52 protein-coding genes and 1 pseudogene are annotated in these 56,926 nt (G+C 63.0%); 32 read left to right on the forward strand and 21 right to left on the reverse strand.

Going from position 1 to position 56,926, the window contains the following annotated elements:
- Positions 1-878: alpha/beta fold hydrolase (locus tag VBE63_RS07025; protein WP_323682297.1), on the reverse strand; the 878-nt coding region annotated here is incomplete at its 3' end.
- A 347-nt stretch (positions 879-1,225) separates the two neighbouring features.
- Between VBE63_RS07025 and VBE63_RS07030 the strand changes: the two genes are divergently transcribed.
- Complete coding sequence (locus tag VBE63_RS07030; RefSeq protein WP_323682298.1) at positions 1,226-2,206, forward strand: alpha/beta hydrolase; 981 nt, start codon at positions 1,226-1,228, stop codon at positions 2,204-2,206.
- 5 nt (positions 2,207-2,211) lie between these two features.
- The gene (locus tag VBE63_RS07035) at positions 2,212-2,829 is read left to right on the forward strand and encodes a hypothetical protein (protein ID WP_323682299.1); all 618 of its coding nucleotides are present in this window, start codon (positions 2,212-2,214) and stop codon (positions 2,827-2,829) included.
- Between the two features lie 82 nt (positions 2,830-2,911).
- Here the strand turns inward: VBE63_RS07035 and VBE63_RS07040 are convergent, their stop codons facing one another.
- From VBE63_RS07040 to VBE63_RS07055, 4 genes are all read right to left on the reverse strand, one after another.
- On the reverse strand, positions 2,912-4,294 hold the full coding sequence (locus tag VBE63_RS07040) for a hypothetical protein (protein WP_323682300.1): 1,383 nt from the start codon (positions 4,292-4,294) through the stop codon (positions 2,912-2,914).
- Positions 4,295-4,794: 500 nt separating this feature from the next.
- The gene (locus tag VBE63_RS07045; protein ID WP_323682301.1) at positions 4,795-7,017 is read right to left on the reverse strand and encodes a cation:dicarboxylate symporter family transporter; all 2,223 of its coding nucleotides are present in this window, start codon (positions 7,015-7,017) and stop codon (positions 4,795-4,797) included.
- 86 nt (positions 7,018-7,103) lie between these two features.
- The gene (locus VBE63_RS07050; RefSeq protein WP_323682302.1) at positions 7,104-8,381 is read right to left on the reverse strand and encodes a sodium:proton antiporter; all 1,278 of its coding nucleotides are present in this window, start codon (positions 8,379-8,381) and stop codon (positions 7,104-7,106) included.
- 108 nt (positions 8,382-8,489) lie between these two features.
- The gene (locus tag VBE63_RS07055) at positions 8,490-11,576 is read right to left on the reverse strand and encodes an ATP-binding protein (RefSeq protein WP_323682303.1); all 3,087 of its coding nucleotides are present in this window, start codon (positions 11,574-11,576) and stop codon (positions 8,490-8,492) included.
- Positions 11,577-11,896: 320 nt separating this feature from the next.
- On the opposite strand from VBE63_RS07055, the gene VBE63_RS07060 reads away from it, so the two are divergent.
- The gene (locus VBE63_RS07060; RefSeq protein ID WP_323682304.1) at positions 11,897-12,130 is read left to right on the forward strand and encodes a type II toxin-antitoxin system HicA family toxin; all 234 of its coding nucleotides are present in this window, start codon (positions 11,897-11,899) and stop codon (positions 12,128-12,130) included.
- A 22-nt stretch (positions 12,131-12,152) separates the two neighbouring features.
- Entirely contained in the window at positions 12,153-12,497 is a 345-nt protein-coding gene (locus tag VBE63_RS07065) for a type II toxin-antitoxin system HicB family antitoxin (RefSeq protein ID WP_323682305.1), read from the forward strand.
- A gap of 89 nt (positions 12,498-12,586) precedes the next feature.
- Here the strand turns inward: VBE63_RS07065 and VBE63_RS07070 are convergent, their stop codons facing one another.
- The 14 genes from VBE63_RS07070 to VBE63_RS07135 all read right to left on the reverse strand — a co-directional run bounded on the left by VBE63_RS07070 (position 12,587) and on the right by VBE63_RS07135 (position 22,986).
- Positions 12,587-13,534, reverse strand: a complete 948-nt coding sequence (locus tag VBE63_RS07070) for a YihY/virulence factor BrkB family protein (protein ID WP_323682306.1) — start codon at positions 13,532-13,534, stop codon at positions 12,587-12,589.
- A gap of 21 nt (positions 13,535-13,555) precedes the next feature.
- The gene (locus tag VBE63_RS07075; protein WP_323682307.1) at positions 13,556-13,828 is read right to left on the reverse strand and encodes a type II toxin-antitoxin system RelE/ParE family toxin; all 273 of its coding nucleotides are present in this window, start codon (positions 13,826-13,828) and stop codon (positions 13,556-13,558) included.
- Positions 13,825-14,037 (reverse strand): TA system antitoxin ParD family protein, encoded by a 213-nt coding sequence (locus VBE63_RS07080; protein WP_323682308.1) that lies wholly within the window; start codon positions 14,035-14,037, stop codon positions 13,825-13,827. Before VBE63_RS07080 ends, VBE63_RS07075 begins: the two co-directional genes overlap by 4 nt.
- Positions 14,038-14,130: 93 nt before the next feature.
- Complete coding sequence (locus tag VBE63_RS07085; RefSeq protein WP_323682309.1) at positions 14,131-15,057, reverse strand: cation diffusion facilitator family transporter; 927 nt, start codon at positions 15,055-15,057, stop codon at positions 14,131-14,133.
- A gap of 52 nt (positions 15,058-15,109) precedes the next feature.
- The gene (locus VBE63_RS07090; protein ID WP_323682310.1) at positions 15,110-15,511 is read right to left on the reverse strand and encodes a HEPN domain-containing protein; all 402 of its coding nucleotides are present in this window, start codon (positions 15,509-15,511) and stop codon (positions 15,110-15,112) included.
- The gene (locus VBE63_RS07095; RefSeq protein ID WP_323682311.1) at positions 15,495-15,818 is read right to left on the reverse strand and encodes a nucleotidyltransferase domain-containing protein; all 324 of its coding nucleotides are present in this window, start codon (positions 15,816-15,818) and stop codon (positions 15,495-15,497) included. Before VBE63_RS07095 ends, VBE63_RS07090 begins: the two co-directional genes overlap by 17 nt.
- A gap of 226 nt (positions 15,819-16,044) precedes the next feature.
- Complete coding sequence (locus tag VBE63_RS07100) at positions 16,045-17,058, reverse strand: urea transporter (protein ID WP_323682312.1); 1,014 nt, start codon at positions 17,056-17,058, stop codon at positions 16,045-16,047.
- Positions 17,059-17,235: 177 nt separating this feature from the next.
- Complete coding sequence (locus VBE63_RS07105; protein ID WP_323682313.1) at positions 17,236-18,228, reverse strand: urease accessory protein UreD; 993 nt, start codon at positions 18,226-18,228, stop codon at positions 17,236-17,238.
- Positions 18,228-18,872 carry an urease accessory protein UreG gene (ureG, locus tag VBE63_RS07110; RefSeq protein ID WP_323682314.1) on the reverse strand — a complete coding sequence of 215 codons (645 nt, stop codon included), beginning with the start codon at positions 18,870-18,872 and terminating at the stop codon, positions 18,228-18,230. The genes VBE63_RS07105 and ureG overlap by 1 nt, the downstream gene beginning before the upstream one ends.
- A 72-nt stretch (positions 18,873-18,944) precedes the next feature.
- Positions 18,945-19,634, reverse strand: coding sequence for an urease accessory protein UreF (locus tag VBE63_RS07115; RefSeq protein ID WP_323682315.1), 690 nt, complete (start codon positions 19,632-19,634; stop codon positions 18,945-18,947).
- Positions 19,635-19,657: 23 nt separating this feature from the next.
- Positions 19,658-20,341 (reverse strand): hypothetical protein, encoded by a 684-nt coding sequence (locus VBE63_RS07120; RefSeq protein WP_323682316.1) that lies wholly within the window; start codon positions 20,339-20,341, stop codon positions 19,658-19,660.
- 71 nt (positions 20,342-20,412) lie between these two features.
- The gene (locus VBE63_RS07125; protein WP_323682317.1) at positions 20,413-22,134 is read right to left on the reverse strand and encodes an urease subunit alpha; all 1,722 of its coding nucleotides are present in this window, start codon (positions 22,132-22,134) and stop codon (positions 20,413-20,415) included.
- Positions 22,135-22,196: 62 nt separating this feature from the next.
- Positions 22,197-22,607 (reverse strand): urease subunit beta, encoded by a 411-nt coding sequence (locus tag VBE63_RS07130; protein ID WP_416274514.1) that lies wholly within the window; start codon positions 22,605-22,607, stop codon positions 22,197-22,199.
- A gap of 76 nt (positions 22,608-22,683) precedes the next feature.
- A complete protein-coding gene (locus VBE63_RS07135) occupies positions 22,684-22,986 on the reverse strand; it encodes an urease subunit gamma (RefSeq protein WP_323682319.1) in 303 nt (100 codons plus the stop codon).
- Positions 22,987-23,522: 536 nt separating this feature from the next.
- Between VBE63_RS07135 and VBE63_RS07140 the strand changes: the two genes are divergently transcribed.
- The 13 genes and pseudogenes from VBE63_RS07140 to VBE63_RS07200 all read left to right on the forward strand — a co-directional run bounded on the left by VBE63_RS07140 (position 23,523) and on the right by VBE63_RS07200 (position 38,874).
- Positions 23,523-25,607, forward strand: a complete 2,085-nt coding sequence (locus tag VBE63_RS07140) for a DUF1576 domain-containing protein (RefSeq protein ID WP_323682320.1) — start codon at positions 23,523-23,525, stop codon at positions 25,605-25,607.
- Positions 25,604-25,906 (forward strand): monovalent cation/H+ antiporter complex subunit F, encoded by a 303-nt coding sequence (locus VBE63_RS07145; RefSeq protein WP_323682321.1) that lies wholly within the window; start codon positions 25,604-25,606, stop codon positions 25,904-25,906. Before VBE63_RS07140 ends, VBE63_RS07145 begins: the two co-directional genes overlap by 4 nt.
- A pseudogene (locus VBE63_RS07150) lies at positions 25,903-26,163 on the forward strand (cation:proton antiporter); the annotation flags it as partial. The gene VBE63_RS07145 and the pseudogene VBE63_RS07150, both read left to right, overlap by 4 nt.
- 179 nt (positions 26,164-26,342) lie before the next feature.
- A complete protein-coding gene (locus VBE63_RS07155) occupies positions 26,343-27,299 on the forward strand; it encodes a hydrogenase subunit MbhD domain-containing protein (protein ID WP_323682322.1) in 957 nt (318 codons plus the stop codon).
- Positions 27,296-27,787: an NADH-quinone oxidoreductase subunit K gene (locus tag VBE63_RS07160; RefSeq protein WP_323682323.1), complete on the forward strand. Its 492-nt coding sequence runs from the start codon at positions 27,296-27,298 to the stop codon at positions 27,785-27,787. Before VBE63_RS07155 ends, VBE63_RS07160 begins: the two co-directional genes overlap by 4 nt.
- Complete coding sequence (locus tag VBE63_RS07165; protein WP_323682324.1) at positions 27,784-29,544, forward strand: complex I subunit 5 family protein; 1,761 nt, start codon at positions 27,784-27,786, stop codon at positions 29,542-29,544. Before VBE63_RS07160 ends, VBE63_RS07165 begins: the two co-directional genes overlap by 4 nt.
- Positions 29,541-31,400, forward strand: a complete 1,860-nt coding sequence (locus tag VBE63_RS07170; protein WP_323682325.1) for a complex I subunit 5 family protein — start codon at positions 29,541-29,543, stop codon at positions 31,398-31,400. Before VBE63_RS07165 ends, VBE63_RS07170 begins: the two co-directional genes overlap by 4 nt.
- A gap of 250 nt (positions 31,401-31,650) precedes the next feature.
- Positions 31,651-32,769: an efflux RND transporter periplasmic adaptor subunit gene (locus tag VBE63_RS07175; protein WP_323682326.1), complete on the forward strand. Its 1,119-nt coding sequence runs from the start codon at positions 31,651-31,653 to the stop codon at positions 32,767-32,769.
- A 6-nt stretch (positions 32,770-32,775) separates the two neighbouring features.
- Entirely contained in the window at positions 32,776-35,976 is a 3,201-nt protein-coding gene (locus tag VBE63_RS07180; protein ID WP_323682327.1) for a multidrug efflux RND transporter permease subunit, read from the forward strand.
- Between the two features lie 216 nt (positions 35,977-36,192).
- Positions 36,193-36,795 (forward strand): DUF3611 family protein, encoded by a 603-nt coding sequence (locus tag VBE63_RS07185; protein WP_323682328.1) that lies wholly within the window; start codon positions 36,193-36,195, stop codon positions 36,793-36,795.
- A gap of 12 nt (positions 36,796-36,807) precedes the next feature.
- A complete protein-coding gene (locus tag VBE63_RS07190; RefSeq protein ID WP_323682329.1) occupies positions 36,808-37,950 on the forward strand; it encodes an esterase/lipase family protein in 1,143 nt (380 codons plus the stop codon).
- Between the two features lie 241 nt (positions 37,951-38,191).
- Complete coding sequence (locus tag VBE63_RS07195) at positions 38,192-38,485, forward strand: type II toxin-antitoxin system prevent-host-death family antitoxin (RefSeq protein ID WP_323682330.1); 294 nt, start codon at positions 38,192-38,194, stop codon at positions 38,483-38,485.
- Positions 38,482-38,874 (forward strand): type II toxin-antitoxin system VapC family toxin, encoded by a 393-nt coding sequence (locus tag VBE63_RS07200; protein WP_323682331.1) that lies wholly within the window; start codon positions 38,482-38,484, stop codon positions 38,872-38,874. The genes VBE63_RS07195 and VBE63_RS07200 overlap by 4 nt, the downstream gene beginning before the upstream one ends.
- Positions 38,875-39,319: 445 nt before the next feature.
- On the opposite strand, the gene VBE63_RS07205 is transcribed toward VBE63_RS07200, so the two are convergent.
- A complete protein-coding gene (locus VBE63_RS07205; protein WP_323682332.1) occupies positions 39,320-40,375 on the reverse strand; it encodes a DUF481 domain-containing protein in 1,056 nt (351 codons plus the stop codon).
- 539 nt (positions 40,376-40,914) lie between these two features.
- Here VBE63_RS07205 and VBE63_RS07210 point away from each other — a divergent pair.
- The 15 genes from VBE63_RS07210 to VBE63_RS07280 all read left to right on the forward strand — a co-directional run bounded on the left by VBE63_RS07210 (position 40,915) and on the right by VBE63_RS07280 (position 56,381).
- Positions 40,915-41,256 carry a hypothetical protein gene (locus tag VBE63_RS07210; RefSeq protein WP_323682333.1) on the forward strand — a complete coding sequence of 114 codons (342 nt, stop codon included), beginning with the start codon at positions 40,915-40,917 and terminating at the stop codon, positions 41,254-41,256.
- 156 nt (positions 41,257-41,412) lie between these two features.
- A complete protein-coding gene (locus VBE63_RS07215; RefSeq protein WP_323682334.1) occupies positions 41,413-44,418 on the forward strand; it encodes a mechanosensitive ion channel domain-containing protein in 3,006 nt (1,001 codons plus the stop codon).
- 262 nt (positions 44,419-44,680) lie between these two features.
- Complete coding sequence (locus VBE63_RS07220; protein WP_323682335.1) at positions 44,681-45,205, forward strand: ferritin family protein; 525 nt, start codon at positions 44,681-44,683, stop codon at positions 45,203-45,205.
- Between the two features lie 372 nt (positions 45,206-45,577).
- Positions 45,578-46,096, forward strand: coding sequence for a Na+/H+ antiporter subunit E (locus tag VBE63_RS07225; protein ID WP_323682336.1), 519 nt, complete (start codon positions 45,578-45,580; stop codon positions 46,094-46,096).
- Positions 46,089-46,349, forward strand: coding sequence for a monovalent cation/H+ antiporter complex subunit F (locus VBE63_RS07230; protein WP_323682337.1), 261 nt, complete (start codon positions 46,089-46,091; stop codon positions 46,347-46,349). The genes VBE63_RS07225 and VBE63_RS07230 overlap by 8 nt, the downstream gene beginning before the upstream one ends.
- Complete coding sequence (gene mnhG, locus VBE63_RS07235) at positions 46,349-46,687, forward strand: monovalent cation/H(+) antiporter subunit G (RefSeq protein WP_323682338.1); 339 nt, start codon at positions 46,349-46,351, stop codon at positions 46,685-46,687. Before VBE63_RS07230 ends, mnhG begins: the two co-directional genes overlap by 1 nt.
- Positions 46,684-46,938 (forward strand): hydrogenase subunit MbhD domain-containing protein, encoded by a 255-nt coding sequence (locus tag VBE63_RS07240; protein ID WP_323682339.1) that lies wholly within the window; start codon positions 46,684-46,686, stop codon positions 46,936-46,938. Before mnhG ends, VBE63_RS07240 begins: the two co-directional genes overlap by 4 nt.
- Positions 46,931-47,632 (forward strand): hydrogen gas-evolving membrane-bound hydrogenase subunit E, encoded by a 702-nt coding sequence (gene mbhE / locus VBE63_RS07245; protein ID WP_323682340.1) that lies wholly within the window; start codon positions 46,931-46,933, stop codon positions 47,630-47,632. Before VBE63_RS07240 ends, mbhE begins: the two co-directional genes overlap by 8 nt.
- Entirely contained in the window at positions 47,632-47,988 is a 357-nt protein-coding gene (locus tag VBE63_RS07250; RefSeq protein ID WP_323682341.1) for a sodium:proton antiporter, read from the forward strand. Before mbhE ends, VBE63_RS07250 begins: the two co-directional genes overlap by 1 nt.
- On the forward strand, positions 47,982-51,107 hold the full coding sequence (locus tag VBE63_RS07255; protein ID WP_323682342.1) for a proton-conducting transporter membrane subunit: 3,126 nt from the start codon (positions 47,982-47,984) through the stop codon (positions 51,105-51,107). Before VBE63_RS07250 ends, VBE63_RS07255 begins: the two co-directional genes overlap by 7 nt.
- A 2-nt stretch (positions 51,108-51,109) precedes the next feature.
- Positions 51,110-52,015, forward strand: coding sequence for a complex I subunit 1 family protein (locus VBE63_RS07260; RefSeq protein WP_323682343.1), 906 nt, complete (start codon positions 51,110-51,112; stop codon positions 52,013-52,015).
- Positions 52,016-52,019: 4 nt separating this feature from the next.
- Complete coding sequence (nuoB, locus tag VBE63_RS07265; RefSeq protein WP_323682344.1) at positions 52,020-52,688, forward strand: NADH-quinone oxidoreductase subunit NuoB; 669 nt, start codon at positions 52,020-52,022, stop codon at positions 52,686-52,688.
- Positions 52,689-52,701: 13 nt separating this feature from the next.
- The gene (locus VBE63_RS07270) at positions 52,702-53,232 is read left to right on the forward strand and encodes an NADH-quinone oxidoreductase subunit C (RefSeq protein ID WP_323682345.1); all 531 of its coding nucleotides are present in this window, start codon (positions 52,702-52,704) and stop codon (positions 53,230-53,232) included.
- A 1-nt stretch (position 53,233) separates the two neighbouring features.
- Complete coding sequence (locus VBE63_RS07275) at positions 53,234-54,409, forward strand: NADH-quinone oxidoreductase subunit D (protein ID WP_323682346.1); 1,176 nt, start codon at positions 53,234-53,236, stop codon at positions 54,407-54,409.
- Between the two features lie 163 nt (positions 54,410-54,572).
- Positions 54,573-56,381 carry an FAD-dependent oxidoreductase gene (locus VBE63_RS07280; RefSeq protein WP_323682347.1) on the forward strand — a complete coding sequence of 603 codons (1,809 nt, stop codon included), beginning with the start codon at positions 54,573-54,575 and terminating at the stop codon, positions 56,379-56,381.
- A gap of 90 nt (positions 56,382-56,471) precedes the next feature.
- Here VBE63_RS07280 and VBE63_RS07285 read toward each other — a convergent pair whose 3' ends face one another.
- Positions 56,472-56,873 carry a hypothetical protein gene (locus VBE63_RS07285; protein ID WP_323682349.1) on the reverse strand — a complete coding sequence of 134 codons (402 nt, stop codon included), beginning with the start codon at positions 56,871-56,873 and terminating at the stop codon, positions 56,472-56,474.
- Between the last annotated feature and the right edge of the window lie 53 nt (positions 56,874-56,926).

The raw sequence follows: 56,926 nt of genomic DNA on the forward strand, positions 1-56,926 counted from the left end.
TGGAAGGTCCAGGCCGCGACCGCGCCGCCCTCGCCATCGGTGGCCGAGGCGCCGCCGATCGGCATGATGGCCTGAACGAAGTCCGGGTACATCAGGCCCCAGTAGTAGGCCTGGGTGCCGCCCATCGAGACCCCCGTGGCCAGCACCACCTGGCCGACGCCGAGGTGATCGCGCAGCAGCCGGTAGTTCAGATGCACCATGTCGTCGTAGCTGTACAGCGGGAACCGCCGGCCAAGCCCATCGGAGGGCTTGGAGGCACCCCAGAGGCCCAGCGCGTCGACGAAGATCACATAGAAGCGATCGGTGTCGAACAGCAGCCCAGGGCCGACCAAGGCACCGCCGGAGAAGGCATTGCCTGCGCCGCCTGCGGACCAGTTCGAGTACATCGAGGTCGCGTCGCCGGAGAAGAAGCTGTTGATGACGATGGCGTTGATGATCTCGCCCTCGGCATTGCGCTCAGGCGTGCCGACGGCGATATAGGCGGTGCGCGCCGGTGCGGCACCGAGCGACTCGAGTGTGGTGCCGCCGCTGCCGCCGTCCGCCCAGACCTCGGGGTTGCTGAGGTCGTAGTGGCCGCCGATGCGGAAGTTCGGCACCTCATAGGTCTGCTTCAGCGCATCGAGATCCGCCACGGCGGAGCGCTCGGTGATGGCTGTAGGAGCCACGCTAGCAGGAGCCGCAGCAGCAGGAGCCTCGGCAGCAGAAGGAGCCACGGCAGCAGGACTTGAGGGCTCGGCATGGGCCGTGCCCACCGCCTGTGGGGCGAGGCTCAGCAGCAGACTCAACGCGAGCCCTAGGGCGAACGCCGAAAGGGCCGTCGGAACGCCCGACGAGCGTGCATTCCAGGATTGACGGTAAGACCGCCGGTGGGGATTCATTGTTATACGCTCCTTATGTCTGGTCATGTCTGGGGTGGGTGAAAAGGGCAAGGCGATCTCGATGCCGATTGCGCGATCGGCTGAATGCTCGGCTGACTGATCGGTGGACTGATCAGCAGCGCAATGACAGGTGCTCGATGGCGCGATCGGCTGTACGCTCGGTGGCCAGATCGGTTGCACGATTGTTTGCGCGATCGGTTGTGCGATCGGTTGCGCGAGTGTTTGCCCGATAGGGGCAGTGCGCTCAGTGTGGCTTCGGATCGGCACAGTGCGGCCGGGTAGAATTCCAGGCATGCCAACCCACCCCGCGAGCCCCGATGCCGCAGCTTCAGCACGGACATCATCGATTGCACTACGAACTTGTTGGCGATCGCGCTGATCCAGTGATCGTCTTTCTGAATGGGCTCACCCAAAACGCCGGCCTGTGGCAGGCCTATGCGGACTACTTCGTGCCGCGCGGCTATCGGGTCTTGGCCTACGACATGCTGGGCCAAGGCCGCTCGTCGAAGCCGATCATCGACATCGCGCTGCACAGTCATGCCGAGGTGCTCGATGGGCTGCTCGCGGCGCTGGCGATCGAGCGCGTGCATCTCGCGGCGATCTCCTTTGGTGGCATCGTTGCGCTCGATTTCGCGATCCGCTACGGCCACCGCTTGCAGAGTTTGACGGTGATGAGCACCTTCGCCGAGCTGACCCCGCAGCTGGAGCAGCTGGGCGCCGTGATGCTGCAAGGCCTGGCCGAGGTCGGCATGCCCTACCTGCAGCAGCTGCTCTACCCGATGAACATGAGTTCGGATTGGCTGCGCGCGCATCGCGAGCGCATCCCGGCCATGATGCGGGCTGGCTATATCGGCAATGATGCCTATGCCATGCAGAATCTGATGGAATCCTTCGTCGTCTTCGAGCCATTGACGCCGATGCTGTCGAGCATTCAGGCGCCGACTCTGATCATCAATGGCGAATTTGATTTCTTCACCCCGCGGGAATGTCATGACCTGATTCGGCGGCAGATTCGCAATTCGCGTCTGCTCATCATTCAGCGTGCCTATCACGCCTTTACCTTGGAGAAGCCAGCGGTAACCATGCGGCAATTGGAAGTCTTTCTCGAACAGGTCGCCGATGGCGGCTGGCGCGGCGATCAGAGCGTCTGGGTGGCGTCGGAGCATCCAGATGCTGATGCCAGCCAGCAATGGCTGCCTTGCGTCGGCGATTGGATGCGCGCCGTTCAATTCAGAGACCTTGATGCGAAGGACGGTGACAGTGATGCAGAGGCGGCAGTTATAGCAGGCAATGCAGATCCAGCAAGCAAAGCCGGCGTACAGGGGTAAATGCGATGATTGATTCAACAGGGTACGATCAGGCACGCGATTACATTGCGACAGAGGGCTTCACCGCTGAGCTGCAGACGAAGATCGCCTTCTTTATCAATGCGGTCAAGACGGGCAATGTGGCTTATCATTCCTGGGTTCAGTGGCTGGTCGGTTTGAATGTGGCTCAGCAGCAGGCGCTATCGCAATATTCCCGTGAGCTTGAGGCGATCTCATTGCTGGTGCGAACGGCGCGCTGGTCGAGTGATCCAATGCTCTTCATGCGTGGTCAGCAGATCGTCGCTCCGCTGGCATCGGCCTGGAGCCAGATCCTGTTCGCGCCTTTCGGCCCGATGCTGAATCAGGATGCCGCCTATCGTGGAATGGCCCTGGGTCATGCGCAATTGGCACGTGTCCGTTTGGCGCCGATCATTCCCGACTCGGCCGATGCGCTCGACCCGTTCGTGGTCGTGCTGCGGCGCGTCGAGCAGGAGAACGCACGCATGCTCCAATTACAGATTCGGATGTTGAAGCACATGAATCAGGAATTCCCAGTGGCGTCGCGAGAGACCGAGGTTGAGGGTTATCAGCGGCTGGTTGATGAGGTCTTTGGTGCGTTCCTGTCATGGATGACTGAGCGCTGAGTACAGCGATCTTCCAAGCATTCGCTGAGCTGAATTGCGTCAGTTCCGGCCAATTCTTGACCATTCGGCAATGTCAATGCGCTCAAAAGAACGGGATGTTCAGCTGGATGTCGAAGCGGATGTCCTCGATCATCGCATTCACTGACTGGAGCGACTGCGTCGACGCCACCCACTGATCACCACTCTGCCAGACCCGTGCATAGCGAGCGCGGGCGCGGAGATTCTTAAAAGGGCCGTCCTGCGGAAAGATGTAGATCAGATCGCCCGCGGCTTCGTTCCAATCCGCGAGTGGGAGATTTGGGTTGCCGTCGACATTGCGATCACTGCGCTCGCCGTAGGTGACATCGAGCGAGAGATCCTTGAGTCCCCAATGGCTGAAATCGATGACGGTGCCGAGAATCCAAGTGTGCTCGCCAGCAGCGGAATTCTCACCGATGCGCTGCACCAGATAGGACGGACCGATCGAGTAGGGCGAGCGGATCTGGGCGCGATCGCTGGCGATGCCGGCCATGCCATAGGGAATCCACCAGGGAAACGGACGTCCTTCGAGATAGAGACCGCCGTAGTTGGTGCTGAAACTGTCGCCAGGCTGGCCATTGACACCGGCGACCAGGCTGTCGCCATTCGACTCCTGATACATCCATTGCGCACCAACGCGAAAGTATCGGCTGTCATCAAAACGGACGACATGGTCGACATCGAGGTAGCCCATGTTGAGCAGGTTGTCGACCAGATGATACGAGGCCGAGACCATGGTATTCGGCTGCGGTTTCCAGTTGATCTGGAAGTAGCTCATGCCATCGCTATCGCCCTGCTTGGCGCTATCAGGCCAGACGGCCAGCTGATAAACACCTTGATAGAGATTGCGGAACTCGATGTCATTGACCTGCTTCATGTCGGTCACATAGCCGGCGTAATAGCGTAGCCTGTCATCGAAGAATCGGCCCGTGAGGGTGATCGCCTCGTAGGTGATCGGATGCATACCGCGGATATCCCGACGGCCGATCATACTTTGGTCGAGCTTATTGAAGAAGCGGTAGACACCATCCATGAACCATTGATTGCTGATCGATTGGCGCCCGACCATCAAGACATGTTCCTGACGCTCGTCCTCATAGCTCAGCTTGGCGTAGGCCTCAGCGATGACGCTATAGCCGTCCTGGTTCGGATCACGCAGGATGAAGTTGTAAGGATGATCCTCGGGCGCATCCAGTGGCACGGTGAAATAGTAGGAACCGCCAAATGAGAGTAGATTGGCAAATTTGCCGGTCGTGCCATAGAGCCAGCCACCGGTACCAACGCCACGTTGATTGAATTCCGGTAAGGCAGGGGCATCGCCATGGGTCGAGCGCTTAAAAGAGGCAGTGCGGAAGAAGTAGCCGAGTGAGGCATCGTCCCAGAACGGCCGATCAGCGGGCGTCAATGGCTCAGCGAGCGCCAGCTCTTCTGACGTTAGTGCTTCCACGGCAAAAGCGTCTTCGGCAACGGCGCTAGATGGCCAAGATGCGGATGCAATCGCAACTGTACTGATGAAGGCTGTAACAGAATGTGGGGTCCGAGCGAAGGATTTACAGTTGCGTGCCATCAATCGGCCTCATCGCGGTAGCGGTTTTTCATTCGGTGCGATGGGTTTACTTCGGACGCGTGTTCAGCGATTGCCAACGCCCGATCGACAGTACCCTGAGCGGCCGATGATCCTGGTTTGAGGTGGCATCTTGCTATTCGGGTTTTGGCCCTCCTCATTCTGAGGCTAGTGTAGCGAATGGTGCTCAGCAGACTATGCTGATTAGTGATCAAACTATGCCGAGCACGAAAAGCGGCTTGTTCAGCAACAACTGTGGCTGCAACGGCGATGGCCGCTTGCAGCCACAGCTGCTCGAAGATTTTGCAGGGTGGATTGGGCAGCGACTGGGGATCGCCGACGAGTCTCGAAGGCCAGGATTGCCGAGCTGTCCGACCGGCTGGCTAATCCATCCAGCCGAGCAGATCGCGCGCGATCGACCAGCGCGGTGGACGCACGCTGCCGATCTCACCGAGCATCCAATAGCCGTAGAGCTGATCGATCAAGCCGCTACCGCGCGCATTGATCAACCAGGCATCGAGGAAGTCGAGCAACTCGGTCTTGCCGCGGGCGACGGCGTAGCCGAAGGGCACCAGCAGCACCGGCTCGGGGGTGACCAGATTGAAACGCGGATAACGGATGGTCCAGGCGGCGGCCTCTTCGGCCGGCATCAGCAAGGCATCGACGCTCAGTGGCTGCTCGGTGAGCAGGGCATCGAAGGCGGCGTTGTCGTCGACTAGCTGCGGCACCGCATTAGGTAGGCGCTGCTGCAGGAAGCGTACCGAGGCGCGGTTGTCGGTCCCCGCGATGCGCAGGTTGTCGATCTCGGCGATGGCGGCCCAGCGCTGGAACTCGCGTCGACGGTGATCCTCGACCACCAGCGCGAGGGCGCTGTCGAGCACCGGGGTGGTCATCGCGAAACGCAGCGTCAGCTCCGGCGAGATCGGCAGCAGCGACATGAAGAGATCGCAGGCACCGCGATTGAGGCGCTCCTCGGCGCCAGCAATCGATCCCACGGGGACGAATTCGATCGCGACCTCGAGGCGCTCGGCGAAGTGGTGCGCGACATCGATGTCGAAGCCGACCAGATTCCCAGCGCTGTTGACAAAAGCAGACGGGTAATCGCTGAGCTGATGGCAGACGCGCAGCACGTTGGCCTGATGCACCCGCTCGAACGCGCTGAGGTCGGGGTCGCTGGCTGCCGCAGTCGTGTCCGCACCGGGCTCCAGCGTCCAGTGCGGGCGCGGCGTGCCGAACAGGGGCAAGCCGGTCAACAGATCACCCTTGGTGAAGGGCGCGACGAAGACATAGGTATAGAAGGCACGCACGCCGATCAGGATGGCCGCCAGCAGCCCCAGTGAGACGATGGCGAAGCGCAGCAGCGGCCGCAGCCGAAAGCGGATCTGGCCCTTGAGGCCATAGGCGCCGATGAGGGCGATGGCGATCACGTGCATGCCGGCCAGCAGGGTGCCGAAGCGGCTGGCGATGACATCGACCACCAGGAAGGTCTGGAACAGATCGGCCGGCAGCCGCAGCAGATCGAACAGGAAGGGCAGGGCCAGGATGGTGCCGCCAAAGAGGCTCGCCAGGCCGGCGATGGCGAGCGAGGGATAGTCGCTCACCGGCACCGACTGCCCGACCAGCCAACCGCCGAAGAGCACGAACATCAGGGCCATCAGCAGGCCCAGGTTCGGGAACGGAAAGGCGGCCGGGATCAAAATGTCGATGGCCGAGGCCTCTTGCTCGGTGGGCTCCTCGCCGCGCTCCTCGTCGGTCTCCGCCATCAAGCGTTTGCCGTCGGCGGCCAGTACTGGCAGCACGATCAGCAGATTGGCGGTGGCGAAGGCGGTCAGCAGCGGGCCGCGGAAGACGCGGAGCACGCTTATGTAGCGCAAGGGCGTCAGTGCCGCGATCAGCGCTGGGATCACCCAGAGGCTCAACAACAGCGTGAGCAGGATGTACAGGACAATATAGACCTGCAGCCGGGCGAGCTCGGAGAGGTCGATGGTGCCAGCGGCATTGGCGGTGATGGCGAACACGCCATAAGGCGCGAGCCGGCCGATGAAGCCGGTGATCTGCATCAGGGTGGCGCCGATGGTATCGAAGACCTCGAGCAGCTGCGCCTTGCCCTCAACCTGAATCAGTGCCACGCCGAACAGGATGCTGAACACCACGATGGCAGGCACGACCGCGTTCGAGAGTGAATAGAAGATGTTGGCGGGCACATACAGACGCAGGAAGTCGACCGGCTCACTGGTGGCGATCTGGCTGGCGCTGAAGAACGAGGCCGAGGGCCAGTCTGGAAAGGCCAGCGGGCTGGTCAGGACCACCAAGAGTCCGATCGCCCAGAGTGCGAGCAAGACGGCGCCAGCCTTGAGGCTCAGCGCCTTGGCCTCAGCCAGCGTCAGGCGCCCGAGCGAGGTGATCAGCGCGACGATCACATAGGGGATGACGGTGATCTGCAGCGCGGCGATGAAGAGGTCCCCGCCGATGCTGAGCACCGCCGCCTCCTCGCCGAAGAACAGGCCGACCAAGAGGCCAAGACCAAGGCCGATGAAGACTTGGGTGGCGACGCTGAGGCGGCGGCGTTTGCGCGTCTCGGCGGGTTTGCTGGTCCTGGGCTTCATCCGATCTTCTGCTCCCGCAAGCGTTCACTGATGAGGGCGGATTCACTCGGGGTCATCGTGATCCTCAAAGAAGACCAGTTTGGTCGTCAGGTTGAGGTCTCAGCGCCAGCCCTAGCGGACGCGCGTTTGCCGCGAGCGGCCACGGCCCGCACCAGCGGCCCAATGCTGAGCCCCTGTACCAGCACCGAGAAGACGACGACGAAGTAGGTGATCGTCAGCAGGATGTCGCCGATCTCGCCCTCGGGTAGCGACAGGACCAGGGCCACCGAGATGCCGCCGCGGAGGCCACCCCAGGTCAGGATCGGGACGACACCCGGCTCGAAGGTGCGCGAGCGACGCATCAGGCGAATCGGTAAGGCGATGCTGATCCAGCGGGCGGCGAGCGTCAGTGGGATCGCGATCAGGCCGGCCAGGATCAAGTCCCCGCTGACCTGAATCACCAAGACCTCCAGACCGATCAGCACGAACAGCACGGCGTTCAGTACCTCATCCACCAGTTCCCAGAAGTCGTCCAGTCGGTGCAGGGTGGCCTCGTTCACGGCGGAGGTGCGGCCATAGCTGCCGATCAGCAGGCCGGCGATGACGATGGCGATGGGGGCGGAGACATGCGCGTGGGCGGCGATCGCATAGCCGCTCATCGCTAACGCCAGGGTCACCATGATCTCGACCTGATAACTCTCGGTACGGCGGATCATCTGCAGCGCGATCCAACCCATCACCAACCCAAACAGCACGCCGCCGACGATCTCCTGAAGTAATAGGATCAGTGTGTCCAGGATACTTGGACTGGTCTCGCCGACGGCGAGTGTGAGCAGCGCCATGAACAACACCACGGCGACGCCGTCATTGAATAGCGACTCGCCGGTGATCTTCATCTCCAACGCCTTCGGGGCCTTCGCGCGCTTGAGAATGCCGAGTACGGCGACCGGGTCGGTGGGCGAGATCAGGGCACCGAAGAGCAGGCAGTAGATGAACGGAACCGGTAATCCGATCGCCTGGAACAGCAGATAGCTACCGCCGCTGATCAGCAAGGCAGCCCCGACGGTGCCCGCCGTGGCGAGCGTGGCGATGACCCATTTCTGCCGGGCGAGTTCCTTCAGGTCGACATGCAGAGCGCCGGCGAACAGGAGGAAGCCGAGCATGCCATGCAGGAATGCCTCGGTCAGATCGATGCTGTCGAGCATGCGTGCGACCTGCTCCTGCAGGTCGGGCAAAAAGGGCAGCGGCAACTGCAGGGCCAGGGAAAACAGCATCGCGAACAGCATCAGGCCGATGGCGCTCGGCAATTTCAAGTAGCGATCGTTTAACCAACTAAAGACGGCCGAGAAGCCGATTAGCAGTGCGAGAATGTCGAACAGGCGCATCGTCGGGGACCTCTTAGTTGGCAATACGGTATCACCCTAGCTTCGGCTCCCAGGCTCCTTACAGCCTTTTGTCTCGATCAGCGCAGTTTTTCGCTGAGATTGCTGATTTTAGAGGGTTTCAGATGGCGCGCCTTGTCGCGCGAGGCTGCGCAGGCCCTCGAGATCGATCTGGATCGCACGCCGCTCGATCTCGTGCCAGAGCGCGGCGGATTCTGGCTGCGTCTTGCAGCGCTCACGCGCCCAGTCGGCGATGGCGATGACGGCGCCGAGCGAGAGCAACTTGCGCAGCTCAGCGAGCTGTTCGTCGTCGATATCCGCGGCCAGCGCGCGAGCGACTGAGTCATCGTTCGGCTCCGCTGGCTCGCGCTCAGGGTCTTCGGCTGCATGCTCGTCGCGGGTCTCGAAGTCCCAGTCGAGCGCGAGCTGCTGCTCGAGAATCTCGGCCAGGGTTCGCACCGAGAGGGGCTTCAGCGCGACGGCGTCAAAGGTGATCTCGCTTGGCAGTGTCTCGGGTCGCTCCAGCGGCGCCGCCGAGATCAGAATCACCGGCAGCGTCGCATCCGCGGAGGATTCACGCACCTGGCGCAGAAACCCCCAGCCATCAAGCTGTGGCATGAATTGGTCGATCAGGGCCGCATCGGGCTTCGGGTCAGCACCTTGCAGCTGCTCGAGCGCGTCCGCCCCGTTCACCGCTAGCAGCACATCGAAGCCCCAGGCCCGAGCACTTTCGGACAGGAACTGGCGACTGCTCGGCATGTCATCGGCGATCAGCAAGGTGCGTCGCGGTCCGCGATAGCCGCAAATGACGCCGTTCGTGATGCGCGCGGGGCTCGCCTCTTGGATGCTCGCCTTGGGGACTTGCAACTCGATGCTGAACAGACTCCCCGGTTGCTGATCTGGTTGGCTGTGGACCTGGATGCGCCCGCCGATGGCCAGCGCCAATTGCTGGCTAATCGCCAGCCCCAGACCCAGGCCGGGCGCGCGATCATAGCGGTCGAGCCGTTTGAAGGGCTCGAAGATTGCTGCCTGCTGTTCGGTCGGGATACCGATGCCGGTGTCACTGACCTCAAAGCGGAGACGAACCAGGTCGGTCTCGCACTCGGGCTGCCCATCTGGCGGATCAGCTGCCGGATCAGTTGTTGCTTTGGCTGTCGGCTCAGCCTCTGCATTGGCGAAAGCATCGACTTTGGCTCCGGCTTCAGGGTCGATTGGGGGATTGGCTGTAGGGTCGATCTGGGCTTGGGTTTCAGGCTCAGCGGCGGCATGACCGGCTGGCTCAGCGTTGTAACTGGCCTCGAGAGTGGCTGGCTCGAGCTGGCTGATGCGCAGCTCGATTCGGCCCTGCTGAGTGAACTTGCAGGCATTGCCGAGCAGGTTTCTCAGGATCTGCGTCAAGCGGCGCTCATCGGCGATTACCCAATCGCTCTCGCCGAGCCTGACTTGGGTGTCAAGTCGATTACCACCGCGCTCGGCCAGCGGTCGGTAGAGCTGCTCAAGATGGCCAGCCAAGGCCGACAGCGATAGCGGTGTCGGCTCCAGCAGGATCGGCTTGGCATCACCGCGGCTGAATTCGAGGATATCGTCGATCAGCTGCAGCAGTTGCTGGCCGCTCTTCTGGATCACCGCGAGCTGTGCCTGCTGCTCAGGTGTGATTGAGCGCGATAGCAACTCGGCATAACCGAGCAGATCGTGCAGCGGGGCGCGCAGCTCATGACTGGCCGTCGAGAGGAAATTGGACTTGGCGGCGCTGTCGGCGAGGGCGCGCGCGTTGGCCTCGCGCAAGGCGCTGGTTTGCTGCTCGACCGCCGCGGCCAGGGTGGCGTTTTCCTGTTGCTGCATCTTGAGGCTGCGCTGTCGCTCGGCCTCCTCGCGCGCATGCAATTGTCGTTCAAGGTCAGCGGCCAGGTCGCGTCGGCTGCGGCTGTCGATGCCGACGACTCCGAGCGCAAACGAGACCAGCCCAAACAGGTAGAGCAAGATCAGCGGGTCGTTGGCGAGATCCAGACTCGGCAGCCCGTTGGCGAGCAGGACGCGGATCAGCGCGACGACCCAGTACAGACTGAATAGAAGGAGCAGGCTGCGTCCGTATGGCCGATGCCGTACGGCGCGCGCGGACCAGGCTGCAAGCGGCCAGAGGATGAGCACTGCCAGCGAGGTCAGGGCACTGGTCCGACGCACCAGATGGTGCTGATCAGTCCAGGGAATGCTCAGCGCAACACCGATGAAGATGGCGATGCTAGTCCCATAGAGGACGAGCCAGAGCCGGTTGCGATAGAGCCGCAGAAAGGACAGCGTCATCAATGCGAACGCGGCCATTGCCAGCGCCCCGCTGGCGGTCAGGATCGGCACCACATAGGGCCTGATCGCCGGCACCAGGCTGGGCAGCAGCGGCACCAGGTAGATGAGCTCAAACAGGGTCGCCGCCGCCAGCCAAAAGGCGACCAGCGCATAGCGCCACTCGGCCTGGACCAGCAGCACCAGCACAATCGCCAGGACGAAGCCGAGCAGCGCGACCTGTGCATCGTGCAGGCGTGCGACTTGGCTTGCGCGCATCTGTGGATCATGCAACGTCACGGCGACCGAGCTGAAGGTCTTATCTTGGATGCGCAGCACCAGTAGCAGACTTTGGCCGGGGTCGAGTTTCAGCGGAAAGCTCGCCTCCTGCGCCGGGATGACGCGGTCTTCGAGGGGGATGCGTTGGCCACCGACGGCTTGATCGAGGATCTCACCGGTCGCGGGATCGATGACGAAAAGCCGCACATCCCGCAGTCGCCAAGGCTCCACCACCAGCCAGCGCTGGATGGGCTCCTCGGAGCGGTTCTGCACCGCGCCGAGCATCCACAGGATGACCGGGATGAAGTTCGAGCCGCGTGCCTCTGAGGTTGCGCCCGACACCCAGGCCTCGAGCGGCAGCGATAGCACCCGCTGCAGCTCGCTGACGCCTCGCGGCTGATTTGGCTGCTGCTGGTTTAGCTGATGATTTGGCTGCTGATCTGGTGTCTCCTTGTGGATCAACAGGTGCTCTGAGAGCGACCTGGGCGCTGTCGTTTCTGCGAGATCGAGGCTCTCAAGCGCCGCGGCAGCGCTTGAGACGGAGAGGGTCATGGCGGAATCCGCGCTCGCGGTCGCGATTGCCACCGAGCACAGCAGCAGGAGCCAGAGCAGCAGTGGTTGATAAGGGATCGTGGCTGTCACCGATGCAGAGGTTTCAACCTAGGCCACCTTAGCAGAAAACCGTCGTGGTCGATGCGATGGCGGTCTGAGCGCGATAGGCTGCAGTGCTAAGATCTGTCATTGCTTCGTGTACAGCTTGGTGCAAGTGCATCACCGCCTCATCTAGCCATTCGCCCTGATTTGCGGAGACGAACATCCGTTGGAATCTGGGCTTTTGGGTCAGTGTTGTCCGGCAATCAGGTCGAGCGGCCATATCCTCGCGCTTTCCTTGCGACGCGAGGTTTCTGACAGGGTGGCGGGCAACACTTGGCGGTAGTATCAAGCAGCGATACTATGAAGCGGTGAAACGCAAGCATGCCAAAACGCTCGAGCTGCTGTTCAAGCGCCCGGTCTCGGGCAGCGTGAAATTCCAGGACGTGCTCGCGCTGCTGGAAGCGCTCGGCGCCACGGTCGAGTACAACCGCGAAGGCTCGCGCATCGGCGTGCTGCTGTTTGACGAAACACGCGTGCTGCACAAGCCGCACCCAGCGCCGGTGATGGATAAGGGCGGGTCGCGGCCGTACGTGATTGGCTAGCGGACCATGGGGTGACACCATCATGATGAACACCATGACGTTGGACGGCTATACAGCCGTCATCCGGTACAACCCAGAGACCGATGAGTTCCGAGGCGAGATTCAGGGGCTCAATGGCGGCGCGGATTTCTACGGCAAGAATCCGCAGGAGCTGCGCCGCGAGTTCAAGGCGTCTTTGGACTTTTTTATCGAGATGTGCGAGAAGCACGGCCGTGCCGTGCGCAAACCGGCCAGCGGTAAATTCGTGGTGCGCCTACCGCCCGACCTCCATCAGGCGGCCACCACCGTGGCGCAGGCCGAGGGGATCAGTCTCAATGCGCTGATGGAGCGCGCCGTGCGACATGAGCTGTCAGACGCTGCGGCCTGAGGCGGAAACGTCAGCTGCGCATGGAGATCAACAAGGGCGGCGCGGTGCTCGATCGGCGAGCCAACTGAGCGGAAAACCGCTTTGAGCGATCAGGCGACCTGCTGCTGCACCACCCTCATCGCTGATGCGCGCGGCACGATCGGCCGATTGCGGACACTCAGCTCGGCGCGGGTGAGCGCCACGCCGAGCAACAACAGCAGGGCGGAGAAGTAGACCCAGAACAGGATCACCAGCAGCGAGGCGGCGGCGCCATAGGTTGAGGCAATCGCGGTCTCGGCGAGATAGAGGGCGATGCCATAGCGGCCGAGGGTGAGCAGCAGTGCCGTGACCAAGGCGCCGGGCAGTACATCGCGCCAGGACAAGAGCACGTCGGGCAGCACCTTGAACAGCGCCGCGATGAACAGCGCGGTGATCAGCACTGCGGCGAGGCTTTGGGCCGCGCTCGAGAGCCAATCCAGCTGCAACGCTTGCAAGGGTCCGCTCAGCTCGACCGAGTTGACAAGGGCTTGAATCGCGATGGCGGCGACGAAGTAGAGCAAGAGCCCCAAGCCGATCAAGAGCACCACTAGCAAGGCCAGCAGCCGCGTGCGGGCCATCTGCCAGAACGGCGCCAGGCGATCGCGGCCGGGTTTGGGACGCACGCCCCAGAGCAAGTTCATCGAATAGCGCAGTTGGCCGAACACCACGGTTGCGCCGATCAGGATCGCACCGATGCCGATCAGGGTTGGGAGTGGTCCGGTCTCCTGCGGCCGCGACATCAGGATCGCCTGCTCGATGGCGGATGCGGCCTCGGCACCCATTGCGCCCTGCAGCTGAGCGACGATCTCGCCCTGCGCCGCACCTTGGCCGAGCACGACGCCGATCACCGTCACCGCGATGATCAAGGTCGGCGCCAGTGAGAAGATGGTGAAGAAGGCCAGCGCACCGGCCTGCATGAAGGCGTTGTGCTCAAGCCAAAGATTGAAGCCGCTGACCGCGATGGTGAGCAGTTGTCGAAGCGTGCGTCGAGCAGGCTCTAGCATCCGTGATTGAGTCATGACGACGGCACCGGCTGACGCTCAGCGCTTGAGATCGCGGTAGAAATTTTCATGCGGCCCCAAGCTCAGCAGCGTGCAGAGGCTGTCGCCCCAAGTGTAGGCGAGCAGGAATGTTTGGTGGATGCAGTTGAACTTGAACACCCGCACGCCGGCCAAGTCCCCCTTTTTCTGCTCACCGACCTCGGGGTCGCTGAGGATAGCGCGAATGGCGGCATGTACTGCCTGGCGCTGATTGGGATGGAGCTTCTTGTAGGCTCGCTTGAAGGCAGGACGCTGCGCCAGCGCCGGCGTCATGGTGCTGGTAAGTCGAAGGGTTCTGAGGGTTCTTCGAGCGCTTGCAGCGTATCGCGCACGAACTCGATGGGCAGATCGGGGTTATCGAGCGCTGCCCGGCCCACCTTGGCCCAGTAGGCAATCTGCTGCGGGATCGAGCGCATTTCGGCGCTGGCCTGCGACTTGGCGGCGGCATACAGCCCTTCATCGATGCGAATGGATACGCTCATGGTGCGGCTCCTGTGGCGAGTTGCGACAAATGCAGTTTACGTCCTTGCGGCGGCCCTGCCAAGCTCGCGCCGGGATGGGTTGATACTTGGCGATTACAACTGCGCCGGATCAGCGGTGAAGGTGATGGTGAGCCAGCGGTCGGGACCGGCACCGCCGATCGCACGGCCGATCTCGTTGCGCAGGGCGTCGATCTCAGTCACTGGCAGCTGCAGATCCGGTGGCACCAAGACCGAGATCTCGATGAAGCGCGCCCGCCCGGCCTTTGCCAGATAGCTGCGATAGTCGAGAAAGCCATGGCGTTGGACGAAGTCGGCCATCACCGAACAGAGATGGGCGTCGAGGTCGGACGGACTGATCTGCAGGATCTCGGCGAAGGACTCGCGCGCCTCACGGAACGGCATCGGCAACAGCACCAGTGCGATCAAGGCCAGCGCCAGCGGGTCGATGAAGCGCATCAGATGCTCGGCGGCGGTACCCTGGATCGCCAGCGCCATGGCGAAGGCGATCAGCAGCGCGCTGCTCATCAAGGCCGACAGCAGCCAGGCCTTGACATCGAGCCGCACCAGGCCGGAGTCGATGCGCTCGGCTTGGCCGCGCAGCCACCACCAGAGCCCGAACGAGATCAGCGTGACCAAGGCCGCGTAGCTCAGTGCGATGCCGAACTCCGGCTCGTAGCCGCCCTTCAGCAGGCTGTTCACCGCGCTGAGAAAGGCGTAGACGACCAGAACAATCAACGTCGAGGCCTTGAGCGCGATGACCAAGGGCTCCAGGTGCCAAAAGCCATACTGAAAGCGCCGATCATCGCCTTGGCTGGCGACCAAGCGGGCGACCTGCAGCGTTAGCCAGGTGATGGCGGCATCGATCAGCGCGAACAGGCCGTCGAAGAGGATCGCCGGTGAGCGTGCCCAGAGGCCGAGCAGCACCCCAAGCCCGGCGATGACCAGGGTTGCGGCGACTGAGAGCCGCAGCAGCCGGGCCTCCAGCTCGCTGCGCAAGCGCATGACGCGTTCGATCTTCATCGTTTGTTATTTGCTCTTTCTGCTTGCTCTTTCTGCTCCGACCAGCAACTGATCACGGTTGGTTACGCGCTTTAGCCAGGTGATCATGAGCCCAATTAAGCAGTTGATCCGCCAACGCGAGGGCCTCGCTGGGCTCGATCATGGGTGTTGGATCGTCGTTGTAGCGAAATTCGACCGCATAAGGAGTCAGGCAGCTGAGCTGAACTTCGGGAACCGGCGCTGGATAACCTGACGCTGAAAGACGGGATGCCAGTTCTTCAAGATCGTGCACGCGGCGGAATCCGATACCCTGCAGCGCCATCACCGCCTTCAGGGCCTTCTCCGCGGCTTGTTGGGCATGGAAGCTCGCCACACTGGATGCCAACTCCTCGACAGGCAATAGCAGCTTGCAGGCGAGGCGATCTTTGCGAGCAAGCCGCAGCAGGCGTTCCGCCTCTTCAATGAAGGGATTCATAAATGATCCGCCCTTCCTTGCTAGCCCAATAGGCCAAGGTGCCTGGCACCTGTCGGCGGCGCTCGAACTCTCCCGCCGACATCAGCAAGAGATCGATCCCAACGCCGAGGCGCCCGATGGCCTGCTTCAGTTTCAAGTATTCAGCTGGCTTGTCCGGCAGCGAGCGCTCAACAATGAGCAGGTCGAGATCGGAGTCAGCATTCGCCTGATCGCGCGCGTAGGAGCCGAAGAGGATCACGCGCGCCGGCTGCGAGAGCTGGACGACAAGCCGCTGCACGGCGGCATGGATTTGATCTTGGTTGAGCATAGAGCCTGTTTGGGTCTGTGAACCGGAATCTCGCGGAATGTATCCTGGCGGGAATCATGCTCGCGGCCTTCATCCGCCGGGGTGGCGCTGCGCCCTGCACGTTAGACTAACTCAAGGCGAGTCACCAAACCGCCTCACCTAGGGTAGTCCAATTGACGATGGTTGTGATCGTGCCGCATCTGAGTGCTGTGACTAAGCTCTGCCTCGCGACCCTTAAGGAGGGACGTCAGGACGCTGGCTTTGCCAGCAGGAACAACCAGGTGACCAAGACGAACGAGGCGGTGAGGGTGGGGATCGCAAAGGGCGTGACGGCGGCGACCATAGCGCCTTGCACTAGGACCGTGACGATGGTCGCGAGCAGGGCATAGAGACCGGATCGAAGACCTGGGCGCGCGAAGACGGTGCCGACGGCAATCGCGGTCAGGATCGGGTTGAAGCCGACCAGGCCGCCGGTGATGAGCTGGCTCTCGGCACCGAGCAGATGCGCGACGACCACCGAGATCAAGGCCGCGGCCAGCGCATAGCCAGCGGCGGCGATGGAGCCAACGGCGAGCCCGATCAGGATCAGCAGCGCGGCGATGCCGTCACCCTTCACGAACACCTGCGAGATGCTGATCAGGATGCCCTGTAGGAAGTCGAGAATGCGCAGCGGATCGGCCGCCTCAGCCGCGATCGGCTGGATCAGACCGCTGGTTGGCAAGGCCCCGCCTGGCACGCTGGAAAACCCGTTCGAGGACAGCAGCAGTAGCCAGGTGATGAGGATGAAGGGGGCAGTCAGCGCAGAGAGGCCCCAGGTCTGCATCACCCGAGTCGCCGCTAAGGTGGCGATCACCGAGACGGCACCGCCAAGCACGACATAGACCCAGAGCAGCGGCGAGGGGTCGAGGAAGGTGGCCAAGGCAATGCCGAGCAGATAGGCGTTGAAGCCATAGAGACCGGCATGCAGCGCTGCGGTCTCGACCCGCAGCCAGAGCGCTGTCAGCGAGGCGACGAGCAGTGCGAGCAGCCCGCCGATCGCAATCTCGAGCGCGCCGGCGATGAACGAGCCCCAGCCGATGGCGGCGAAGAAGAACAGCCCGGAGAGTGGGTTGTCCTGAAACATCACCTGCCCGATGCCACGAAGATTGAAGTCGATGAAGCGCAGCGGGGAGGCCGAGCAACAGGCTATCTCCCACGCGTTGGCCTGTTGTACTGGATCTGGATGCATTGGGCCAGGTTGCACTGGGTCGGGCTCGTTCATCATGACCTCCGATGCTTGAGGCGGTGCCTGATCAGGCAGGCGCCCTGATGCTTGGCAAGAAGGACGAATTCAGACTGGTCCATTGTTCTTCTCTCAGTCTCTTCATCGATCAGTGTTCATCCGTGTCCATTTGTGGCTCAGTGATACGCGTTCCTGGCGCTGAGATCCTCTATCCAGTCAACGCCAAAAGAACGGCGGCGAGAGCGGGGTGCCGGTGGCCTCTTCGCGCACAATCGCCCAACACTCGCGGAGCTTGGCTTTGACCTGCTCGGTCTCGCGCGCCAAGACCTTGATGATCAGGCCCGCGTCGTTGGGTAGCCGGCAAGCACCGAAGGCAAGACCGCCGAGCTGATCGACCGCGGCGCCGATGCGTGCCTCAACGCGATCGGCGACCGCCGGCGGCGTCAGCAGTATCAGGTTGCCGAAGACATCGAAGCCGTCCATCACGCCGGTTTGCCGCATCGCTTGGCGCTCGGGTTCGATCACCAACTTCTCGGTGAACAGCAGCCGGCCGTCGGGACGGGTCGCCGTCGTCGCCAATGACAATAGCGTCGCGCCAAAGCACTCGTCCGGATGATGGTGCTTGCGGCCGGGCTGCAGGATCTCGGCGTAGAGCAGGGTCGCGCTGTCGGCGAGCTGGATGCGGGTATCGCTGATGAAGCGCGCGCGCCGATGCGGGATCAGTGGCTCCGGCATGAGTTCGAGATAGGCGTCCTCGGCGAGCGCGATCTGCTGCGTCTGGACGGCAGAGTTGGCGTCCATCGAGTGGATCTTGGTCGCCGACTGGGTGGTGACATGGGCGCGGGCTTGCGGGCCGAGGCTGATCTCGAGCGCCATTCGATCGCCCTGCAGCAGGCAGCCGGTGGTGGTGATCATGAACAACCAGGCCAGGTCGGGCAGGGTCTGCTCGGGATAGAGGGTGCGCTGTGCCATCGCCGGGATGCACCGATCGAGCTCGGCGAGGATGGTGCGCGGGCCGCGGCGCTCGAAGCCGAGGCGCAGGAAGCCGTTCTTGCCGACCGCAGCGCTCGCCATCTGTGCCGGCTCGTCTTGGAAGGCGGCCAGCTCGCGGGTCATGCGCCCGAGCCGGATGGCGGCGTTGCGGTCGCCGACGAGGCCAAGCTCCGGCAAGGCAAGGGCCGTCGACTGGGTCTGCGCGCGAAAGTCCATCAGGCCGAGGCGCGCTCGTCGAGCCTCAGGTCAAACAACATATCGGAGCGGATCTGCTCAATCAGCTCGGGGATACCCTCGCCCGTCTTGCAGTTGGTGAACAGGAAGGGCTTGTCGCCGCGCATCAGCCGCGAGTCGCGGTCCATCACGTCCAGATCAGCACCGACATACGGGGCCAGATCGGTCTTGTTGATGACCAGGATATCGGACTGGGTGATGCCGGGGCCGTTCTTGCGTGGGATCTTGTCACCAGCGGCGACATCGATCACATAGATGAAGAAATCGACCAGCGCTGGCGAGAAGGTCAGGGTGAGGTTATCGCCACCGCTCTCGATCAGCACCACATCGGTGTCCGGGAAGCGCGCCTCCATGTCCTCGACCTCGGCTAGATTCATGCTCGGGTCTTCGCGCACCGCGGTATGCGGACAGGCGCCGGTCTCGACGCCGAGGATGTGCTGCTCGAGCATCACGCCCTTGAGCGTGCGCTGCACCTGCTTGGCATCCTCGGTGGTGACGACATCGTTGGTGATGATCAGCACCTTGATGCCGAGGTCAAGCAGCTGTGGGGTAATGGCCTCGACGATGGCGGTCTTGCCGGAGCCGACGGGGCCGCCGACGCCGATACGGGTGATCTTCTTGGGCACGAGGTTACCTTTGGCGTTTGAACTTGTTCGCGCGCGAGGCGCTCGGGTTGGGATCAGCTCATGAAGATGCGATCAGCTCATGAAGAGCCGGACAGTCGCTTTGACATGAGCGGCGGCGAGGATCTCGGTCATCGGTGCGAAGCCGGCCATATCGGCCAATGGCATGGCAGCGGCGGTCTCGTAATCAGCGTCGGCCCCAGCGCTGAGCGCGAACAGCATCTGCTGGGTCTCGACATGGCCGATGCGCATCAGCCGCAGTGCCGCGCTCAGGATCATCGCTGCGACACCGTATTGATGCACGGCGAAGGCGTCTCGCGCGGAGAGGCCCTGCACCGCGAAGTTGATCCCGAGGGCGACCGGATAGCAGCCGGGCGTCGCGCCGCTGGTGATCTGCTCAAGCCAGCGCTGGAGCAAGGCCGCGTGGAGGATCTGGGCGCTCAGCTCGGTGAATTTCTTGCCCATCCGCACGCTCATGGTGCGGGTCTCGCTGGAGAGCTTGCGGGCGTAGACCTGGGCGTCGATCTGCGTCAGCTGCCTGAGGTCGTCGGCCTGTGCTGCGCGGTACGCCCAGATCAGGCCGACACCGTCGCCGCGCATCGCCAGCTCCAGCGCGGTGCGGGTGTAGGCACTCAGGCTCTCGGCATCGGTCACCACGCGCTCGGCGATGGCGGTCTCCAAGCCCGCTGAGAAAGCAAAGCCGCCGACCGGGAACACCGAGTCGCCGAACTGCAGCGCACGCAGGAGCCGGGCTGCATCATTCATGTTCCGACTTTGGGCGCTTGTGCTCACTTGTGGTCGTGGGCGTGGACATGACCATGACCATGACCATGACCATGGTGATGATCATGGTGATGATCATGATTGGCTCCGTGGTCATGACTTGGGTTGTCGTCGTGACTGTGGTGGCTGGAGTCGGGGCTATGGGTATGCACAGCCCCCTCGGCCGCACCAAACAGTCGCCGCGATTCATGCGGCGCCAGATAGGGGACGATGTCGGAGCCGGGGACGAAGCTGTATTGAATTCCCTCGAACTTGTGCGTCTTCATCACTGAGCTCATCACCTTGCGGTCGACGGTTAGCGGCACGAAGACGCAGGTGCCTTTGACCAGCGCCGGCCAATGTTGGTTACCGAGCGCGTGACCAAGCTCGACGCAGGTGCGCAGCGCAAGCAGTTCCGCACCAGCCCCAAGCAATCCACCCAGCTCGATCATCATCACGTCGCGCAGCCGGATGCGCGCCACGAGCACAGTCTGTTGCTCGGCATCCCAGCGCAGCACGTCGCCATCGCGGATGAAGCTGCCGCGGTCGAGCGAGACCGCTAGCTCCGCCCCGCCTGACGAGCGTTTACGAAAGCGGCTCTTCTGCGCCTCCCAATGGTCGAGATCGAGGGTGTCGACACTTGCCGAAGTCAGACGCTCGGCCCACTCGTGCTCGGCAGCGTTGCCGAGGATGGTCTCAATGAGGATCATCTATGCGCTGTTCCTGTTCGGTTTGGCGACTGACGACTGGCTGCTGGCTCAGCAACAGGCTGCTTGCTCGCTCAACTAAAGAAATATTTCTGATTCAGGGAGATGCTACGCAGCGGCTCGACGGTCGCATGCACGCCGTCGACGGTGACCGCGAAGGTCTCCGAATCGACCTCAATATTTGGTGTGCCGCTGTTGCGCACCATGTCGGACTTGCCGATCTTGCGCGTATTGCGGATCGGCTCGACCTGTCGTTGCAGCCCCAACCGCTCCTTGATGCCGGCGTCGTAGGCCGCGGCCGAGACGAAGGTCAGGCCATTGTCGGTCTGCGACAGCCCCATGGCGCCGAACATCGGCCGGTAGTAGACCGGCTGCGGCGTCGGCAGCGAGGCGTTCGGATCACCCATCAGCGACCAGCTGATCATGCCGTTCTTCAGCACCATCTTTGGCTTGGCGCCGAAGAAGCCGGGCTCCCAGAGCACCAGGTCGGCGATCTTGCCGACCTCGACCGAGCCGAGCAAATGCGAGATGCCGTGGGCGATGGCCGGGTTGATGGTGATCTTCGAGACGTAGCGCAGCACGCGGAAGTTGTCGTTGCCGGGTGCGTCTTCGGGCAGCTTGCCGCGGCCGGTCTTCATCGCGTCGGCGGTCTGGATGCAGCGCAGCCAGCACTCACCGATACGGCCCATCGCCTGCGAGTCGCTGGAGAAGATTGAGATTACGCCGAGGTCGTGCAGCACGTTCTCGGCGGCGATGGTCTCGGCCCTGATGCGGCTCTCGGTGAAGGCGACGTCCGACGGGATGTCCGGATTCAGGTGGTGGCAGACCATGATCATGTCGTACAGCTCGGCCTGCGAGTTGATGCCGTAGGGCAGGGTCGGATTGGTCGAGCCGGGGAGCACGTTGGGCAGCCCGGAGACCTTGATGATGTCCGGTGCGTGACCCCCGCCCGAGCCCTCGGTGTGGAAGGAGTGGATGGTGCGGCCTTCAAAGGCGGCGATCGAGTCCTCGACGAAACCGGATTCGTTGAGGGTGTCGGTGTGCATGCAGACCTGCACATCCATCTCGTCGGCGACGGTCAGCGCCGAGCGCAGCACCGCGGGCGTGGTGCCCCAATCCTCGTGGCATTTGAAGCCGACCGCGCCGGCCTCGACCTGCTCGACCAGTGCCGCCTTGCCGTGGCCATGCCCCTTGGCGAGGATGCCGATGTTCATCGGCCAGCCCTCGAAGGCGCGCAGCATGTTACGGATGTTGCCAGGGCCGGGGGTGACGGTGGTCGCGTTGGAGCCATCGGAGGGGCCGGTGCCGCCGCCGATTAGGGTGGTGGTGCCGTTCGAGAGCGCGGCCCAGGCTTGCTGCGGCGAGATGAAGTGGATGTGCGAGTCGACACCGGCAGCGGTCAGGATCAGGTGGGCGCCGGAGATCGCATCGGTGGCCAGGCCGCACTCGAGCCCCGGCGTGATGCCATCCATGACGCGCGGATTGCCGGCCTTGCCGATACCGCAGATGCGCCCGTCCTTGATGCCGACGTCGGCCTTCACCACGCCGAGCACGCCGTCGATGATAGTGACGTTGCTGATCACGAGATCAGGGGCGCCGCCGGCGTGCGTGAGCTGATTGTCCATGCCCATGCCCTCGCGCAGGCTCTTGCCGCCGCCGAAGACGATCTCGTCGCCGGAGGGGCCACGCAGGTCGCGCTCGATCTCGACGAAGAGCCCGGTGTCGCCGAGGCGGATACGGTCGCCGGTGGTGGGACCGAAGAGGCCGGCGTGTTCGTTACGTGAGATCGTGGCCATGGATGCGGTGTCCTCTCGTCTCGGGCGGGCGGAATCAATCGGACCGAAGTGGGCGGAGCGGCTTAGCTCGAGCGGAAGCCCCGCTGGGCGATGGCGGCGAGGGCCTTGGTCTTCTGCGGCTCGGCGAACTCACCGGCGGTAGCGCCATCGACCAGGTTGTTGAAGCCGTAGACCTCGCGCCGCCCGGCATAGGGCACCAGCTCGACCTCGCGCTCGTCGCCGGGCTCGAAGCGCAGCGCGGTGGAGGCGGGGATGTTCAGGTGCTGACCGAAGGCCGCCTCGCGGTCGAAGTCCATCGCCCGATTGACCTCGAAGAAATGAAAATGCGAGCCGATCTGGATCGGTCGGTCGCCGGTGTTGCGGACGCTCAGTTTGGTGACCGGTCGGCCTGCGTTGAACGCCACCGGCTCGCTGGCGCAGACATAGCCGCCAAACTCGACCTCAACGGTCGCTGGATCAACGTCGGCCCCGATCTGAGGCCCTGCCTTCACTCCTGCCATCATCGCCTCCGGATAAGGTCTCTATAAGGTCTCTACTGAGGTAGAGTCACTACTGGATCGGTGAGTGCACGGTGACCAATCGGCTGCCATCGGTGAAGACGGCCTCGATCTGCACCGACGGGACCAGGTCGGCAACACCGTCCATGACATCGTCTTTGCTGAGCAGGGTACCGGCCTCTTTGGTGACCTCTTCAATGGTCATGCCGGCACGTGCGCCGTCGAGTGCAATTGAAGAGATCAGCGCAACGGCTTCGGGATGATTGAGCTTGAGGCCTTTGTCGCGACGCTTTTGCGCGACATCGGCCATCATATAGACGACCAATTTGTCGAATTCTCTCGGCGTGAGATGCATCACTTCTCCTCATTCAATGAGAGCGGCATTGACCGTCTGAAGGTTAGACGCCGGCGAGCATGGCGACAAGCGCTTTGAACCGCTTAAAATGAGCATTGAAGAACAAGAACTATGCTGTGATAAAACTCAGCAAAACGAAAGCGGTTCTTAGCCGGAAGGCAGCGAGGGCGAGCCCTGTCGTATTCCCCTTGCTGCCGCAGTGAAAGGGTAAGTGATTGTTATAATAAGGTATGGAGGCTTAGGGTATCGAAATGCTTAGGGTCCGCTCAGACCACATTTTTCCGCCAGCCCTTGAGGTGCGCTTTGCAAAGGCCCGCCGATACCACTATGATCTTTCCCGCAAGGAGTATTGGGCCATTCCCGATTGCTTTCCGGTGCGCGCAAAGCACTCCAGTGCGCACCGTTCATTTTTCTAAACCCGCTCGTCGCTTCAATTACCGCCAAAGATCGGGTTTGCTGCCGCGCAGCTTGACACCGCCGTCTGCTGTGCCCGTCATCATTAATCGTTTTAGAGCCTTTAAGTCACGAGTCACTCGATGGGAACCGATCACAGCTCAGCTTCGGGGACCGGTGCGCCTGTCGCGCCTTCGGATCGGGTCGTCTTGCTCGTCGTCGCGGGCTATGCCTTGGCCTTCGTGCTGTTTGGGCTGCTGATCGATACCCCGAGCGAAGTGCTGCATGGGCTGGGTGCGATCCTTATCTCACGCGATACGCTGCTCACCGATTACATGGGCGTTGGTGGCATCGGCGCGGCCTTGGTCAGCACCGGTCTGTTGACGCTGGCGGCTTGCCTGGTCTACGCGCTGAATCGCGTGCCGATGACGGGCACCGCCATTGCAGCGCTGTTTCTGGTGCTCGGCTTTGGGCTGTTTGGTAAGAATCTGCTCAACGTCTGGTTCATCATCGCTGGGGTCGCGCTGCACGCCCGCTGGCGCGGGCAGCCGTTCTCGACCCACATCGATACCGCCTTCTTCGGCATCGCGTTGTCGCCGATCGTCAGCGAGATCCTCTTCAGTACCACGCTGCCGTTCAGCGTCAGCCTGCCGTTGGCCGTTGTCACCGGGCTGTCGATCGGCTTCATCCTGCCGGCGGCAGCGGCACAGTTGTTTCGCGCCCACGACGGCTTCGCGCTCTATAACATGGGCTTCACTGCCGGCCTGGTCGGCACCCTGGTAGTGGCGTTCTATGCCTCTTATGGCTTCGTCGCCGATCCGGTGTTCATCTGGACCACCGGCAACAATCTGCTGCTGGGCTCCTTCGTTGGGGTGCTGCTGCTGTCGATGGTGTTGCTCGGCCTGGTCATCGATCGGCAGGCCTTGTCGAGATTCTGGCTGTTGATGCGTGCCTCGGGTCAGGCACCGAGCGACTTTCTGGTCAGTGCGGGACTGGGTGCGACCCTGATCAACATGGGGCTGAGTGGCGCCGTTGGACTGGCCTATATCCTCGCCATCGGTGGCGACCTGAACGGGCCAACGATCGGCGCGCTGTTCTCGATCGTCGGCTTTGCCGCCTTCGGTAAGCATCCGCGCAATATCATCCCGATCATCGCTGGGGTCTTCCTCGGCTCACTGGCCAAGCCCTGGGGAGTGGCGGAGCCATCGGTTCAGCTTGCGGCATTGTTTGGCACCAACCTGGCGCCGATCGCCGGTTATTTCGGGTGGCACTGGGGGATCGTTGCCGGCTTCATTCATTCCTCGGCCGCGCTCAGTGTGGGTGTCGTGCACGGGGGGCTGAATCTTTATAACAATGGCTTTGCGGCGGGCATCGTGGCCTCGATTCTGGTGCCGGTGATCCTCGCGATCCGTGCTCGTGGGGTGCTGAGTGTTCGGAAGCCGGTAAGCGGCGCTGTCAAGCTGGGGGCATCTGAGCCGAGCGTCAGGGAGCCGACGAAGAAGATTTCGGAGTCGGTTGTGGAGGCGCAAACTGGCGCAGGACTGACTGATGGCGATGGTGCTGGCTCGCGTCCCAATGTAGCTAGTGCTAGCGGTGCTGATGACCATGTCGCTCATCAACATGCTGCGCAAGTGGCGGCGCTGGGGCGCGGACGCTGGCTTAGCGCCATCCTACTGCGGGCGGTGTTTTTCCTGGTCGTTTGGCTGCTGCTGTCGGCGCCGGATCTGGGTGCGCTGCGGTCGCATGCGGTGAGCAGTGCAGGCGCACTGGCTACGGGCTCCGGCGTTGAGATCGGGGCAGGGATCAACACCCAGCTCGCCGCTGATCTGGCCATCGCGCTCTTCGCCACCGTCATGGCGACCTGGGTCAGTCTGTGGGTGCTGCCGCCGGGCTCGCGTCCATGGCGTCTCAGCGCGCTCATGGCGCTGATTGGGCGTTTTTTGGTGCAGTCGGTGGTCGGTGGGATCGATGTGGCTCGGCGTGCCTTCGATCCACGCCTGCCGCTGCGACCTGGCTACATCGTCTTTGCGACCAGCCTCCGCCGACCGCATCAGCGTGCGATCCTGCAGACCTTTGCGAGTGCGACGCCAGGAGCCATTGCGGCCGGGACCGATGCCGAAGGCCGTTTGGTCTTCCATTGTCTCGATACCGGCGCGCCGATCGCGCAGGGGCTCGCGCAGGATGAGCGCCTCCTGTTGCGCCTGTATCGCGAGGAAGCGCCGAAATGAGCCTGTCCGCGTTTCTGTTGGGTGCGGCCCTGTTTATCCTTGTGCTCATCGTCGTCGCGCTGGCGCGGTTGCTGCTGAGTCATCGCGCAGTCGACTGGGTGATGGCCGAGCAGCTGCTGGGTACGGCCGGAATCGCCGTCTTGCTGCTGTTTGGCGTTGCCACCGGAAGACCGGGCGTGATCGACCTGGCCCTCATGCTCACGCTGCTCGCGACCTTTGTCACCGTCGCCTTTGCCGAGCCACTGCGACGTCGATTCGCGGCGCGTCGGCAAGCAAACAAGTCGGAGCCACACCCATGAGCGATGTGGCGAACCTCTTCACGCTGATCCTCGTCTCGCTCGGACTGCTGTTTTTTCTCGCTGGCGTGGTCGGGCTGCTGCGGTTTCCCGATCCGCTCTCGCGCCTGCATGCGCTGACCAAGGCCGATGCACTGGGGCTGGGGCTCGTCGTCATTGGGCTGCTGCCGCAGGTGTCCTGGCCGTTCACCGCACTCAAGCTGCTTGCGCTCTGGGTGCTGATGGTGATTGGTGGCAGCATCGCCGGCCAATTGATCGCGGCCACCCAGTTTGCCGCTGAAGCCGCTGAAGCCGCTGAAGCCGGGGGCGCTGGCGGCATCAGTGGCGCTGATGCTAGTGCGGCCGCTGCGGCTGATGCGGGCGATAATGTCGCAAAGGCTTCGGCGCAGGCTGCCACCGATATCGAGATTGGCGGGCTTCAGCCCGAGGATGCCACCCGATGAGCGCTCCCTTCGATCTCGCCTTGCTGGCCGACGTCGTGCTTGCGATGTCGGCCTTGCTGTTGGGGCTCTGGGTCATCCTCACCGCCGATGCGCTGCGCGCGGCGATCGGCTTTCTCGTCTATGGCCTGCTGATGGCGATCGTTTGGATACGTCTGGATGCACCCGACATCGCACTCACCGAGGCGGCGATCGGCGGTGGCCTGATCGGCTTACTGGTGCTCGGTGCCAGCACTCGGGTGCCGCCGGCGCCAGTCGCCCGGGCCGTGCGTCGCTGGCCGCTGCATCTGCTGGCAGCGTTGCTGTCGGCGACGGTCGCGCTTGGGCTCGCCGCGGTGGTACTGAGCCTGCCGGACCCTGCGCCCTCGCTAGCCGCGACGGTGGCGGCGGAGCTGCCGGCAACGGCGGTCGAGAACCCGGTCACGGCGGTGCTGATGGCCTTTCGTGCGGTCGATACCCTGTTTGAGACCGTGGTGTTGGTGCTGGCCCTGATCGCGTTCTGGTCGCTGATCCCCGATGCGAGCTGGAGGCAACGCCTGGCCTGGCTGCCACTGCCGCATCCGTCGCCGGCGCTGGTGCTGCTGGCGCAGATCCTGTTGCCGCTGGTCATCCTGGTCGCGCTGCATCTGTTCTGGATCGGCGCCAGTCTGCCGGGCGGTAAGTTTCAGGCCGGCGCCTTGCTCGCCGGGGTCTGGGCCTTGGCGCTGGTGGCTGGCGTCATGCAACCGCCAGCGGTGACGCAACGGCTGCCGCGGCTGCTGGCGGTGATCGGGCCCTTGGTGTTCTTCGCCGTTGGCCTGGCCGGGATCTGGCTGGCCGGTGACTTCCTGGCCTATCCGGTCGGTTTGGAGAAGCCGCTGATCCTGCTCATCGAGGCGGTGTTGCTGGTTTCGGTGGCGGTGGTTTTGGGCTTGATCCTGGCGGGTCTGCCAGACGCGCTGGAGGATCGATCATGAGTTCAGTGACCTTCTATGGACTGCTGGGCTCGCTGCTGGTTGGCCTCGGCCTCTATGGCGTCATCGTCGGCGCCAGCGCGCTCCGCAAAATCCTGGCCTTCAATCTGCTTGGCAGCGGTGTCTTTCTGCTCTTCGGCGTCATCGCCCAGCGCGGCGCTGGGGCAGGCTTTGGTGGTGATCCGGTGCCACAGGCCTTAGTCATCACCGGTCTGGTCGTCGCCTTCGCAGCTACTGCGCTGGCGGTTGGCTTGCTGGTGCGCTTGGTGGAAAGTGCAGGGCTTGACGATGTTGAGGACGCTCCGGCCCATGAGCCTGGCCTGAGTCCGGCGCATCCAGAGAAGCCCATGCCCAATCAGGTTGGCGATAAGGCCGCCGGTGAGCAACGTTCTGTATCGCGCGTTGTGCAGCCAATAGCATCTGATTCGTCTGGCTCTTCTGATTCGTATGGTTTGTCTGGCTTGACGAAACCAGCGGGAGAGTCCGCATGAGCGCCGCGCTGACCAACAACAGCGGGCTCTTGGTCAGCCTCAGCGCTTGGTCCGATGAGCTGCTGGTGCTCTTGCTGGTCTTGCCGGTGCTGGCAATGCTGTTCGGCTTCGTGCTGGGCGGGCGCGCGGCGGAGCGCATCGCGCTCTTGACCTTGCCGCTCGGGCTGGCGCTGGTGCTCGCCGTGGCCGCATTGGTGCTCCATCAAGGCACGCCGCTGACCTACGACATCGGTGGTTGGGCGCCGCCGCTCGGGGTCGCGCTGCGCGTCGATGGGCTCTCGGCGGTCTTGCTGCTGACCACGGCGCTGGTGATCACTGGGGTCGGGCTCTATGCTCGCGCCGATTTCGCAACCCCGGCTGATGTCGATGAGGCGCGTGCACCGCTGGCCTTTTGGACCCTGCTGCTCGGGCTCTGGGCGGCGCTGAATGCGGTCTTCATTGGCCAGGATCTGTTCAATCTCTATGTTGCCATCGAGCTGCTGACCTTCACCGCGGTGCCTTTGGTCTGCCTCAAGGGCAGCGCTGAGACATTGCAGGCCGCGCTGCGCTATCTGCTGTTCGCACTGCTCGGCTCGGTGCTCTATCTGCTGGGCGCGGCGTTGCTCTATGGCGCCTACGGCACGCTCGACATCGGCCAGCTCGCGGCGGCGATGCGGGGGGCAGGATTGGCCGCGGCAGAACCCGCAGTGGAGCCGGCGGCGATCGCCGCGGTGGTGCTGATGACCGCCGGACTGCTGGCGAAGACCGCGCTGGCGCCGCTGCATCTCTGGCTGCCGCCAGCGCATGCCGGCGCGCCGGCCGCTGCCAGCGCCATCCTCTCGGCCTTGGTGGTCAAGGGCTCCTTTTATCTGATCTTCCGGCTCTGGATCGACCTGATGCCGGTCGTCTACACGCAGCAGATCGCGCAGGGCCTGGCGACGCTTGGTGCCGCGGCGATCCTGCTCGGCGGCATCATGGCGATCCGCCAAGCACGGCTGAAGATGCTGATCGCCTATTCGACCCTGGCTCAGCTCGGCTATCTGTTCCTGATCTTTCCGCTGCTGGTGAGCCCGGTGCTGGTGCCGACGCTGGCCGATGGCAGCACGCCGGCGGCCTGGACCGGTGGCGTGCTGCAGTTGGTCTCGCATGCCTTCGCCAAGGCCTCGATGTTCATGGGAGCCGGGCTGATCGCGATCGCGCTCGGCCATGATCGGATCGTGGACCTGGGTGGTCTCAGCCGGCTGCTGCCGATCACGCTGGTCGCCTTTGCGCTGTCCGGGCTGTCGTTGATGGGGCTGCCGCCGAGTGGAGGCTTTGCGGCCAAATGGCTGCTGCTGCGGGCCGCGATCGAGACCGGGCAATGGTGGTGGACGCTGGTGATCCTGTTCGGCGGCCTGCTCACGGGGACCTACCTCTATCGGGTGCTGGCGGCGGCGAGCTTTGCTAGCGCTGGGGCCATTAGTGTTGGAGCAGGGCCTCCAACTGACCGGCAGTCTGCGTCATTGCCTGAGTCGTCGCCTGAGCCGGCGGAGCAAACGGGTCAGGTCCAATCGGTCCAGGGACAACCGCGGCTGCAGCGGCCGGTCCCGCGCTCGCGTGAGCTGATCGTGTTGGCCCTCGCCTTGGTCTCGATTGCGCTCGGACTGGTGCCGCTGACCTCGTTTGAGATCCTGCAGATCGGTCGCGGTGGTGAGGCGATGGCGATGTTAGAGCCCTTGGCCGAGCCCGCTGGGCTCAGTGCGGTTGAGCTGCCCAGCGCGGTGGGGTCACGGCCATGATCGCCTCGCTGCCGATGGCCGAGCTGCTGGTTGGCGTTGGGCTAGCGACGCCGGCCCTGGCTGTGCTGGCCTGTTTTTCGCAGCCGATCCGCGAGCGCCTTTGGGTGCTGCTAGCGCTGATCCCGCTGCCGGCGCTGGCGGCAGCGATCGTTGCGATGCTGGTGCTCGGCCAGGGCGAGGTCGCACAGGGCGATGTCGCCGCGATCTCGCTATTGTTCGACCCCACCGGCCTTGCGATCGGCCTGGTCGTCGACCGGCCCGGCGCCGCGCTGCTCGGCGTCGCCGCGCTGCTCTGGGCTGCGGGCGGACTTTACGCCGCGCCAATGCTGCAGGCGTCGCCGCATCGGGGACGGTTTACGCTGTTCTGGCTGCTGACCCTGACCGGTAGCCTCGGCGTCTTCATCGCCGCGGACCTGGTCAGCTTCTACCTGTTCTATGGGCTGGTCAGCCTGGCTGCCTTCGGCCTGATCGCGCACGATGGCACGGCCTTCGCGCGCCGCGCCACCGGCCTCTACCTGCTGCTCGCAATCCTCGGCGAGATCGCCTTGCTGCTGGCCTTTGCGCTGCTCTCAGCGGCGAGTTCGGAGCCGAGTCTGGCGATCACCAGCCTGGTTGCAGGGCTCTCAGGCTCACCTTGGTCGGGCCTGAGCATGGCGTTGCTGCTGCTCGGCTTCGCGCTCAAGATCGCGCTGGTGCCGGGGCATGTCTGGATGCCGCTGGCCTATACGGCCGCGCCGTTCCCCGCTGCGGCGGTGCTCAGCGGCGCGGCGGTCAAGGCCGGCGTCATCGGCCTGATCCGCTTCTTGCCGTTCGAGGCTGGAGCGCCGGCCTGGGGTGAGCTGTTGATCGTGCTGGGCTGGATCAGCGCCTTCTATGGCGTCGCGATCGGTATCACCCAGCGCAACGCCAAGACCGTGCTGGCCTATTCGAGTATCAGTCAGATGGGGCTGATCGCGGCCGCAACCGGCTTGGCATTGCGAGCAGGCGAATCGGCCGTGGTGCTCTTACTCACCCTCTACGCGGCGCATCATCTGCTCGCCAAGGGCGCGCTCTTTCTCGGTCTGGGCCTGATTGCTGAGGGCGTGACCCGACGGCGCTGGCTGGTGCTGCTGCCGGCGGCGCTGGTCGGGCTGGGGATTGCGGGTCTGCCGTTGACTGGGGGTGCGGCGGCCAAGCTGGCGCTAAAGCCACTCTTTGATAGCCCCGCGCTCGGGCTGCTGGCGGCGCTCTCGGCGGCGGGCTCGACCCTGCTGATGCTGCATTTCCTGCGCCGGCTGTGGTGCAGTGGCGAGGGTGCTGTGGCAGCTGTCAGTGGCGCAGGTGGGCGTTCGTCAGCTGTCAGTGAGCCAGGTCCGAGTGCGGTCAAGCCGAGCCTGACCCTTGGCGGCAAAACGGGTGCAGCCATGGAGGGCGAAACGGATGCGGGCAGTGTGGGGGCGATCGACCCTCATGCGATCCAGGGACCTTGCAGCGGTCTGTTTCGACGACTCTTGCCCTGGTGGCTGATGGCGCTCGCCGCGTTGCTGCTGCCCTGGCTGCTGCTGCCTTGGCTTGGCATCGGTCCGACACAGACCTGGCTGGTGCTCTCGATCAGCCCCGCTGACCTCTGGAAGGCGAGTTGGCCCTTGCTGCTCGGCGCGCTTGCGGCCTTGGCTTTGTGGCGCTGGGGTGAGCGACTGCCGCCGGTGCCGCCGGGCGACATCCTGGTCTGGTGGGCGCCCTTGGTGCGCCTGATCAGCGCGATCGGTGCTGGTGTGGAAAGGCTGGATCGCGGTCTGCGACAGTGGCCGGTGGCCGGGCTGTCTTTGTTGATCCTCTCACTGCTGCTTTGGGTTGGGGTGCTGAATGTGCATTGATCCGCCGTCGAGTCGTTTCATCGAGCAGTCAATTTCATCGAGCAAACCAACCCTTGATCGAGTACTGTTCTGCCGATCACGCCCGTTTGGCTCATGGGTGCACAGATCACGGTCTCGCGGCCGCACCGCTGGTTGGATGCGGCCGCACTCTGCATGTGTTGCAGCCTCTTTCATTCCGGCAATCATTCCGATAATTATTCCGACCATCATACCTTCATCCATCCCTCCATCCAGTCATCACGGAGTCCTCATGCGGCGAATCCTGACTCTCTTCTTTCTGTCGAGCGCGATCGGGCTGGTCGCCTGTGAGCCTGGCAATCAAACAGCGGGGCCGGTTGCGCCGCCGCCACCGCCGGCCGTCGGTGTCGCGCCGGTGGTCGAGCGTGAGATCACGCCGCAAATGGAGTTCGTTGGCCGCGTCGAGGCGATCGATGCCGTCGATCTGGTCGCGCGGGTCAATGGCTTTCTCACCGAGCGCAGCTTCGAGGAAGGCGCCGCGGTCAAGGCCGGCGATCTGCTGTTCCGCATCGAGCGCGAGCCATTCGAGGCCAATGTGGTTGCGCGCCGTGCCGATGTCGAGCGTGCCACCGCGACCCTGACCAATGCGCGGTTGCAGCGCGAGCGCCTGGAGCCGCTGATCCAGCGTGGGGGCGCCACCCAGGCTCAGCTTGATGCCGCCGTGGCCGCCGAGCAAGAGGCGAGGGCGGCGCGTGATGCGGCGCAAGCTGCGCTGCAGCGCGCCGAGATCGAGCTCAGCTACACCGAGATCCGCGCGCCCTTCGATGGCCGCATCGGCCGTGTTTCCTTCGCCGAGGGCGCCGTGGTGGGTCCGGCGTCGGGATCGCTGGCGCGGCTGGTGCGTCTCGACCCGATCTTCGTCAACATCCCAATCAATGATCGTGCGATGCTCGCGGTGCGGCGGATGCGTGAAAACGCCGAATTCCGGCCCTACGTCCGCCTCGCCGACGATTCGATGCTGGATGAGCCCGGCCGCTTCGAGTTTTTTGACCCCGAGGTCGACCAGACCACCGACACGGTGCGGGTGCGCGCCAGCTTCGATAATGCGAGCGAAGTGCTGCTGCCGGGGCAGTTCGTGACCGTCGTGGCGAAGGCGGCCGAGCCAGAGACTGCGATCGTGGTGCCGCAGATCGCAGTGCAGCAAGACCAGGCCGGGAGGCTGGTGCTGGTGGTCACTGCCGACAACCAGGTCGAGCTGGCGCGCGTCGAGCTGGGGGCGCGGGTCGATACCGACTGGGTGGTCAAGTCGGGGCTACAGCTGGGGCAGCAGGTGATCGTCGAGGGTGTGCAAAAGGCGCGTCCCGGCATGCGGGTGCAGCCGAGCCCGGCGACCCTAGACGACGAGGGCTGATCCACTATGTTCTCCGCCTTCTTCATCAACCGCGCCCGCTTCGCGATGGTGATCTCGCTGGTGATCATCATTGCCGGCACCATCGCCATTCAGGTGCTGCCGGTCGCGCAATTCCCAGACATCGTGCCGCCGCAGGTCTCGGTACAGGCGCGGTATCCGGGCGCCAATGCCGAGGTCGTCGCCGAGACCGTCGCCGCGCCGATCGAGGCCGAGGTCAACGGCGTCGACGACATGCTGTACATGACCTCGACCAGCGACAACACCGGTAGCTACCGGCTTGACGTGACCTTCGCGCTCGGCACCGATCCGGACATCGCCGCGGTCAACGTGCAGAACCGGGTCGCGCTGGCCACGCCGACGCTGCCCAATGAGGTGGTCCAGCAGGGCGTCTCGGTGCGCAAGCAGTCGACCAATATGCTGCTGACGGTAAACCTGCTCTCGCCAGGCGGCAGTTACGATCGCCTGTTCCTCTCCAATTACATGGAGATCAACATCCGTGATGCTCTGGCGCGTATCCCCGGTGTTGGCGAGGCGAGCCAGTTTGGCCCACTCGATTACGCGATGCGCATCTGGCTCAACCCGCAGGTGATGACCGCGCTCGGCGTCAGCGAGGCCGAGGTAGTGGATGCCATCCGCCGGCAAAACCTGCAGGCCGCGGTTGGCCGGCTCGGCGCTCCGCCGGGTAATGAGGGTCGAGCGTTCACCTACAGCCTGCAGGCACAGGGGCGGTTGACCGAGGTCTCCGAGTTCGAGGAGATCTTGGTGCGCTCCAACCCGGATGGTTCGACCATCCGCCTGGGCGATGTCGCCCGTATCGAGCTCGGTGCTCAGACCTATGACGCCAATGCCTGGATTGATGGTGCGCCGACCGCGGCGCTCGGCATCTATCTGTCGCCGGGTGCCAACGCGCTGGAGACCGCCGACCGCGTCTACGCGACCCTGGATCAGATCGCTGAGCGCTTTCCGGACGATCTCGAGTACGCGATCTACTATGACACCACCGACTTTGTGCGCATCAGCATGCGCAACGTGGTGATCACGCTATTCCAGGCGTTGGGGCTGGTTATCCTGGTGACCTATCTGTTCCTCGGCGACTGGCGCTCGACCCTGGTGCCGGTATTGGCGATCCCGGTCTCGATCATCGGCGCCTTCGCGATCTTGCTCGCCGCCGGGCTGTCGATCAACACGGTGTCGATGTTCGCGATCATCCTCGCCATCGGTATCGTCGTCGACGATGCCATCGTCGTGGTCGAAAACACGCAACGTTTGATGGACGAAGAAGGGCTCAGCGCCAAGGAGGCCGCCAAGCGCGCGATGGTGCAGGTCACCGGGCCGATTATCGCCACCACACTGGTGCTCTACGCGGTGTTCGTGCCGACCGCCTTCCTGCCCGGCATCACCGGACAGCTCTATCTGCAGTTCGCGGTGACCATCTCGGTGGCGGTCACCCTCTCGTCGTTGGTCGCCTTGACCCTGAGTCCGGCGCTCTGCGGCTTACTGCTGCGCCCGTCGCGGGCGCCGCGCGGACCGCTGCGCTGGTTCAACCAGGCGCTCGACTGGACACGCAACGGCTACACCGCGCTCGTCAAAAGCTTGGGTAAGCGCTCCATCATCGCGCTGTTGGTGATCATCGCCAGCGGTGTCGGTGCTGGCTGGCTGTTCAACAAGGTACCGACCGGCTTTATCCCAAGCGAGGACACGGGTTACTTCTTTATCGATGTCTCGCTGCCTGACGCTTCGTCGGTCGACCGCACCGGGGCGGTGTTGGAGCAGGTGCAGCAAACACTGGCTGCGCAGGAGGAGGTCGATCACGTGCTCACCGTCGCTGGCTTTAGTCTGCTGGCTGGGGTGCGCTCGAGCGGCGGCCTGGCGATCGCGATCCTGAAGCATTGGGATGAGCGCCCGGGGCTGGAGCATAGCTCGGATGCGGTACTCGCACGGGTGCAGCCGCTGCTGTTGTCGATCCCACAAGCGACGGTGTTTGCGTTCGCGGCGCCGCCGATCCAGGGCCTCGGCACCGCCGGCGGTATCGAGATGGAACTGCTCGATCTGGCCGGTCGCTCGCCGGAGGAACTGGCCGGGGTGCTGCAGGGTTTCATCATCAACACCAATGGCAATCCTGAGATCCAGCGCGCCTTTTCGACCTTCAGCGCACGGACGCCGCAGTTGTTCCTGGACATCGACCGCCAGCGCGCCGAGGCCATGGGGGTGCGGGTCTCGGACCTATTCCTGACCCTGCAGGCGAATCTCGGCTCGCTCTATGTCAACGATTTCAACCTGTTCGGGCGTACCTTCCGCGTCTTCCTGCAGGCCGATGCGCCGTTTCGGATGAGCCCCGAGGATCTGTCACGGCTGCATGTGCGCAACACGCGCGGGCAGATGGTGCCGCTGGCCTCGTTGGTGACCGTCGAGCCCGTGTTGGGACCGGAGAGCACGCGGCGCTTCAACATGTTCCGTGCCGCCAGTGTCAATGTGACACCGGTCGGCAGCACTGGCGAGGGCATTGCGGCCTTGCGGGAGATTGAGCGCGATAATCTGCCGGATGGCTTCGCGATCGACTGGAGCGGTACCACCTTCCAAGAGGTGCAGGCCGGCGGTGAGGCGGCCGTTGTGCTGGCGCTGGCGCTGTTGTTCGTCTATCTGTTCCTGGTCGCTCAATACGAGAGCTGGACGGTGCCGACCTCGGTCATCCTCTCGGTGGTGATCGCTGCCCTCGGTGGCCTGGCGGCAACCTGGGCGGTCGGGCTGGATAACAACGTCTATACCCAGATCGGCCTGGTGATGCTGATCGGCCTGGCGAGCAAGAATGCGATCCTGATCGTCGAGTTCGCCAAGCAGCTACGCGAGGAGGGGCTGCCGATTCAACAGGCCGCCGCCGATGCCGCGCGTATCCGCTTCCGCGCGGTGCTGATGACCGCGTTCAGCTTCATTCTGGGCATGCTGCCGCTGGTGCTGGCGACCGGCGCTGGCGCGGCGAGTCAGGTTTCGCTCGGTGTCGTGGTGCTTGGCGGTATGATCGCGGCGACGGTGTTCGGCATCATCGTGATTCCACCACTGTATGTGTTGGTGCAGAGCCTGCGCGAGCGGGTCAAGGGTGCTAGAGCGGGTCATGGAGGCGATGCGCAGGGTGATGCGGGCAGCGGAAACGATACGAGCACAGGCACAGGAGCCACGCCTGATGCCGTATCGGCACCAGCGCAGAGCTGATCGGATCGGATCTGGCTTGAGGATCAGCCTGTTCCTAGGGCGTTCATCGCAGGGATGCTGCGAGCCCCTCGGACCGCGTTGCTGCGTAGTTCCGCGAACACCCGCGGACGATGCTGATCCATTCGATACTCAAGGTTTTTGTGGGGCGCTTGGTCGCCGTGATCTGATATCTCGCTTTCTTTCTCAATTAGTCGCCACCGGCGAATGAGGTCAATCATGCTGAAGAAACTCGTCAATGGTCTTCATGTCTCCAAGGTCGATGGTCTTGCCAAGACCTTCCAGCGCACCGGTCGTGTCGGATTCTGGACCCAGATCGTGATGGGGGCCTTCCCGGTATTCCTGATGCTCTATGTGTTTACCTTTTCCGGCAGCGTCACCGGGACGCGCCAAGGCTTGCCGATCGTCAGCTATCTGAGCGCGATGAATCTGCTGCTGCTGGTGTTCGTCATCTTCTGGTTCTCGCGCTATCCGGCCTTGGGGCGCAAGATCGCCGACCCGGCGCTGCGCCCGAGTGAGGGCAGCGTCACGCGTACGGTCTGGACCGGCCTCATCGCCAGCAGCGTGGGGATTATCTTCTCGATCCTGGTGATGCTGATCGAGGTTGCACAGATGCTGTTCTACTTCCTTGCCGCGCCCCAGGGTGGTGTGCCAACGATCCAAACCACGCCGACCACACTCGGCGGCTCCTGGGTCTCGGCGGTGGATTTCGCCAGTCTGATGGCGCTCGTCATGGCGCTCGCCGCCGAGGTGCTGGCGACCGTCTTTGGTCTCTGGCTGTTGTTCCGCACCACCCACACCTACGAGTCGCTCGAGGACTGAACCGCGGCACGCATGCCTTCTCAACGGCCTCCGGCGGGCGATCCAGTCCACCGGAGGCGCTTCAAGCCGCTGCGCCGACGCCTGCTCCAAGCCTTCGCACTCCTCTTGGCCGTCGCCGCGCTTTGGACCGGCTGGGCCGAGCTGCACCCAGACGAGGAGCGAGCGTTGCGCACCCTGGTCCATGATCAGCTCGATGATTGGTTCCCGGAGCTGATGAGCCCGGCCAGTGATGGGCATGGCCTCTTCTTGCGTCTGCCGGCGGCGCTGCACACCGGTAAGCCTTTGGCCGGCTCGGGCACGAACGCCCCCGAGCGCCCGCGCCTGGTCCTCATCCACGGTCTCGACGAGCCCGGCATCATCTGGGATGACCTGGCCCCGGCAGTGGCCGAGGCCGGCTTCGAGGTCTGGGAGCTACGCTATCCGAACGATCAGGGCATCGACCGCAGCGCCGCCTTCCTCGCCCAGCACTGGGGCGCGTTGCCCGACGATCGCCCGGTGATCCTGATCGGCCATAGCATGGGCGGGCTGCTGGCGCGAGAATTCGTCAGCCGCTGGCGACATCCGGTGGCCGAGTTGGCCAAAGTCGAGGGTGCTCCGATCGGCGGACTGATCATGGTCGGCACCCCGAACCAGGGCTCGGCCTGGGCCCGGCTGCGTATCTGGCTCGAGCTGCGCGAGCAGTTCGAGGACGCCCAGCGCCGACGCTTTTCCCTGTTTGCTGGTCTGCGCGATGGGCTAGGGGAGGCGAAGATCGATCTGCGCCCCGGCAGCGCCTTTTTGCAGGCATTGAACGCGCGACCTTGGCCCGAATCGGTGCCGCGCGCCATCATCGGTGCGCGCTTGGTCGAGCCGCCGAAACAGCTCATCGCCAGCCTCGATGCGGTCGCCGCTGAGGTCGGCTCCGAGGCGCTCAGTGAGCAGCTGCATGCCTGGTTCGATGAGCTGAGCGAGGGGCTGAGCGAGGGGCTGAGCGAGGGGCTGGGCGATGGGCTCGGCGATGGTGCTGTCAGCGTCGAGTCGCTGCGGCTCGAAGGTGTCGCAGAGCCCGTCATCGTCAATGGCGCCCATCGCACCATGCTGCGCCGGCTGTTCGCCGACGACCCAACCCCGCCCGCCATCACGCCGATCATTGAGCAGCTTGAGTCCTGGCGTTAGCAGACTGAGGTTCTTTGATCCCGATCGAAGATTGCGTTGCTAAGGAAGATTTCGTTGCTAAGAATTTCGTTGCTAAAAGTGGTTCCAGTTGATCACCGCAGCCAGCCATAGGGTGGCAACGGTTACGTCTGCCTTGCCGGTGCTATCCGCGGGGTGCATGGACCCGCGGGGCATACTGGACATCGTTCGGCATCGAGCCTAGACTTTTAGTCATCGAGTTGACTAACAAGTAAGTCCGGTAATGATCCAGGTTAATCTGCACGAGGCGAAAGCGAAGTTGTCCGCCTATTTGGATGCTGTCTTGCGTGGTGAGCGAGTGGTGATTGCACGACGCAATATCCCGGTGGCGGAGCTAACGCCAATCCCGCGTTCAGTCACCACCGAACGCATGATCGGGCAAGGCCCGCACGAGCCTGGCTATGATCTCCCGGCTGCATTCTGGGATCCCCTGCCTGATGACATAGCCGTCGCGTTTGGTGCTGCCGGGGAGCCCCCTGCGCAAGCGGTGCCGAAAACATCGGCCATTGGGAAATGAAGCTGATCCTCGACACCTGCACCTTTCTTTGGCTCGCGAGTGCAGAACACCGGCTGTCAGAGACCGCGTCAACGCTCATCCGAAACCCTGACAACGAGGTGCTGCTCTCTGCTGCGTCGGCTTGGGAGATTGGCGTCAAGCACGCGCTTGGGCGATTACCGTTGCCACAGGGGATGACTCCAGCGGCCTTCATCCCGGAGGCGCGGGCGCGTCACCGCGTGGATACGCTAGCGCTCAGCGAGGCGGATACGCTGGAGCTTGGCCGATTGCCCGCTCTTCACCAGGATCCCTTTGATCGCATGCTCGTGTGCCAGGCGATCGCCGGCCAGGCCCTGCTGCTGACTCCAGACCCATTGATCTCTCAGTATCCAGTCTCGGTTCGTTGGTAAGCGACCAGGCTGCGAGTGCAGCTCAGTCAGCCCCAGAAGAGCACGAGCATCAGCGCGATTAGGCGATTGCCGGAAAAGATCATACCGAATTGCGCAGGATGTTCGTTTGCCTTCAAAGAGCGGCGTCGGGAGCAGAGCGGGCACTGTGACCGGCGATGCGACGCAGAAGGCGAGCGAAAAGACCAGCAAGGCGGTATGAGCTTTGACAGAAATCGCCTTAGCACGCCGAGATTTGGACATTGCCGATCGCCCGTTTTGAGAGAAAGCTTCAGCGTCTAAAATAAAGACTTATTGAAAGCAACCGATCGTGTTGAGGGTAGACCTTTTCCGGTCAAATGGTGCCTTGGCGTCATGGTCATTAAAGGCTGTCAAATAGACTTTAACCGGGAATTGCTGCTGCGTCGCCTGCCTGAGTTCGACTCAGGCAGCTCCTCGACCCTTTCATCTACCATTGATAACCCAGCTTGAGCCGAATGGTCTCATCGGTGGTCTTGGTGGCCTGAGCGGGATCGCTATCGTAGTCGATCTCGTATTCAATACTGCCGACAAAGCCGCCGATGAGTGGGACGCGCAATCCCGTCCAAGAGACCCACAGGTCTTTGCTTTGTCCATTGATAGCGCTGAAGCCCATGCCATTGAGATAGAACTGGAGCCGATCGGATAACAGATCTTGTTCATAATCGATGAAGACGCCCGGCCCCCAGCGCTCGGCGTCTTCATGGTCATAGAAGTCCTCGTGCAGATAGATCGGCCCGACCTCGGCGCTCAGACGCATGTCATCGTGGGTACTGAATCGATAGCCCAGTGACGGCCCGACCAGGTAGCGCAGGCGCAGATCAGCGAAGCGGTCGTGTTTCAATCTGAGCCAGGCCGCGCCATACCAGGGAGACTTTGGAAAACGGCGGGTGTATTTGTTCAGCAGGGTCCAGTTCTCGGTGGTCTTGATGCCGCGCGTGGTGTCATATTCGAGCTGCCCATAGGTCTCGAGCTCGTGCCAACGGCGGCGGAATCGGAGATCGAAATCGAGATCAAGCTCGGTACTCTCGGAATTGCCGGTCTCATCCTGCAGGGCAAGGTTGACGCGTCCGGTCAGGCGATAGCCGTTGCCGATCTCCCAGGGCTCGGGCTCGATGATCTCAACACGTTCGGGCGGCAGCGACATCGGCTCGGCGTCCCCGGGAGGGGTGAGCTGCACCTCATCTTGCGTCTGCGTGACCTTGGCGACCTCGATCACGCGGTCGTCGTCGAGCAGGACCGCGGCCGGCTCGTCGAGCACAACCTCTTGCACCTGGTCCCAATCGATCGCAATGGTACCTGCGTAGGCGGTCTGCAACTGGAGCTGTCCCTTGTCTTGGCGGACGACATCGCCACTCAGCCGATCGCCGTTCTGCATGATGATCTCGTCGGCCGTCGCTGTGGCGGTCGCTAACAGGCCGGCAACAGCGAGCCGTAATGGCGCTATCAGCCCTGGTTTGTAAAGGTTGTCGATAGAGAAAGTCATGAATGGATGTCATCGCTCCAAGTGTTTTAAATCGGTCATCTCGTGCTGTGCGGAGAAGTCAAGTGCAGAAAGCGAGTGATTCTAAGCCACGGGCAGCTGCTGTGGATTGCAAGACTCGGTCTTTGGTTCGCGCTGGTTGCTGCCATTGAGGCAGGCTGTTAAGCTCGATTCGCGACTGGTGATGCTTGGAAGGCTGGGTGGCGGTTCACGCGAGAGACGATTTCTTTTGCGCGGGCATCCTGACCGTGAAACAAGCGCTTCATCGTCCGGGGTGGCGACGCGCCATGCAGGTTAAAAACCACAGATGACGCAGAGGTACGCAGGTCAAAGGCGTTCATGAGAAGTGCCTCTTACGTTAATCTGCGAACGCAGCGTTTCAAGCCTATTTTAGCGATGAGAGCGACAGCGTTGAGATTAAAACATGCCGAGTTCGTTTCGGCTAGATCGGCTCGATCGCGTTGGCGCTGAATCGATAGCGGCGGCGCTGAAGTAATTGACGCGTCGGCTGCTCAATCAATGGTCTATCTTGGCCCGAATCGGTGCCGCGCGCCATCATCGGTGCGCGCTTGGTCGAGCCGCCGAAACAGCTCATCGCCAGCCTCGATGCGGTCGCCGCTGAGGTCGGCTCCGAGGCGCTCAGTAAGCAGCTGCATGCCTGGTTCGATGAGCTGAGCGAGGGGCTGGGCGATGGGCTCGGCGATGGTGCTGTCAGCGTCGAGTCGCTGCGGCTCGAAGGTGTCGCAGAGCCCGTCATCGTCAATGGCGCCCATCGCACCATGCTGCGCCGGCTGTTCGTGGATGATCCGACGCCGCCGGCGATTGCGCCGATCATCGAGCAGCTCGAGGCTTGGCGTGACCCAGTCCACCGGGGCTCGACCTAATCTCGAGCTTGAACAGCTTTTTGTTTGGTCTGAGGGCGCGGTTGATAGAGGCGCGCTCGAGCCGATACACTGATTTTCTATTCTCTGATCTCGCGCCATTCAGCTGCTACGGTCTGCGATGGTATGACCTCGCAAAGCCTTGATTTTAAATTTCTTATGATATTGAAGTACAGCCTATCAGCCTCTCTCTTATGGCTTGCCCTGCTGCTGCCACTGCTCGCATTGGCCCAGGAAGATGACACCTCAGCCCCTGCATCCGCCGCATCGGAGCAAGGTGCTGAAGGCGATCAGGCCACGGCTCCGCCAGCCGCGGAGGCAGAGGCAGAGGCAGAACCAGCGGCCGCTGCCCAGGAGACCGATGCGTTGCCGTTCAACCCGGCGGCGATCGGGTTACCGGCGCTGCCACAGCCGATGACATCAGCGGAGGATTTTCAGGTCACGCTGGACCTGATCGATGCACGGATCGCAGAGCAGGAGGCCGCGCTAGAGGCTGCTCAGGCCGAGGCTGAGGAAGCGGCTGCAGCGCTTGAGGCGGAGGCTCAGGAGGCTTCTGGCGCGGCGGATGCCGAGGCTCAGGAGTCTCAGCAGGCTGGGGAGACCGAGACCGAGGCTGAAGGTGAGAGCGGTGTGAGTCAGGCTCGCGAGACGGGCGATGATGAGGCGACGGCCGCTGAGGCAGAAACCGAGCTGGATGCGGCTGCTGAAGCTGAGGAAAAGGCCGCCGCGGAGGCTAAAACCGGGGCGGATGCTGGAACCGAGACGGAGGCTGCTGCAAGCGCTGATGTCGTTGAAGGCAAGCTTGTGCTCGCTGCGCTCGAGGCGCGCGTCGCGAAGATTCGCAGCAAGATTGAGCTGCTGCGCGAGCTGCGGATTGCGGTGCAGCGGCGCGCGACACTGCGCGGGCGCTTGCAGTCGAGCGAGGCTGAACTTGCTGAGAAACGCCAGCAGCTTGAGATCGTCGAGCGTGACGGGGTGTCGTTAGAGCCTCCGTTTCCGATCTCGTTGCTCGATCAGCAACGCGCCGAGCGATCGATGACGCAGGGGGTTAAGGAGGTTGCGGAGACGCGCATCGAGTCCGCGACGCGTCGCTTGAACGCCGCTGAAAAGGAGCTGACTGCGGCTGTGCGTGCGCGTCGTGCGGTGCGTGATCGACTGACCGCGGCGGATCGGGGTGGAGCGAGAAATGGGATCAGCGCGACCGAGCGCGCCGCGCTTGAGCAGGATCTCGAGCTCGCGCGCCTCAAGGAGCTGCTCGCGCGGCAGCAACTGGCCGCTCTCCAGAGTACGCTCGAGTTGACGCGCAACGAGGACCGCCTTGCTGAGATCCAACAGGCGATGTTGGACGCGCGCATCGCGTTCCTTGAGCCGCGCATCGAGCTCTCCCGCGAGGCGCTCGATCAGCGGCTCACAGAGCTGTCGGCGACCGAAGCGGAAATGAAAGCGCAGATTGAGGCCCTGCAACGCACCGGCGATCAGGCGGAGTCCGACCTGTATCAAGCGCAGCGCCGATTAGCCGAAGCCGAAGCCGACGACGGCGCAGACCAGGCGAGCTTGAAGGAGTGGGTGTCGACGCGTCAGGCTGAGCTCACCGCGGCGCGTGTCAGTGTTGATTCATTAACCGCGGCCGTCGACACGCTGATCCGGATGCGTGGCCTCTGGGAGCAGCGTTATCAGCTCATGAACGACCCGGAGTCGCTCGACCTCGCGGCGCTGCTGCGGCAGATCATCATGGATGCCTCGGCAGCCCAGGCCGAAAAGGACGAGGTCGAGGAGCGTCTCAACGCCCTGCGCTCGATCCAGCTCGCACAGACGCGGCGCCTGCGTGATCCTGATCTCAGCGAGGGCGCGCGCGAGGCGATGGCGGTTCGTAGCCAGGCGCAGGATCTCGCTGAAGGCTATGGCCGCGCGCTACTCGAGGTCCAGGATGAACTGATCGCGCTGCTGGAGGGGATGCGCCCCCAGGTCGAGGCCTTGGTGCAAGAGCAGACGCTGTCGCTGCAGTTGCTCCAGGCGCAGGAGACGATCAGCACCTGGTGGGAGGCTGAGATCTTGGTGATTGACGACCAGAGCATCCGCGCCCGTGAGCTGGCGGTCGCGATCCTCATGTTCGTGGTCGTGATCGTCGTCGTCTCGCTGGTAAGGATGGGCGCACGGCGTGCCTTGAATCGGCGCAAAGCGAAGAGCCCAACGGCCGTCTCTGGCGACTTTCGGCTGGCACTCTCAGCCATCGCTGGCAACACCAGTCAGCTGTTTGTGCTGATCGCCGCCTTCTATGTGGCGATGGTCTTCTCCGGCCTGGCCAGTCCGACGGTCAAAGACTGGCTCTGGACCCTGCTGGTGGTGGCCTTCTACATCCAGCTTGGCATCTGGGCCAATGCGGCGATGGTCGATTACTTCAACCGTCGACGCACACGCCAGGAGATGCGCGACCCTTCCACCGTCACGGCCTATGGGCTGCTGCTGTTCTTCCTGCGGGTCGGTATCTGGATCACCGTCATCGTCTCGTTGCTGGCCTACTTCCGATATCCCGTTGCGGGCCTGGTCGGCGCGCTGGGTGTGGGTAGCTTGGCGATCGCCTTCGCGGTCCAGAATATTCTTGGCGATGTGTTCAGCTCGATGGCGATCATCCTCGACAAGCCCTTCCGGGTGGGTGACTTCATCATGTCCGGGCAGACCCTCGGTGTGATCGAGCACATTGGGGTCAAGACCACCCGCATCCGCAGTCTCTCTGGTGAGATGGTGGTGCTCTCCAATAGCGACCTGCTTAATAGCCGCATCCACAACTTCAAGCATTTCAAGGAGCGGCGAATTGCCTTCAAGCTGCAAGTCACCTACCAGACCCCGCGTCATCTGATCGAGCAGATTCCGGTGATGATTCGCGAGGTCATCGAAGACCTGCCGAATGCGCGCTTCGATCGTGCCCATTTCGCCGAATTTGGGGATTTTGCGCTGGTGTTCGAGGCGGTCTACTACGTGCTCAGTCCAGACTATGCGCTCTATATGGATGTGCAGCAGGCGATCAATCTCGGTATCCACCAGCGCTTCGAAGAGGCCGGTGTCGCCTTTGCCTATCCGACGCAGGAGCTGCTGCTGCGTCGCTTACCTGAGTTCGACTCAGGCAGTTCCTCGACCCTTTCCTCTACCATTGAAAACCCAGCTTGAGCCGAACGGTCTCATCGGTGGTCTTGGTGGCCTGAGCGGGATCGCTATCGTAGTCGATCTGGTATTCGGTGCTTGAAGGATTGTCTGAATTCCGCGGCAAGGGTAAGGTGCTGCAGACCTCCGCTCGAGCAGGATCGCGAGGACACACTGCGCGCCTTCCTCGAGGATCAGTCCTTCGGGACGTCAGCCTGAACTCAGGCGAGTCCCTGATGCGCGCAACGGCCAGAGCATCTTTATTGATTGATGCATAAGAGAAAACACGATGAACGAACAAACCTCTGGCCCGCTGGAGGGTCAGCAGTCCAGCTACGAGCGCATCCGTTCCATGACCACCTTAGAGGACGTGCTCAGCGTTGCGACCTCCTTCGAGGAGAGCGCGCGCAACTTCTATACCGACCTGATTCCGAAGATCAGCAAGAACTTCCGTTGGCTGGCCGAGGAATTGGCGAAAGAGGAGCAGGGCCACTACGAACTGTTTACCGCGCTGGCGGCGCGCGACGACATCGAAGACCAGATCACGGCCGAGGTGGAGCGTCCGGCGACGGACGGCAAGTTTGCCGAGGCGGTGATGACGCCCGACCTCGGCGAGAAGCCCGATGATCAAGCGGTGCTGCAGTACGCCATGAGCCGCGAGCATCTTGCGATGACGCACTACCGCTCACTCGCTGACAGCTCGCCGGCTGGCCCCTTCAAGGAGTTGTTCGAGTATCTCGCCAACGAAGAGGCCAAGCACAAGGAGGAATTGGAAAAGCTCTACTACGAGACGGTCCACAGCGGCGGCGTCTGAGCCCCTGGCCTGATGGCAAGGATGCCGGGCAGGAAGCTAAGAAGTTAAGAAGTTAAGAAGCCCTGAGACCGACCGCGATCTTTGGGTTCGCTACGACCTTCGGTCCCGCTTGACGGCCTTCGACCTGATCAATGGAGGCAAAGTCAATGACATCTTGACCCAAGGCATCGTAATCGGCGAGCAGCGGAGGCAAGATGAGCACCGCTGGTTGCAGGATGAGCGATGCTCGAAACCGGCGTCTGGGCGACGACCGACGGACGGACTCTAGCGGTAGCCCCCTGTTGCTGATGTCAGGGTGAGCCTGACTCGCGCCCCATGGGTGCGGGCAGAATGAGCCTTGTGACAGCAGGCGTTTTCCCTCCGAGGCTCAAGATGGCAGCGAACAGCGAGACCTTAACGCGAGCACGGCATATCGTCGTGATGTTCGCGACCCTGCTGTTGTTCTGGCTGATGCTCATGGGCCGGGTGACGGTCGACGTGCTCATCGTTGGGGTCATCGTCTCCCTAGCCATCGCGCTCCTGTTCCCAAGCGGCCTCTCGTTCTTCACTGAATTTCGCGCCACCCCCAAGGCGTTTGTTGCGGGAATCCTCTACTACGGCCTGTTCTTCAAAGAGCTGGTCAAGTCCAACCTGAAACTCGCCGCCATCGTCCTGTCCCCATCGTTACCGATCAAGCCCGGTATCGTGAAGGTCCGCACCAGATTGAAGAGCCGCATGGGGCGGCTGATGCTCGCCAACTCGATCTCGCTGACGCCAGGCACCCTTACGGTCGAGATGGATGGCGAGTGGCTGTATGTGCACTGGGTCAGCGTTGGCTCGACCGACGTCGAGGGGGCCACCGCCGAGATCGTCGCCGGTTTCGAGCGCTATCTCGAGGTCATCTATGGTTGATTTGCTGATCTATCTGGCCGCGACCATCGTTGGGGTCGCCTTTCTGCTCGCGCTCTGGCGCTTCATGGCCGGGCCGACGGCGGTCGATCGCATCATTGCCTTCGATAGCCTCACCATCGTCAGTATCACCGGGATCGCGCTCGCGGCACTGGCCGAGGGCCGCGGTATCTATCTGGACGTCGCCCTGGTCTATGCCTTGCTGTCGTTTCTTGGGGTGATCGTCGTCGCCCGCTACATCGAAAGGGGCTTCTGATGCCATCGCTGCTGTATCTGCTCGGGGCCATCCTGCTGGTTGGTGGGGCGGTCTTCCTGCTCTCGGGTGGAATCGGATTGGTGCGCATGCCCGATGCCTACAACCGCATCCAGGCCGGCACCAAGGCCACCACCTTGGGCACCTTGCTGACCCTCGCCGGGGTGGCCTGTCTGCGCCCGGACTGGGCCCTGAAGTTACTGCTGATCGGTCTGTTCCTGCTCTTCACCAATCCACTCTCGTCGCAGGTGCTGGCGCGCGCGGCGCACCGGGTCGGGGTCAAGCAGGCGCCGCAGACCGTCATCGATCAGCTCGAGGAAGACCTGGGAGAGAAGCCATGACATTGCTCATCGCGATGAGCCTGTTGCTGAGCGTCACCATCGTGGCGGCGGCGATGCTTGCGACACGCGAAAGTCAAAGCCTGGCCGTCTCCATCCTCTCCGCGGGGCTGGTGAGTCTGCTGGCCTCGGTGCAGTTCTTGCTGCTGGCCGCGCCGGATGTGGCCATGACCGAGGCCGCGATTGGCAGTGGCCTGACCACCTTCCTGTTCTTCTTCGTCCTCGGGCGGGTGCGCGGAGGCGAGCATGATTAGGCGCGGTTTCGTCATCCTGCTACTGCTTGGGTTGGCTGCGGTCTTTGCCGGACTCGTGGCCAGCTACTCCCCGGACGAGACGCTGAATCTCAGCGCCCGTTACTACGCTGAGCACACGGCTCAGGACATCGGTGCGGCCAACATCGTCACTGCCATCATCGTCACCTTCCGCGGGCTCGACACGCTCGGCGAGGTCACGGTGTTGTTCCTGACCGCCGCCATCGTCGGCCTGGTGCTGTCTCACGGCGGTCGCGAGGGTGGGGGCTCCGGGCGCGAGTTGCCGCCTGCCGGTGAGTTGCTCACCACCGGCACCCGGCTGTTGGTGCCGCTGATCCTGCTGCTTGGGGCCTACGTCTTCGTCAATGGCCATCTGACCCCGGGTGGTGGCTTTCAGGGCGGTGCCATCCTCGCCTCGGCGATCCTGTTGCTGCTGCTGACCGATCCACTACGGCGCATCAGTCATCGGCTGATCACCGCCATCGAGTCCACCGCCGGTCTGGTCTTTGTCGGCATCGGCCTGCTCGGCATCGTCCTGGCCGGTGGCTTCCTCGACAACCGCATCCTGCCGATCGGCAACCTCGGCGAACTCTTCTCGGCGGGGGCGATACCGATCATCTACTCCTTCATCGGCCTCAAGGTCGGCGCTGAGTTCTCCTCGATGCTGGCGCATCTGTCCGAGACGGAGGATCTCTGATGGCCTATATCGCCATGACCACTGGCTTCGTCTTGATCCTGATCGGGCTCTATGGGGCGCTGACCAATCGCAACATCCTGCGCATGATCGTCGCCTTCACGGTCGCCAACACCGGGGTCAACCTGGTCATGGTCGCCGTCGGCTACCTGCATGGGCGCACGGCGCCGATCCTCGATGCGGCGGTGCCAGTGGCCGAGGCGGCCGCGCGCATCATCGATCCGCTGCCGCAGGCCCTGGTGCTGACCGCGATCGTGATCGGGGTTGGGGTCACGGCCCTGATGCTCGCCTACGCGTACAAGCTCTATGAGAGCAAGCGCACCCTCGATATCTCCGCGTTCAAGGACCTGAAATGGTAAGCGCCATCTATATCCTCGCGGTCGGGCTTGGGGCCGCGTTCCTGCTCGGGTTGCTGCGTGATGAGTGGCGCGCCGGTGCCTATGGTGTCAGCCTGGCGGCACTCGCCGTGATGAGCCTGATCTCCGCCGGCTGGGTCTGGGTGCTGGCCACTGGTGATGGCAGTGCGGTGGACATCATGACCGCTGGAACCCTGCCGCCCTATGCGATCAACCTACGCATGGGGCTGGCTGAGGCGGTACTGACCCTTTTGATCAATCTGACGGGTTTGCTCTCGGCGGTCTACCTGCGGGACACCATGTTCAAACAGGGTCGCCGGGCGCTGGCGACCTTGCTGGTCTTCACCATGGCGGCCTGCGGCATCGTCCTGACCCGCGATCTGTTCAACCTGTTCGTGTTCTTTGAGCTGGTCGCCATCGCCACCGGTGGGCTGGTGCTGCTCTCGCGCGATCAGCGCGCCTTGGGCGCTGGCTTCAAGTACCTGGTCGCCTCCCAGGTCATCACCGTTCTGCTGTTGGTCGGCATCATCTTCGCCTACCATGCCACCGGCACCCTCAATATCGACGGCATGGCCGAGCTGTCGGCGCTGGTGCTGCAGGGCGGTGCGCTGGCCTTCTTCCTGATGTTCATCGCCATCCTGCTGGACCTGAAGCCGTTCCCGGCCAATGGCTGGGCGCTCGACATCTACGAGTCGGCCCATCCGGCCTTCTCGGCGATGCTGTCAGCGGCCTCCGCATCCGCGGCGCTGTTCGCCGCCGATAAGCTGCTGCTGATCGGCGGCTCGACCTGGCTACCGGTGGCCACCGGGATTGGACTCTTCGGCTTTGTCGGCGCCAATCTGTTTGCCCTGGCGCAGACCAACGACCGGCGCCTGCTGGGCTACTCCTCGGTGGCGCAGGTCGGCCTGGTTCTGGCGGTCCTTGGCCAGCGTGACCTGCTCGGTGATCGCTACCTGTTCATCGCCGGCGGCATCCTGTTGGCCCATGCCGTGGCTAAGGCGGGCCTCTATTGGCTGTCTGGCCTGATCGAAGGGCGCAAGCTGACGGCTTGGAGCGCGCTGCAGGGGCATCCGATCCTGATCTTCGCCTTTGCCAGCTTCATCGCCTTGCTGGTCGGTCTGCCGCCGTTCCCAGGCTTCTACGCCAAGTGGGAGCTGGTGATCGCGCTGGCCGGCGAGGGCCGGTTGGCGCTGATCGGGTTGATCCTGTTCGGTGCCTTGCTCGAGGCCGGCTATCTGTTCCGATGGTTCGGACAGGCGCTCAAACGGGAGCGCTCGCTGGAACCGGTTGCAGCCTCGTCCTTCAAGCGTGCGGTGATCTTGACCGCGGTGGCCGCGGGCTGGGGCCTGGGCTTCATCTGGGGCGTACTCTCGCCCAACGGCAATCTGCTGCTGGCCCTGCCGCTGCTGTTCGCGCTCGCCTTTCTGGCCCTCGAGCCACTGTCGGTGCGGATCAAGAACAGTATCGCCATCGTCGGCATGGTCGCTTGGTTCCTGCTGACGCTGCCCAGTTATGATCCGCTGCAGCTGATCTTTGCCGCGGTGATGCTGCTCGGCGGCGCCTTGATCTTGCTAGCGAGCTATCAGACGCAGGGGCGGCGCATCGGTTTCTATCCCTCGGCCATGCTGATGTATGCCGGCCTGGCGATGCTGATTCTCGCCGAGGACGCCTTCAGCTTCTTCGCGGCCTGGGAGTCGCTCACCATCGGCTCCTACTTCCTGATCCTGCGCGGTCAGCGTTCGGAACCGCATGCGCTCTCGTACATGATCTTTTCCCTCGGCGGCGCCTTCCTGATCCTGGCTGGATTCGCGCTGGCGGCCGCGGGTGATCCACTGTTCTCGCTGGCCGGTCTGGCGCAGGTTGCCGCGCCGATCGCGCCCTGGGTCTTCCTGCTCCTGGCCATCGGCTTCATGACCAAGACGGCGGCCATTGGCGTCCATATCTGGCTGCCGGGCGCCCATGCCGAGGCCGAGACTGATGTCTCGCCGATGGTCTCGGGCATCCTGCTCAAGGCCGGGCTGTTCGGGCTCTTCGTGCTGTTGATGGCCATGGGCAGTCAGCAGCTCTACGGGGTTGAGCTGACCCACATCCTGCTCTGGATCGGTGCGCTCTCGGCGCTGATCGGCAACCTGATGGCGGCCTTCCAAGAGGACGCCAAGCGCCTGCTGGCCTATTCGTCGATCGGTCAGATGGGCTATGCCTTGTTCGGCCTGGCGATGATGAATCATCTCGGCTGGCTGATGGCCCTGATGTTCGTCATCAACCACTTCATCTACAAATCGATGCTGTTCCTCTCGGTCGGCGGCGTCGCCAAACGCACCGGCACCCGTGACATGTATCGGATGGGCGGGCTGATCACCCTGATGCCGCTGTCCTTCATCGCGGTGCTGATCGGCATCATCGCCATGTCTGGCGTGCCGCCCTTGTCCGGCTTCGGTGGGCGTTGGATCTTCTACAACGCCATCCTGACCGCCGAGTATCGGCTGCCGATGATCCTGATCTTCATCTCAGGGCCGATCGCCTTCCTGTATCTGTTCCGGCTGATCCACACCATCTTCCTGGGGCAGCTCAAGGACGAGCACCGGCGGGTGAAAGAGGCGCCGTTCTGGTTGGTGCTGCCGCAGATGATCTTTGTCGCCTTCCTGCTGGTGTTCGCATTGGTCCCGGGGCTCGCGCTGCGCCGGGTTGATGCCTACATCAGTCAGTTCCATCCCGAGGGCGCCCTGGGTTGGGAGGGTCTGACCATCACCAGTGCCTTCGGCTATTGGAGCCCGATCTCGATCATGATTGTGGTCGGCGTCATCTTCGCGAGCCTGTTCGCCTGGCTGGTCTTCGTCAACCGCAAGGCGCAAAAGGTCAAGCAGTTCAACATCGCCTTCGCTGGCGAGCGGCCCTACCGACCGGAGACCACGCACTTTGCCTGGAACTTCTTCGCACCCTATCGCAAGGCGCTCGGCTTCCTCACCGAGCCGCTGGTCGAACGCTTCTGGGCCGCCGTCGTCGATCTGCTGCACGCCTGTGCTGAATTGCTGCGTCGGCTCTACACCGGTAATGGCCAGACCTACGCGATCCAGCTGCTGGCCTTCGTCGTGGTCGTCTACCTGCTGCGGATGGGGCTCTAACCATGTCGTTTGAATGGATCAAGATCCCCTATGCGCTGCTGACGCTGTTCATCGTCGCCAACTATGGCTTCCTGCTGACCGCGGTGATGGCCAAGATCGCGGCCCGAGTCGGGCGCCGGCACGGCATCCCGGTCTGGCAGAACTACCTCGACCTGATCAAGAACTACGGGCTGCGCAGTTCCATCACCCATGGCGTGATGTTCTATCTGGGCCCGGTGTTCCGGCTCACCGGTGGTGTTGGCCTGCTGATGTTCGTGCCGACTATCTACGGATCGGTCATGTTCTCGAACATGTCCTTCGCCGGCGATCTGATCCTGGCGCTCTACTTCGTCTTCTTCGGTTCGCTGGGGATGGCGCTGGGGGCCGGTGAGAGTGGTCATCCCTATGCGGCGATCGGCGTCACCCGCGGGTTGTCGCAGGTGACCGCGGCCGAGCTGCCATTCGCGTTGGCCGTCTACGCGGTCGCGGTGCAGTATCAGACCCTCTCGGTGACCGAGATCGTCGCCGCACAGCAGGGCGGCATCCTGAGTTGGACCCTGTTCACCAACCCGCTCGCGGTTGCCGCGGCCATGCTCTCGTTCCTCGGCTCGATGATGCGTCCGCCGTTCGATGTCGTCCTGGCGCCGCAGGAGATCCCGATCGGGCCGCCGACCGAGTACCACTCGTCCTACCTGGCCCTGATGCAGACCAATCGCGCGATCTTCCCGATTGCCAAGATCGTCATCTACATGAACCTGTTCTTCGGCGGGGCGGCGAGCTGGCCGGTGTTCTTTCTCAAGGTGTTTCTGATCTATCTGGTCTCGGTCATCGTCGGGGTCGTCTTCCCGCGCTTCCGGGTCGAGCAGTCGATTCGCTGGTTCTTGATCTGGGCGGTACCGCTTGGCATCGCTGCGATCCTAATGGTGTAAGCCCATGAAAGACGATTTTCCAACACCGCCGGTCCGGGATGAGCTGAAGAAGCGCGTCGTCGAGACGCCCGATGGCCAAAAGATCGAGATCGATCCGCTGCGGGACTATTACTGTCAGTCCGCCCCAACGGTGATGCCGGCGGCCTACAGCAAGATCGTGGAAGGCCTGTTCAACTGGGCTCGGGCCGAATCGCTCTGGATTCTCGGCTTCGGCACCGGCTGCGGGGCGATCGAGATGCGGCCGCTGATGACGCCGCGCTTCGACGCCTACCGTTATGGCATCCAATGGCGGCCAACCCCAAGGCAATCGAACCTGTTCGTGATCTCCGGCTACCTGTCCGTGAAGACGCTGAAGCGGGTCATCCGCTCCTACGAGCAGATGCCGAACCCGAAATATGTTGTCGGGTTGGGCTCCTGCACCATCAATGGGGGCATGTACTTCGACTCGTACAACACGATCACGCGACTGGATCAATACCTGCCGGTGGACGTCTACATCGCCGGCTGTATGCCCCGTCCAGAGGCGCTATTAGCGGGCTTCGAGGCGCTCAAGCGGATCATCCGGGCGGGGAAGGCCGAAGGAGCCAACCAGTACGCCGAGCAGTTCGACTGGTACAAGGCCAACCAGAAGCGGGTGATCCACGACTGGGACATGCCGGACTACAACTGGTGAGCGGCCGATAGCCATGCGCGATCTGTACGACAGACTGAAAACGGCCTTCCCGCTGGGGGAACTGACCGAACAGCGGCCGGACCTGGCGTTCGTCACCGTTCCCAGGGAGCAGCTCCGATCGCTGTTGCTCCATCTGCGAGACCAGGAGGGCTTTACCCATCTGGTGCTGCTCACCGCGGTCGACTGGCTGGAGGAGGGCAACTTCCAGCTCACCTATCTCATGAACAACCGGCTGGCCTGTCGCGATCTAGGGGTGCGGGTGATGCTGCCGCGTGATCCGGCGTCGATGGACAGTATCCATGACCTCTGGCCCACCGCGGCCACCTACCAGCGTGAGCTGCGGGAGATGTTCGGCATCGACTTCCCGGGCAGCCCCGGGGTCGACGAGGACTTCATCCTCGAGGGCTGGATCAGGACCCCTCCCTACCGGCGCGATTTCGACACCATGAAGTTTTCTGATGAGGTGTTCGCGCCGCGACCGGGACGCGCCTCGACTGATCCCGCCGAGTTCATGAAGCAACAGCTCTATCCGGACAAGACCTGAGATGCTGTATCAACCAGACCGCAGTCAGTACCCATCCAGTAAGCCGGACGGCAGCCTGGATATCGACCTTAGCTCGGGCAAGTATCTGAAGCTCTGGCAGGGGCCGCAGCATCCCGGCATCACCGGCAACATGTCGGTCGAGTTGACCGTCTGCGGCGACGAGGTGGTTGAGGGCAAGACCCACGTCGGCTATCTACACCGCGGCTTCGAGAAGCTGATGGAACGGCGCACCTTCATCCAGTGCTTCCCGATCGTCTGCCGTATCTGCGTCCCCGAGCCTGACTTCAACGAGTACTGCTATGCGGCTGCGGTCGAGGAGCTTGCAGAGCTCGAGGTTCCGGAGCGGGCCGATTGGATACGCACCCTGATCCTAGAGATGGGGCGCATCAACAGCTATCTGATGTACCTCGGCGGCCAGGCCGGCGCGCTCGGCCAGGGCGTCATCGGTCAGTGGACCACCTATGTGCGCGACCTGATGCTCGACCGCTTCGAGGAACTGAGTGGGGCACGCATCTATCACATGTTCATCATGCCCGGCGGGGTGCGTGACGGGCTGCCCGATGGTTTCGACCAGCGCATGGAGGAGACCCTGCGCGAGATCGAATCCACGCTGGCAGACGTCAAGGACGTCATGTTCAACAACGCGGTGTTCAAGAAGCGCACGGTCGGGCTCGGCTATATCGACCCCGCGATCGTCGATCAATACGGTGTCACCGGCCCGACCGCGCGTGCCGCCGGTGTGGCCAAGGACGTGCGCAGGGATCAGCCCTATCTAGTCTATCCCGAGCTCGATTTTGAGCCGGTGGTGGGGCAGGACTCCGATGTCTTCACACGTGCTGATGTGCGCCGCCGCGATCTGTTGATGTCGGTCGACCTGATCCGCCAGCTCCTGGCCCGGATGCCACGCTCAGGGGCGGTGATGGCGCCGCTGCCGAATGTCTTGCATTGGAAGATCCCCTTTGGCGAGACCTATATCCGCGGTGAGTGCTCGCGTGGCGAATATGGCTATTACCTGGTCACTGATGGCAGCGGCTATCCACGCCGGGTCAATGTGCGCGGACCGTCCTATACGCATGCGATGGCCTTGCTTGAGCGCCTGATCGTCAATTGCAACATCTCCGATGTCGCCGCGCTGATGGTCTCACTGCACACCTATCCGCCCGAGATCGAGCGCTAATGCGGCCGCTGGAACAGATCGAAGGGGCGGCCAACGCTGCATCCAGCGGGATCAACCAACTGGGTCGGCTCGCTGGTTTGGCCCAACGTGCGTGCATGCCATGGTTCAGCTATCCACGGTTCAGCTCTCCATGGTTCAGCTCTACAACAGACGAGACATTCGGATGAGCCTGAGCGACGTTCTTTCTCCCTTCAGCGCCTGGAAGAACCTCTTCCGCGATCCGGTTACGATCCCTGATCCGCTCAACGATCGGCCAGGTGCGCCGCGCTACCGTGGCTTCCACCAAAACGACATCGAGAAGTGCATCGGCTGCGGCACCTGCGAGGCGATCTGCCAGAATGCGGCGATCGACATGGTCGCTGTCGCCGAGATTGCGACCAAGCCCGGCGATTCCGGTCTGCGTCCGCGTATTGACTATGGGCGCTGCTGCTGGTGTGCGCTCTGTGTCGATGTCTGCATGACTAGCTCGCTGAGCATGTCGAACGAGTACAAGTGGGTAGACCATGACCCGGATGTCTTCTGCTTTACCCCTGGCATCGATCTGAAGCACTGGGACAGCAGCGAACTTGGCTACCGGCGTCCCGAGGGACATCGGCTCACCGGGATCGAGCGGGTCGCCATGGGCGAGCTTGCGCCAGAGGCACGCGCCGATTCTTTCGTCGAGATCGTCGCCGGTTACGACCTCGAGCAGGCCAAGCTCGAGGCCGACCGCTGTGTCTCCTGCGGCCTCTGTGTCGCGACCTGCCCGACGCACATGGCGGTGCCCGAATACATCGCCAGCATTCGCGATGGCGACTACGAGCAGGGCATTCGGTTGCTGTATCAGACCAACCCGTTCTCGAATGTCTGCGGGCGCGTCTGCACCCATCGTTGCGAGACCAGCTGCGCGGCGCGGCACGAGGGCGATCCGATCGCCATCCGTTGGCTCAAGCGCCACATCATCGACCAGGTTCCGCATGAGCGGATCAAGCAGATCGCCGCCGAGGGCCGCGTCAGCGAGCCCAGCGGGCATCAGGTCGCGATCATTGGGGCCGGACCGGCAGGGCTCACCGCCGCCTTTGATCTGGCCAAGGCCGGTCATGGCGTCACGGTCTTCGAGGCGCTGCCTGCCCCCGGTGGCATGATGCGCTATGGCATCCCGGAATATCGGCTGCCTTATGACAAGCTCGATGAGGACGTTGACGTGATCCGCTCCATGGGGGTCGAGATCCGTTGTAACACCCGCGTTGGTGAGGACATCAGCATCGATCAGTTGCGCGAGCAGCACGATACTGTCTTGCTGTCCATCGGCCTGCACCAAGGTCGCTCCACGCGCATCCCCGGCAGCGAGCATGAGGATGTCGTCTCCGCCGTGGAACTGCTGCGCCGGATTACCTTTGGCGAACGCTTTGATGTGCCCGAGACGGTCGCGGTGATCGGTGGAGGCAACGTCGCCATGGATATCGCGCGCAGCCTGGCGCGCCTGCAACGTCAGCAGTACGGCAAGGTTGGTGTCACCCTAGTCGCCCTCGAGGCTGAAGACCTGATGCTCGCCGATCGCGAGGAGATCGACGAGGCGCGCGAGGAGGGCGTCGTCATCATCCCCAGTCGCGGTCCGCGTCAGTGCCTGATCGAGCGCGATGCCCTCACTGGGCTAGAGACCGTTCACTGCGTCTCGGTCTTTGATGACCAAGGGCGTTTCGCACCGAACTACGACGACAGCGACATCCAGATCCACGACGCTGGCCTGATCGTCGAGGCCATCGGCCAGGCTGCGGATCACGCCTTTCTCGGCGAGTCGTTGACCGAAGCGTTGGAGTGGGAGCGCAACCGCATCCGGATCGACGCCGACGGGCGCACCTCCGAGTCTTGGCTCTGGGCGGCGGGGGATGCGGTCCAGGGACCAGACGTGATCACCGCCGTCGCTGCTGGTCACCGAATCGCTGCCAGTATGATGGCTGCATTCGCTGGCAAGTCTGCTCAGACCAATTGAGTTTGCCGATTTCGCGTTGGCATGCCGCCTGGTGATGCGGATGCAGGGGCTCGGTGAGCGCGGTTGCTATGCGTTAAGTCCGACAGGCTGTTAGGGCCAGAACTTGAGGATGCCGATGATGAGTCCGCCGGTGCCGATGGTGACACCGAAGGACCAGCGCATGAAGTTGTCCATGCGTTGCTGCAGGCCGCGAATGTCTTGCTGCACGCTCTCGAAGCGCTTATCCACTTGCTCGAAGCGCTTATCCACTTGCTCGAAGCGCTGATCAACCTGCTCGAAGCGTAAGTTCATTTCCGTGCGCATGGTGTTGAATCCCTCGCGCATCAATTCGCGCTGGGTCTTGAGCTCTTCCTCCACCCGCACCATGCGCTCGCGCAGCTCGATTTCGTAGACCAGGGGTGGCTTGCCGAGGCTTTGCTCGGCAATCCAGTCGCTGATGTGGTCTTTGACGTACTCGCCGATTTGTTCGAGGTCTTGCTGAGCGAGGGCCATGTTGAGTCTCTTTGTGCTGCCAGGGGTGCTGCCAGGGTTTGCTTCACACCAAA

This window comes from Lamprobacter sp., assembly GCF_034860625.1.
Lineage (GTDB): Bacteria > Pseudomonadota > Gammaproteobacteria > Chromatiales > Chromatiaceae > Lamprobacter.

Bases quoted from the DNA above. Each gene is read 5' to 3' on its own strand.
- VBE63_RS07035 (WP_323682299.1), top strand. From the start codon at position 2,212: ATGATTGATTCAACAGGGTACGATCAGGCACGCGATTACATTGCGACA.
- VBE63_RS07045 (WP_323682301.1), bottom strand. From the start codon at position 7,017: ATGAAGCCCAGGACCAGCAAACCCGCCGAGACGCGCAAACGCCGCCGC.
- VBE63_RS07050 (WP_323682302.1), bottom strand. From the start codon at position 8,381: ATGCGCCTGTTCGACATTCTCGCACTGCTAATCGGCTTCTCGGCCGTC.
- VBE63_RS07065 (WP_323682305.1), top strand. From the start codon at position 12,153: ATGATGAACACCATGACGTTGGACGGCTATACAGCCGTCATCCGGTAC.
- VBE63_RS07070 (WP_323682306.1), bottom strand. From the start codon at position 13,534: ATGACTCAATCACGGATGCTAGAGCCTGCTCGACGCACGCTTCGACAA.
- VBE63_RS07075 (WP_323682307.1), bottom strand. From the start codon at position 13,828: ATGACGCCGGCGCTGGCGCAGCGTCCTGCCTTCAAGCGAGCCTACAAG.
- VBE63_RS07080 (WP_323682308.1), bottom strand. From the start codon at position 14,037: ATGAGCGTATCCATTCGCATCGATGAAGGGCTGTATGCCGCCGCCAAG.
- VBE63_RS07085 (WP_323682309.1), bottom strand. From the start codon at position 15,057: ATGAAGATCGAACGCGTCATGCGCTTGCGCAGCGAGCTGGAGGCCCGG.
- VBE63_RS07090 (WP_323682310.1), bottom strand. From the start codon at position 15,511: ATGAATCCCTTCATTGAAGAGGCGGAACGCCTGCTGCGGCTTGCTCGC.
- VBE63_RS07095 (WP_323682311.1), bottom strand. From the start codon at position 15,818: ATGCTCAACCAAGATCAAATCCATGCCGCCGTGCAGCGGCTTGTCGTC.
- VBE63_RS07100 (WP_323682312.1), bottom strand. From the start codon at position 17,058: ATGAACGAGCCCGACCCAGTGCAACCTGGCCCAATGCATCCAGATCCA.
- VBE63_RS07105 (WP_323682313.1), bottom strand. From the start codon at position 18,228: ATGGACTTTCGCGCGCAGACCCAGTCGACGGCCCTTGCCTTGCCGGAG.
- VBE63_RS07115 (WP_323682315.1), bottom strand. From the start codon at position 19,634: ATGAATGATGCAGCCCGGCTCCTGCGTGCGCTGCAGTTCGGCGACTCG.
- VBE63_RS07120 (WP_323682316.1), bottom strand. From the start codon at position 20,341: ATGATCCTCATTGAGACCATCCTCGGCAACGCTGCCGAGCACGAGTGG.
- VBE63_RS07125 (WP_323682317.1), bottom strand. From the start codon at position 22,134: ATGGCCACGATCTCACGTAACGAACACGCCGGCCTCTTCGGTCCCACC.
- VBE63_RS07135 (WP_323682319.1), bottom strand. From the start codon at position 22,986: ATGCATCTCACGCCGAGAGAATTCGACAAATTGGTCGTCTATATGATG.
- VBE63_RS07140 (WP_323682320.1), top strand. From the start codon at position 23,523: ATGGGAACCGATCACAGCTCAGCTTCGGGGACCGGTGCGCCTGTCGCG.
- VBE63_RS07145 (WP_323682321.1), top strand. From the start codon at position 25,604: ATGAGCCTGTCCGCGTTTCTGTTGGGTGCGGCCCTGTTTATCCTTGTG.
- VBE63_RS07155 (WP_323682322.1), top strand. From the start codon at position 26,343: ATGAGCGCTCCCTTCGATCTCGCCTTGCTGGCCGACGTCGTGCTTGCG.
- VBE63_RS07160 (WP_323682323.1), top strand. From the start codon at position 27,296: ATGAGTTCAGTGACCTTCTATGGACTGCTGGGCTCGCTGCTGGTTGGC.
- VBE63_RS07165 (WP_323682324.1), top strand. From the start codon at position 27,784: ATGAGCGCCGCGCTGACCAACAACAGCGGGCTCTTGGTCAGCCTCAGC.
- VBE63_RS07170 (WP_323682325.1), top strand. From the start codon at position 29,541: ATGATCGCCTCGCTGCCGATGGCCGAGCTGCTGGTTGGCGTTGGGCTA.
- VBE63_RS07175 (WP_323682326.1), top strand. From the start codon at position 31,651: ATGCGGCGAATCCTGACTCTCTTCTTTCTGTCGAGCGCGATCGGGCTG.
- VBE63_RS07180 (WP_323682327.1), top strand. From the start codon at position 32,776: ATGTTCTCCGCCTTCTTCATCAACCGCGCCCGCTTCGCGATGGTGATC.
- VBE63_RS07185 (WP_323682328.1), top strand. From the start codon at position 36,193: ATGCTGAAGAAACTCGTCAATGGTCTTCATGTCTCCAAGGTCGATGGT.
- VBE63_RS07190 (WP_323682329.1), top strand. From the start codon at position 36,808: ATGCCTTCTCAACGGCCTCCGGCGGGCGATCCAGTCCACCGGAGGCGC.
- VBE63_RS07195 (WP_323682330.1), top strand. From the start codon at position 38,192: ATGATCCAGGTTAATCTGCACGAGGCGAAAGCGAAGTTGTCCGCCTAT.
- VBE63_RS07200 (WP_323682331.1), top strand. From the start codon at position 38,482: ATGAAGCTGATCCTCGACACCTGCACCTTTCTTTGGCTCGCGAGTGCA.
- VBE63_RS07205 (WP_323682332.1), bottom strand. From the start codon at position 40,375: ATGACTTTCTCTATCGACAACCTTTACAAACCAGGGCTGATAGCGCCA.
- VBE63_RS07215 (WP_323682334.1), top strand. From the start codon at position 41,413: ATGATATTGAAGTACAGCCTATCAGCCTCTCTCTTATGGCTTGCCCTG.
- VBE63_RS07220 (WP_323682335.1), top strand. From the start codon at position 44,681: ATGAACGAACAAACCTCTGGCCCGCTGGAGGGTCAGCAGTCCAGCTAC.
- VBE63_RS07225 (WP_323682336.1), top strand. From the start codon at position 45,578: ATGGCAGCGAACAGCGAGACCTTAACGCGAGCACGGCATATCGTCGTG.
- VBE63_RS07230 (WP_323682337.1), top strand. From the start codon at position 46,089: ATGGTTGATTTGCTGATCTATCTGGCCGCGACCATCGTTGGGGTCGCC.
- mnhG (WP_323682338.1), top strand. From the start codon at position 46,349: ATGCCATCGCTGCTGTATCTGCTCGGGGCCATCCTGCTGGTTGGTGGG.
- VBE63_RS07240 (WP_323682339.1), top strand. From the start codon at position 46,684: ATGACATTGCTCATCGCGATGAGCCTGTTGCTGAGCGTCACCATCGTG.
- mbhE (WP_323682340.1), top strand. From the start codon at position 46,931: ATGATTAGGCGCGGTTTCGTCATCCTGCTACTGCTTGGGTTGGCTGCG.
- VBE63_RS07250 (WP_323682341.1), top strand. From the start codon at position 47,632: ATGGCCTATATCGCCATGACCACTGGCTTCGTCTTGATCCTGATCGGG.
- VBE63_RS07255 (WP_323682342.1), top strand. From the start codon at position 47,982: ATGGTAAGCGCCATCTATATCCTCGCGGTCGGGCTTGGGGCCGCGTTC.
- VBE63_RS07260 (WP_323682343.1), top strand. From the start codon at position 51,110: ATGTCGTTTGAATGGATCAAGATCCCCTATGCGCTGCTGACGCTGTTC.
- nuoB (WP_323682344.1), top strand. From the start codon at position 52,020: ATGAAAGACGATTTTCCAACACCGCCGGTCCGGGATGAGCTGAAGAAG.
- VBE63_RS07270 (WP_323682345.1), top strand. From the start codon at position 52,702: ATGCGCGATCTGTACGACAGACTGAAAACGGCCTTCCCGCTGGGGGAA.
- VBE63_RS07275 (WP_323682346.1), top strand. From the start codon at position 53,234: ATGCTGTATCAACCAGACCGCAGTCAGTACCCATCCAGTAAGCCGGAC.
- VBE63_RS07280 (WP_323682347.1), top strand. From the start codon at position 54,573: ATGAGCCTGAGCGACGTTCTTTCTCCCTTCAGCGCCTGGAAGAACCTC.
- VBE63_RS07285 (WP_323682349.1), bottom strand. From the start codon at position 56,873: ATGGCCCTCGCTCAGCAAGACCTCGAACAAATCGGCGAGTACGTCAAA.